This is a genomic window from Limnothrix redekei LRLZ20PSL1 (genome assembly GCF_043235035.1).
In the GTDB taxonomy this organism is placed as follows: domain Bacteria; phylum Cyanobacteriota; class Cyanobacteriia; order CACIAM-69d; family CACIAM-69d; genus CACIAM-69d.
The window spans coordinates 57,672-113,205 of record NZ_JAZAQF010000021.1 but is presented as its reverse complement, the minus strand read 5'-3'; the positions used below and the strand labels follow the sequence as shown (position 1 = coordinate 113,205).

At 55.3% G+C, this 55,534-nt stretch carries 66 protein-coding genes; 44 read left to right on the top strand and 22 right to left on the bottom strand.

Annotated features, from left to right (window positions below; translation table 11 throughout):
• The first annotated feature begins 114 nt into the window (after positions 1-114).
• From VPK24_RS04125 to VPK24_RS04115, 3 genes are all read left to right on the top strand, one after another.
• Positions 115-738, top strand: coding sequence for a DedA family protein (locus VPK24_RS04125; protein ID WP_099534685.1), 624 nt, complete (start codon positions 115-117; stop codon positions 736-738).
• 139 nt (positions 739-877) lie between these two features.
• On the top strand, positions 878-1,300 hold the full coding sequence (gene ruvX / locus VPK24_RS04120) for a Holliday junction resolvase RuvX (protein WP_393010853.1): 423 nt from the start codon (positions 878-880) through the stop codon (positions 1,298-1,300).
• A 68-nt stretch (positions 1,301-1,368) separates the two neighbouring features.
• Entirely contained in the window at positions 1,369-1,965 is a 597-nt protein-coding gene (locus tag VPK24_RS04115; RefSeq protein WP_393010852.1) for a Uma2 family endonuclease, read from the top strand.
• A 21-nt stretch (positions 1,966-1,986) separates the two neighbouring features.
• Here VPK24_RS04115 and VPK24_RS04110 read toward each other — a convergent pair whose 3' ends face one another.
• Together VPK24_RS04110 and clpB are read right to left on the bottom strand one after the other, a co-directional pair.
• Positions 1,987-2,556: a DUF4126 domain-containing protein gene (locus tag VPK24_RS04110; RefSeq protein ID WP_099534688.1), complete on the bottom strand. Its 570-nt coding sequence runs from the start codon at positions 2,554-2,556 to the stop codon at positions 1,987-1,989.
• Positions 2,557-2,817: 261 nt separating this feature from the next.
• Entirely contained in the window at positions 2,818-5,436 is a 2,619-nt protein-coding gene (gene clpB / locus VPK24_RS04105) for an ATP-dependent chaperone ClpB (RefSeq protein ID WP_393010851.1), read from the bottom strand.
• 572 nt (positions 5,437-6,008) lie between these two features.
• Here clpB and VPK24_RS04100 point away from each other — a divergent pair.
• The 3 genes from VPK24_RS04100 to VPK24_RS04090 all read left to right on the top strand — a co-directional run bounded on the left by VPK24_RS04100 (position 6,009) and on the right by VPK24_RS04090 (position 9,198).
• Positions 6,009-6,791, top strand: a complete 783-nt coding sequence (locus VPK24_RS04100; protein WP_393010850.1) for a hypothetical protein — start codon at positions 6,009-6,011, stop codon at positions 6,789-6,791.
• 136 nt (positions 6,792-6,927) lie between these two features.
• A complete protein-coding gene (locus tag VPK24_RS04095) occupies positions 6,928-7,347 on the top strand; it encodes a hypothetical protein (protein ID WP_393010849.1) in 420 nt (139 codons plus the stop codon).
• A gap of 321 nt (positions 7,348-7,668) precedes the next feature.
• Positions 7,669-9,198 (top strand): adenylate/guanylate cyclase domain-containing protein, encoded by a 1,530-nt coding sequence (locus VPK24_RS04090; protein ID WP_393010848.1) that lies wholly within the window; start codon positions 7,669-7,671, stop codon positions 9,196-9,198.
• On the opposite strand, the gene VPK24_RS04085 is transcribed toward VPK24_RS04090, so the two are convergent.
• Positions 9,195-9,692, bottom strand: coding sequence for a hypothetical protein (locus tag VPK24_RS04085; RefSeq protein ID WP_393010847.1), 498 nt, complete (start codon positions 9,690-9,692; stop codon positions 9,195-9,197). The genes VPK24_RS04090 and VPK24_RS04085 overlap by 4 nt on opposite strands.
• A gap of 176 nt (positions 9,693-9,868) precedes the next feature.
• On the opposite strand from VPK24_RS04085, the gene VPK24_RS04080 reads away from it, so the two are divergent.
• From VPK24_RS04080 to rpmE, 32 genes are all read left to right on the top strand, one after another.
• On the top strand, positions 9,869-10,489 hold the full coding sequence (locus VPK24_RS04080) for a hypothetical protein (RefSeq protein WP_393010846.1): 621 nt from the start codon (positions 9,869-9,871) through the stop codon (positions 10,487-10,489).
• Between the two features lie 203 nt (positions 10,490-10,692).
• Positions 10,693-12,849, top strand: coding sequence for a glycine--tRNA ligase subunit beta (gene glyS, locus VPK24_RS04075; protein WP_393010845.1), 2,157 nt, complete (start codon positions 10,693-10,695; stop codon positions 12,847-12,849).
• 487 nt (positions 12,850-13,336) lie between these two features.
• The gene (rplC, locus tag VPK24_RS04070; RefSeq protein ID WP_393010844.1) at positions 13,337-13,981 is read left to right on the top strand and encodes a 50S ribosomal protein L3; all 645 of its coding nucleotides are present in this window, start codon (positions 13,337-13,339) and stop codon (positions 13,979-13,981) included.
• Positions 13,982-14,021: 40 nt separating this feature from the next.
• Positions 14,022-14,657, top strand: coding sequence for a 50S ribosomal protein L4 (rplD, locus tag VPK24_RS04065; protein ID WP_099534697.1), 636 nt, complete (start codon positions 14,022-14,024; stop codon positions 14,655-14,657).
• Positions 14,650-14,976, top strand: coding sequence for a 50S ribosomal protein L23 (locus VPK24_RS04060; protein WP_099534698.1), 327 nt, complete (start codon positions 14,650-14,652; stop codon positions 14,974-14,976). The genes rplD and VPK24_RS04060 overlap by 8 nt, the downstream gene beginning before the upstream one ends.
• A 21-nt stretch (positions 14,977-14,997) precedes the next feature.
• Complete coding sequence (gene rplB / locus VPK24_RS04055) at positions 14,998-15,861, top strand: 50S ribosomal protein L2 (protein WP_099534699.1); 864 nt, start codon at positions 14,998-15,000, stop codon at positions 15,859-15,861.
• 98 nt (positions 15,862-15,959) lie between these two features.
• Positions 15,960-16,238 (top strand): 30S ribosomal protein S19, encoded by a 279-nt coding sequence (gene rpsS, locus VPK24_RS04050; RefSeq protein WP_099534700.1) that lies wholly within the window; start codon positions 15,960-15,962, stop codon positions 16,236-16,238.
• A 21-nt stretch (positions 16,239-16,259) separates the two neighbouring features.
• The gene (gene rplV, locus VPK24_RS04045) at positions 16,260-16,616 is read left to right on the top strand and encodes a 50S ribosomal protein L22 (RefSeq protein ID WP_099534701.1); all 357 of its coding nucleotides are present in this window, start codon (positions 16,260-16,262) and stop codon (positions 16,614-16,616) included.
• A gap of 21 nt (positions 16,617-16,637) precedes the next feature.
• A complete protein-coding gene (rpsC, locus tag VPK24_RS04040) occupies positions 16,638-17,369 on the top strand; it encodes a 30S ribosomal protein S3 (RefSeq protein ID WP_099534702.1) in 732 nt (243 codons plus the stop codon).
• A gap of 3 nt (positions 17,370-17,372) precedes the next feature.
• The gene (gene rplP, locus VPK24_RS04035; protein WP_099534703.1) at positions 17,373-17,792 is read left to right on the top strand and encodes a 50S ribosomal protein L16; all 420 of its coding nucleotides are present in this window, start codon (positions 17,373-17,375) and stop codon (positions 17,790-17,792) included.
• Between the two features lie 6 nt (positions 17,793-17,798).
• Positions 17,799-18,026, top strand: coding sequence for a 50S ribosomal protein L29 (gene rpmC / locus VPK24_RS04030; protein ID WP_393010843.1), 228 nt, complete (start codon positions 17,799-17,801; stop codon positions 18,024-18,026).
• An 18-nt stretch (positions 18,027-18,044) separates the two neighbouring features.
• Positions 18,045-18,293, top strand: coding sequence for a 30S ribosomal protein S17 (gene rpsQ, locus VPK24_RS04025; RefSeq protein ID WP_099534705.1), 249 nt, complete (start codon positions 18,045-18,047; stop codon positions 18,291-18,293).
• Between the two features lie 17 nt (positions 18,294-18,310).
• Positions 18,311-18,679 (top strand): 50S ribosomal protein L14, encoded by a 369-nt coding sequence (gene rplN, locus VPK24_RS04020; protein ID WP_099534706.1) that lies wholly within the window; start codon positions 18,311-18,313, stop codon positions 18,677-18,679.
• A complete protein-coding gene (rplX, locus tag VPK24_RS04015; protein ID WP_099534707.1) occupies positions 18,679-19,047 on the top strand; it encodes a 50S ribosomal protein L24 in 369 nt (122 codons plus the stop codon). Before rplN ends, rplX begins: the two co-directional genes overlap by 1 nt.
• Before the next feature lie 26 nt (positions 19,048-19,073).
• Positions 19,074-19,619, top strand: coding sequence for a 50S ribosomal protein L5 (rplE, locus tag VPK24_RS04010; RefSeq protein WP_099534749.1), 546 nt, complete (start codon positions 19,074-19,076; stop codon positions 19,617-19,619).
• 18 nt (positions 19,620-19,637) lie between these two features.
• Complete coding sequence (gene rpsH / locus VPK24_RS04005; protein WP_099534708.1) at positions 19,638-20,036, top strand: 30S ribosomal protein S8; 399 nt, start codon at positions 19,638-19,640, stop codon at positions 20,034-20,036.
• A 26-nt stretch (positions 20,037-20,062) separates the two neighbouring features.
• The gene (gene rplF / locus VPK24_RS04000; RefSeq protein ID WP_099534709.1) at positions 20,063-20,602 is read left to right on the top strand and encodes a 50S ribosomal protein L6; all 540 of its coding nucleotides are present in this window, start codon (positions 20,063-20,065) and stop codon (positions 20,600-20,602) included.
• Positions 20,602-20,964 (top strand): 50S ribosomal protein L18, encoded by a 363-nt coding sequence (gene rplR / locus VPK24_RS03995; protein ID WP_099534710.1) that lies wholly within the window; start codon positions 20,602-20,604, stop codon positions 20,962-20,964. Before rplF ends, rplR begins: the two co-directional genes overlap by 1 nt.
• Before the next feature lie 23 nt (positions 20,965-20,987).
• Positions 20,988-21,512 (top strand): 30S ribosomal protein S5, encoded by a 525-nt coding sequence (gene rpsE / locus VPK24_RS03990; RefSeq protein WP_190356081.1) that lies wholly within the window; start codon positions 20,988-20,990, stop codon positions 21,510-21,512.
• A gap of 27 nt (positions 21,513-21,539) precedes the next feature.
• A complete protein-coding gene (rplO, locus tag VPK24_RS03985) occupies positions 21,540-21,983 on the top strand; it encodes a 50S ribosomal protein L15 (RefSeq protein WP_393010842.1) in 444 nt (147 codons plus the stop codon).
• A gap of 51 nt (positions 21,984-22,034) precedes the next feature.
• On the top strand, positions 22,035-23,357 hold the full coding sequence (secY, locus tag VPK24_RS03980) for a preprotein translocase subunit SecY (RefSeq protein WP_190356079.1): 1,323 nt from the start codon (positions 22,035-22,037) through the stop codon (positions 23,355-23,357).
• Positions 23,354-23,932, top strand: coding sequence for an adenylate kinase (locus tag VPK24_RS03975; RefSeq protein WP_393010841.1), 579 nt, complete (start codon positions 23,354-23,356; stop codon positions 23,930-23,932). Before secY ends, VPK24_RS03975 begins: the two co-directional genes overlap by 4 nt.
• 165 nt (positions 23,933-24,097) lie before the next feature.
• On the top strand, positions 24,098-24,334 hold the full coding sequence (infA, locus tag VPK24_RS03970; protein ID WP_099534715.1) for a translation initiation factor IF-1: 237 nt from the start codon (positions 24,098-24,100) through the stop codon (positions 24,332-24,334).
• A 107-nt stretch (positions 24,335-24,441) separates the two neighbouring features.
• Entirely contained in the window at positions 24,442-24,555 is a 114-nt protein-coding gene (rpmJ, locus tag VPK24_RS03965) for a 50S ribosomal protein L36 (protein ID WP_015186054.1), read from the top strand.
• A gap of 76 nt (positions 24,556-24,631) precedes the next feature.
• Positions 24,632-25,009, top strand: coding sequence for a 30S ribosomal protein S13 (gene rpsM / locus VPK24_RS03960; protein WP_393010840.1), 378 nt, complete (start codon positions 24,632-24,634; stop codon positions 25,007-25,009).
• A gap of 51 nt (positions 25,010-25,060) precedes the next feature.
• Positions 25,061-25,456, top strand: coding sequence for a 30S ribosomal protein S11 (rpsK, locus tag VPK24_RS03955; RefSeq protein WP_099534717.1), 396 nt, complete (start codon positions 25,061-25,063; stop codon positions 25,454-25,456).
• A gap of 151 nt (positions 25,457-25,607) precedes the next feature.
• Positions 25,608-26,552, top strand: a complete 945-nt coding sequence (locus tag VPK24_RS03950) for a DNA-directed RNA polymerase subunit alpha (RefSeq protein ID WP_099534718.1) — start codon at positions 25,608-25,610, stop codon at positions 26,550-26,552.
• Between the two features lie 81 nt (positions 26,553-26,633).
• Positions 26,634-26,984: a 50S ribosomal protein L17 gene (rplQ, locus tag VPK24_RS03945; RefSeq protein WP_099534719.1), complete on the top strand. Its 351-nt coding sequence runs from the start codon at positions 26,634-26,636 to the stop codon at positions 26,982-26,984.
• A 35-nt stretch (positions 26,985-27,019) separates the two neighbouring features.
• A complete protein-coding gene (truA, locus tag VPK24_RS03940; protein WP_393010839.1) occupies positions 27,020-27,871 on the top strand; it encodes a tRNA pseudouridine(38-40) synthase TruA in 852 nt (283 codons plus the stop codon).
• An 82-nt stretch (positions 27,872-27,953) separates the two neighbouring features.
• Complete coding sequence (rplM, locus tag VPK24_RS03935; RefSeq protein WP_099534721.1) at positions 27,954-28,418, top strand: 50S ribosomal protein L13; 465 nt, start codon at positions 27,954-27,956, stop codon at positions 28,416-28,418.
• Complete coding sequence (gene rpsI / locus VPK24_RS03930; protein ID WP_099534722.1) at positions 28,418-28,831, top strand: 30S ribosomal protein S9; 414 nt, start codon at positions 28,418-28,420, stop codon at positions 28,829-28,831. Before rplM ends, rpsI begins: the two co-directional genes overlap by 1 nt.
• 201 nt (positions 28,832-29,032) lie before the next feature.
• On the top strand, positions 29,033-29,257 hold the full coding sequence (gene rpmE / locus VPK24_RS03925) for a 50S ribosomal protein L31 (RefSeq protein ID WP_099534750.1): 225 nt from the start codon (positions 29,033-29,035) through the stop codon (positions 29,255-29,257).
• 194 nt (positions 29,258-29,451) lie between these two features.
• On the opposite strand, the gene lepB (VPK24_RS03920) is transcribed toward rpmE, so the two are convergent.
• The 6 genes from lepB (VPK24_RS03920) to purD form a co-directional block, all read right to left on the bottom strand.
• The gene (lepB, locus tag VPK24_RS03920; protein ID WP_393010838.1) at positions 29,452-30,144 is read right to left on the bottom strand and encodes a signal peptidase I; all 693 of its coding nucleotides are present in this window, start codon (positions 30,142-30,144) and stop codon (positions 29,452-29,454) included.
• A 318-nt stretch (positions 30,145-30,462) separates the two neighbouring features.
• Positions 30,463-31,188 (bottom strand): signal peptidase I, encoded by a 726-nt coding sequence (lepB, locus tag VPK24_RS03915; RefSeq protein ID WP_393010837.1) that lies wholly within the window; start codon positions 31,186-31,188, stop codon positions 30,463-30,465.
• A gap of 288 nt (positions 31,189-31,476) precedes the next feature.
• Complete coding sequence (locus tag VPK24_RS03910) at positions 31,477-32,073, bottom strand: FKBP-type peptidyl-prolyl cis-trans isomerase (protein WP_190356074.1); 597 nt, start codon at positions 32,071-32,073, stop codon at positions 31,477-31,479.
• A 66-nt stretch (positions 32,074-32,139) separates the two neighbouring features.
• Positions 32,140-32,478, bottom strand: a complete 339-nt coding sequence (locus VPK24_RS03905) for a phasin family protein (protein ID WP_099534726.1) — start codon at positions 32,476-32,478, stop codon at positions 32,140-32,142.
• A gap of 165 nt (positions 32,479-32,643) precedes the next feature.
• Positions 32,644-34,791 (bottom strand): ATP-binding protein, encoded by a 2,148-nt coding sequence (locus tag VPK24_RS03900; RefSeq protein ID WP_393010836.1) that lies wholly within the window; start codon positions 34,789-34,791, stop codon positions 32,644-32,646.
• A 31-nt stretch (positions 34,792-34,822) separates the two neighbouring features.
• Positions 34,823-36,181 carry a phosphoribosylamine--glycine ligase gene (gene purD / locus VPK24_RS03895; RefSeq protein WP_393010835.1) on the bottom strand — a complete coding sequence of 453 codons (1,359 nt, stop codon included), beginning with the start codon at positions 36,179-36,181 and terminating at the stop codon, positions 34,823-34,825.
• A gap of 306 nt (positions 36,182-36,487) precedes the next feature.
• Here purD and VPK24_RS03890 point away from each other — a divergent pair, with 306 nt between their 5' ends.
• From VPK24_RS03890 to VPK24_RS03875, 4 genes are all read left to right on the top strand, one after another.
• Positions 36,488-37,441 (top strand): NAD-dependent epimerase/dehydratase family protein, encoded by a 954-nt coding sequence (locus VPK24_RS03890; protein ID WP_393010834.1) that lies wholly within the window; start codon positions 36,488-36,490, stop codon positions 37,439-37,441.
• 147 nt (positions 37,442-37,588) lie between these two features.
• Positions 37,589-37,918 (top strand): cytochrome c6 PetJ, encoded by a 330-nt coding sequence (gene petJ / locus VPK24_RS03885; protein WP_393010833.1) that lies wholly within the window; start codon positions 37,589-37,591, stop codon positions 37,916-37,918.
• Positions 37,919-38,070: 152 nt separating this feature from the next.
• Complete coding sequence (locus VPK24_RS03880; RefSeq protein WP_393010832.1) at positions 38,071-39,012, top strand: tetratricopeptide repeat protein; 942 nt, start codon at positions 38,071-38,073, stop codon at positions 39,010-39,012.
• A gap of 208 nt (positions 39,013-39,220) precedes the next feature.
• Positions 39,221-39,778 (top strand): hypothetical protein, encoded by a 558-nt coding sequence (locus tag VPK24_RS03875; RefSeq protein WP_393010831.1) that lies wholly within the window; start codon positions 39,221-39,223, stop codon positions 39,776-39,778.
• A gap of 195 nt (positions 39,779-39,973) precedes the next feature.
• Here VPK24_RS03875 and VPK24_RS03870 read toward each other — a convergent pair whose 3' ends face one another.
• The gene (locus VPK24_RS03870) at positions 39,974-40,114 is read right to left on the bottom strand and encodes a hypothetical protein (RefSeq protein ID WP_393010830.1); all 141 of its coding nucleotides are present in this window, start codon (positions 40,112-40,114) and stop codon (positions 39,974-39,976) included.
• 22 nt (positions 40,115-40,136) lie between these two features.
• Between VPK24_RS03870 and VPK24_RS03865 the strand changes: the two genes are divergently transcribed.
• Positions 40,137-40,784: a hypothetical protein gene (locus tag VPK24_RS03865; protein ID WP_393010829.1), complete on the top strand. Its 648-nt coding sequence runs from the start codon at positions 40,137-40,139 to the stop codon at positions 40,782-40,784.
• A 186-nt stretch (positions 40,785-40,970) separates the two neighbouring features.
• Here VPK24_RS03865 and VPK24_RS03860 read toward each other — a convergent pair whose 3' ends face one another.
• The 9 genes from VPK24_RS03860 to VPK24_RS03820 form a co-directional block, all read right to left on the bottom strand.
• Complete coding sequence (locus VPK24_RS03860; protein WP_393010828.1) at positions 40,971-42,332, bottom strand: dihydroorotase; 1,362 nt, start codon at positions 42,330-42,332, stop codon at positions 40,971-40,973.
• A gap of 176 nt (positions 42,333-42,508) precedes the next feature.
• Positions 42,509-43,438 (bottom strand): PEP-CTERM sorting domain-containing protein, encoded by a 930-nt coding sequence (locus tag VPK24_RS03855; RefSeq protein ID WP_393010827.1) that lies wholly within the window; start codon positions 43,436-43,438, stop codon positions 42,509-42,511.
• Positions 43,439-43,761: 323 nt separating this feature from the next.
• The gene (locus tag VPK24_RS03850; RefSeq protein ID WP_393010826.1) at positions 43,762-44,379 is read right to left on the bottom strand and encodes a Uma2 family endonuclease; all 618 of its coding nucleotides are present in this window, start codon (positions 44,377-44,379) and stop codon (positions 43,762-43,764) included.
• An 88-nt stretch (positions 44,380-44,467) separates the two neighbouring features.
• Positions 44,468-44,662 carry a hypothetical protein gene (locus VPK24_RS03845; RefSeq protein WP_393010825.1) on the bottom strand — a complete coding sequence of 65 codons (195 nt, stop codon included), beginning with the start codon at positions 44,660-44,662 and terminating at the stop codon, positions 44,468-44,470.
• Between the two features lie 98 nt (positions 44,663-44,760).
• Positions 44,761-45,012: a hypothetical protein gene (locus tag VPK24_RS03840; protein WP_393010824.1), complete on the bottom strand. Its 252-nt coding sequence runs from the start codon at positions 45,010-45,012 to the stop codon at positions 44,761-44,763.
• Between the two features lie 129 nt (positions 45,013-45,141).
• On the bottom strand, positions 45,142-45,534 hold the full coding sequence (locus tag VPK24_RS03835) for a type II toxin-antitoxin system VapC family toxin (protein ID WP_393010823.1): 393 nt from the start codon (positions 45,532-45,534) through the stop codon (positions 45,142-45,144).
• 9 nt (positions 45,535-45,543) lie between these two features.
• A complete protein-coding gene (locus VPK24_RS03830; protein ID WP_393010822.1) occupies positions 45,544-45,807 on the bottom strand; it encodes a hypothetical protein in 264 nt (87 codons plus the stop codon).
• 75 nt (positions 45,808-45,882) lie between these two features.
• Positions 45,883-46,185 (bottom strand): Uma2 family endonuclease, encoded by a 303-nt coding sequence (locus VPK24_RS03825; RefSeq protein ID WP_393010821.1) that lies wholly within the window; start codon positions 46,183-46,185, stop codon positions 45,883-45,885.
• Between the two features lie 41 nt (positions 46,186-46,226).
• On the bottom strand, positions 46,227-51,386 hold the full coding sequence (locus VPK24_RS03820; RefSeq protein WP_393010820.1) for a S8 family serine peptidase: 5,160 nt from the start codon (positions 51,384-51,386) through the stop codon (positions 46,227-46,229).
• 112 nt (positions 51,387-51,498) lie between these two features.
• Here VPK24_RS03820 and VPK24_RS03815 point away from each other — a divergent pair, with 112 nt between their 5' ends.
• Positions 51,499-51,969, top strand: a complete 471-nt coding sequence (locus VPK24_RS03815; RefSeq protein ID WP_393010819.1) for a hypothetical protein — start codon at positions 51,499-51,501, stop codon at positions 51,967-51,969.
• Between the two features lie 421 nt (positions 51,970-52,390).
• Here the strand turns inward: VPK24_RS03815 and VPK24_RS03810 are convergent, their stop codons facing one another.
• The 3 genes from VPK24_RS03810 to VPK24_RS03800 all read right to left on the bottom strand — a co-directional run bounded on the left by VPK24_RS03810 (position 52,391) and on the right by VPK24_RS03800 (position 55,234).
• On the bottom strand, positions 52,391-52,774 hold the full coding sequence (locus VPK24_RS03810) for a hypothetical protein (RefSeq protein WP_393010818.1): 384 nt from the start codon (positions 52,772-52,774) through the stop codon (positions 52,391-52,393).
• Between the two features lie 194 nt (positions 52,775-52,968).
• Positions 52,969-53,895: a LysR family transcriptional regulator gene (locus VPK24_RS03805; protein ID WP_393010817.1), complete on the bottom strand. Its 927-nt coding sequence runs from the start codon at positions 53,893-53,895 to the stop codon at positions 52,969-52,971.
• Positions 53,896-54,136: 241 nt separating this feature from the next.
• Positions 54,137-55,234, bottom strand: coding sequence for an aromatic ring-hydroxylating dioxygenase subunit alpha (locus tag VPK24_RS03800; protein WP_393010816.1), 1,098 nt, complete (start codon positions 55,232-55,234; stop codon positions 54,137-54,139).
• Positions 55,235-55,534: the final 300 nt, after the last annotated feature.

The following is a 55,534-nucleotide window of genomic DNA, read 5'->3' as shown; positions in this document are numbered from 1 at the left end:
TTGCGTGAGACAAGGGGCTTAAGCCCCTTGTCTTGCCCTCAAGGGCTTGATGTTTGATTTCACGATCGCACACCCAACTCATCGATTTTGTTCACCGCGTTATTCTTGCTTTCTATGAAAGAGTGGATTGTTGAAATTATTGGTTCCCTGGGCTATTTCGGCATTGGGTTCCTGATGTTTTTGGAAAATCTATTCCCGCCGATTCCTTCCGAATTAATCATGCCCTTGGCGGGGTTTACGGCTTCGCAGCCCAATAACAACCTAGAACTGATTCCGGCGATCGCAGCGGGTGTAATCGGCACAGTTTTGGGAGCCTATCCTTGGTATTACATCGGCAAACTGGTCAACGAAGAACGCCTAGAACGTTGGGCCGACAAATACTTCAAATGGATCGGAATTTCCGGCGAGGATGTGGGGAAATCCAAAACCTGGTTCCAAAAGCATGGTGCTAAGGCTGTGTTTTTGGGTCGGATGGTTCCAGGAATTCGGACGCTGATTTCGCTTCCGGCGGGCATTGAAGAAATGCCGATCGTTCCCTTCACGATCTACACCACTCTCGGCACGATCATTTGGACAGCAGCCCTCACCACCTTGGGCTACAAACTCGGCTCGAACTATGAGCTGGTTGATGAATATCTCAGCCCGGTTTCTAAGATTGTGTTGGGAATTTTGGTGTTGGGCTTTGCGGCTTGGTTGGTGAAGAAAAACCTGGATTTACGCAACAAGGGTAACGGTTAAAAAGTGGGTAACTGACGAAGGGCGTAAGGCGTTACGCCCCCACGAGATGACTGCCAAAATAATAGTCACGTGAATCGGGGTGGGCTGGGCCTGCCCCGATTTGTTTGGGATGAATTGAGCTGGTTAGAGATCAACAACCATGGCAGAAGTGGCGGCGATCGCCCTGGATATTGGGCGCAAACGGATCGGGGTGGCGGGGTGCGATCGCCTTGGGTTACTGGCCAGCCCGATCGCCACGATCGAGCGGCAATCCTTTGAGCAGGATGTGGCGGCGTTGCGGGCGATCGCCCAGGAGCGCCAGGCCACAGTGTTGGTGGCCGGGTTGCCCTTGACGATGGATGGGGAAGACAGCGCCCAAACTCGCCACGCCCGCAAGTGGGCCAAGCGCTATGCCATGGCGATCGGGCTGCCGTTTGTGTTGGTGGATGAGCGGCTGAGTTCGGTGGAAGCCGAGGAACTGTTGCGATCGCGCGGCCTCCAACCCTCGCGGGACAAGAGCAGCATTGATCGCTATGCGGCAGCGGCGATTTTGCAGCGCTGGCTGGATGAGCAACGGATTTGAATTTAGTCAAAACCAGTCGCTATCCTGGGAAGAGATAGCCCACTGCATCGGTTTTGGAGGATCGGTAAATGACCGCTAGCCTAAGCGCTCCGGTTGCTGCTGAGTCAGCCCCAGAGGCGATCGACCTAAACCAGTTTTTGGCCCTGCCCGATACCCAGCCGGCCAATGAATTCATTAACGGCAAAATCATTCAAAAACCAATGCCGCAAATTGAGCATAGTGCACTGCAAATGGACTTGGGCGCGGCCATCAATGCGGCTTTGAAAACTCGTAAAGTTGCCCGTGCCTTTTCTGAGTTGCGATGTACCTTTGGCGATCGAGCGATTGTGCCAGACTTGGTGGTTTTAACCTGGGATCGAATCCCGCGTGATATTAACAATCGATTAGTTTCTCACCCAATTACCGAAGCTCCAGATTGGGCGATCGAAATCTTATCACCCAAGCAAGCAAGCCTGGGCATCATTGACAAGCTACTGCATTGTGCTCAGCACGGAACGCAAATGGGCTGGCTAATTGACCCCGATCAAAATGGTGTTTTAACAATTAATCATGATTGCCAAATTTCAGTTTTTCGGGATGCAAACGATCGCTTGCCTGTGCCTGAGTTCGCGGCTGAATTTCAACTCACGCTGGGTCAGCTCTTTGATTGGCTAGCGGTTGATTAATCGCTTGGATCATTTTGATCATTAGGTTCTGGGTGATGATGAATTCGGTTGTCCTTGGTAATGGAAATACCAGGCCTTGGAACTGCGAATCGCTAACCACAAAAGCATCAGAGCGATCGTGCCCCCTTGGGTGGGCGCATCAAAGGCAAATAGCACCAGAAAAATGCAGAGGGCATCTTGGGTGAAAATTGCCCAAAGGGGCAGCCCTCCTAATCGAAAAAACCAGCCCACCTGCACCAGTTGCAAAACCAGGGCCAACAGGCCTCCCACAATTCCCAACAGCACGGTGATTTGATCCGTCCGATCGGCTGCTTGGGCGATCGCCATTCCCATCACGGCCCCAGCCAAGGGACTAAACACCAATTGCACCAACTGCAAAATTCTTTGCCCCAGCAGTTTTTTGGAAGCAAACAGCTCAAACAGGGACCAACTGACCAGCACCCCAAGCACCCATTGCGGCGACAGTTGCGACAGCAGCGGCACTCGTGACCAGAGGCGATCGCCCTGCAAGAGACCAATCAACAACAGCGGCAGGGCAATGCGCATCCCTCCCGCCGCCGAAGCTGCCAGCACCGCTAGGAGTTCAACCATGACAATGGGCGCATCCCATAGAAACCTGAACTCGTCTGTAATTGCACCATCGATGCCCCTTTTTGAGTCAATGCCCCTTGTTGAACTGTTCCTTCCAGGATCGGTTGTTGAGATCCGCAAAGGATGGGGGTCGATCGCTCCAATCACAAACTAGGGGCGATCGACCCATGCGACTCGGAAATTTCCCAGTGGCCTTGAACTTTAGGCGATTTTGGGCAACTCAGCACGATCGAGAGCCATGGGCGATTGCCGTTGCCTAACCTAGAGTGCCACCAAGTCCGCCGTCAGCCGCTTAAAAGCCAGTCGCTCGTTTTCAATATCAACCCAAATCGTGTCACCTTCGGTAAACTCACCCCGCAAAATGCACTTAGCAATTTGGGTTTCCAATTCCCGTTGCACGGCTCGTTTTAAGGGGCGTGCGCCGTAGGTGGGATCGTAGCCAACCTCTGCCAAGAAGTCGATCGCCGCTTCTGACAGTTTCAGGGCCATTTTCTTCTCCGCTAAACGGGCTTCCAGTCGCTGGGCTTGAATTTGGATAATTTGGCGCAATTCCGACTTTTCGAGACCGTGGAAAATGATGATGTCATCAATTCGATTCAGGAATTCTGGGCGGAATTGTTCGCGCATGGCCGCCATCACCCGCGCCCGCATTTCTTCATAGCGACTGTTATCGGCCGCCAATTCCAAAATGTATTGGGAGCCAATGTTACTGGTCAAAATGATGATGCTGTTTTTGAAATCAACGGTGCGCCCTTGGGAATCGGTCACTCGACCATCATCCAAAATTTGCAGCATGATGTTGAACACATCCGGGTGCGCTTTTTCAATTTCATCAAACAGAATCACCGAATAAGGACGACGACGAATAGCCTCTGTGAGTTGTCCACCTTCTTCGTAGCCCACATAACCGGGAGGCGCACCGACCAAGCGCGAAACCGCATGTTTCTCCATGTATTCCGACATATCAATTCGCACCATTGCTTCTTCGGTGTCGAATAGATAAGCCGCCAGGGATTTAGCGAGTTCAGTTTTGCCAACGCCTGTGGGGCCCAGGAAGATAAAGCTGGCGATCGGGCGGTTAGGATCGGCCAGCCCCGCCCGCGATCGCTGAATAGCATCGGCCACCGCTGTGACGGCCTCATCTTGGCCAATCACTCGTTGGTGTAGCTCGTCTTCCAAATGCAGTAATTTTTCCATTTCGGAAGCAATCAATTTGCTGACCGGAATGCCAGTCCACTTGGCAATAATTTCAGCAATATCAGACTCACTGACCTCTTCTCGCAGCAAAATTTGACCGCTCGATTGCTGAGTCGAAATCGTCTGTTCGATGGTCTGCAATTGCTGATGCAGTTCATTCAGGGTTCCAAACTTTAATTCAGCTGCCCGGTTGAGGTCATAGTCTCGCTCTGCTTGCTGAATTTCTAGCTCCACCCGATCGATCTGTTCTTTGAGGGCTTTTCGTTGCTCCAACAGATCTTTTTCCTGTTGCCATTGGGCGTTCAAATGGCTTTGGGTTTCCTTCAGATCTGCCAGTTCCCGATCGAGCCGCTCCAACCGCTCCTTGGACGCTGAATCGCTCTCCTTTTGTAAGGATAAGCGCTCCATTTCCAGTTGCAAAATCTTGCGATCAATTTCATCCAGTTCCTCTGGCTTAGAGGTAACTTCCATTTTCAACTTGGCGGCGGCTTCATCCACTAGATCGATCGCCTTGTCCGGCAAAAAGCGATCGCTAATATAGCGATTAGAAAGAGTTGCCGCCGCCACCAAAGCACTATCGGAAATCTTGACATTGTGGTGGGTTTCATAGCGGTCTTTCAATCCTCGCAGAATTGAAATCGTATCCACCACCGAAGGCTGGTCAATATAAACCTGTTGGAACCGTCGTTCCAATGCCGCATCTTTTTCAATATATTTGCGGTATTCGTCGAGGGTGGTGGCTCCAATACAGCGCAATTCACCCCGAGCCAGCATCGGTTTTAGAAGGTTACCGGCATCCATGGCCCCCTGTGTTGCTCCTGCGCCCACAACGGTGTGAATTTCATCGATGAAGAGAATGATATTCCCTTCAGAATCAGTCACTTCCTTGAGCACCGCTTTCAGACGCTCTTCAAATTCCCCGCGATATTTGGCCCCAGCAATCAGTGCGCCCATGTCGAGGGCGATCAGGGTGCGATTTTGCAAGGACTCTGGCACGTCTCCTTTTACAATTCGCTGAGCCAATCCTTCTGCGATCGCAGTTTTGCCCACCCCCGGCTCACCAATTAAAACAGGATTATTTTTGGTGCGACGCGACAAAATTTGAATGGTGCGGCGAATTTCGTCATCCCGGCCAATGACTGGATCGAGCTTTCCTTGGCGGGCATATTGGGTGAGATCTCGGCCATATTTTTCAAGAGCCTCGTATTTCCCTTCTGGATCGCGATCGGTCACGGTTTGATTGCCTCTCACTTGTTTGATTGCTTCCCGTAGTTTGGCCTCATTCAGCCCAACTTCATCAAAAATCTTGCGACCGCAACGATCGTCCTTGGTAAACCCCAACACGAGGTGTTCGATCGAGAGATATTCATCACCAAATTCCTTGCGAAAAACCTCGGCCCGATCGAGCAACTTATCCAGGCTTTGCCCCAAATAAACGGAGCCAATATCACCGGAAATTTTGGGCTGCTTCTGCAAGAATTGATCCGCTAATTCCTGTAAGCGACTGGGCTGGGCCCCGGCCTTTTTAAAAATACTGGTGGCTAATCCCTCTTGTTCTAATAATGATTTGAGTAAATGTTCTGACTCTAGCTGTTGTTGGCGATTTTGTTTGGCAACTTCCGGCATTTGGGCAATCACTTCCCAAGCCTTGGTGGTGAACTTATTGGGATCAGTCGGTTGCATGGGATTTCAGGACGCACAGGAATCACTCCGGCAGGGATCAGCCTCCGCTGCACGACCGTAGCGCTATTGTAGGCAGGGAGGGCGATCGAGCGCGATCGGCTTTTACGACCCAAGGGGTGGGGGTTTGCCGTCTGGGGTAACCCTGGCAGGAACGCGATCGCGCCGAGCTGAGCCACTCCCGATCGGGTGCCTGTCCAGGCTCGCCCCTCGTCCCCGGCGCTGCTGTTACCCGTTTCCGGCAACCTTGTCGCGATTGTGCTGTGATTTTGTCGTGATTTTGCTGCGGTGCAGGGGGATTCAGATGACTGGGGCGCGGCGCGATCGCCTCCTTTTCGGCCAAGACAAACTGAGTTAGACCTAGCCGCTCCAGGGCCAGTTGCACGGGTTCGATGGTCAGCCCTTTGAGTCGAATCAGTGGACGCTGTGGGTTGCGGTCAGACCGGGTGATCGAGAGGCAAGGCGATGCTTAGGATAGAAAACAAATCGCAAACCATCAGGGCTGACTGACCGAATCTGACGACCATGGAATCGGGTGAAGTTCAGGCAAAACTGACCATTAATGGAAACTGAGTATGAGTGAAAATATGGGTGAAAAAACAACTAATTGGCAAACCTTGCTTCTGTCGCCTACGGACTTCCAAACCCTAACTGGCGTTCCCTTCAAAGATGCTCAAGAGTTGTCTAAAGTCTTGCATCAAAATCGTAAATTGTCTAAATGGCAAGTAATTGGCAAGCGGTGCTTGAAATATGCCTGGAATGGATTTTGGTTTTCGATTATTTGGGCAATCTTGCTTGGGATTTTTGTGATTCCAATTGCCATTGGTGGGTTTTACTTAGTTCGTCTGTTGGGCTTGTTTGCTGGAATCAGCGTCATTAACATTGTGCGCTGGTCTGCCAGTGCTTGTCTGCTGACGGGTATTCCCATGTCCATTTGGTTTTCTTGGGATGAAGAAAAAAAACAAGATACCTTGCGATCGCTCCTGCCCTTGACTCAAGAGGTCGAAAAATTTAATCGACTGGTGCGCGCAACGGATGTGAAGGCTCAACTGGCCCAAGCCTCTGGAAAGGTGATCAGTCCTGAGGAGCAAGCCCAAACAATTGCTACCTTGAGCCAACTGCGATCAGAGCTGGAAAATGCCTTGAAAATAGAACGGGTGTTACGTGAAAACCAAGATGTGGTGATGGCGCAAGTGGATGCCTTTGAAGGGGCTACCCTGGGTCAGCATATGCAACTGGTGACGGATCAAGCCCTTGAATATAGTCAAGTACTTGATGAAGCATTGAAACTGGGCGATCGGGTGCGAAACGAGCTAAAAACGCTCCACAATCGACAAAATCAATGGGATTCTGAGTGATTTTGCAGACATTACTGAGGAATTGCTCAGCATTCTCTCAACAATTTTTGCCATCCCCTAGCAGGGACTGAACAATCGCGCGTACACTGGACGCAATCTTTTTCTCAATTGCAACCTCACGCAGAGAGCCTGAGTTATGAATTTCAAACGGTGGAGCAGCCAACTGATTGCCATGGGTCTGATCGGGGTTACAGTCCTCGGCACAGCGATCGAAGGAGCCTTCGCCCAATGGGACAATACTCGACCAGAAAACCGCGTTGCGCGGATTCGTTTTCGCAACAATAATGCTCGTAGTTTATACGCCCTCTATATTGCACCTCGCTATTCAGGGGATTGGCAAGAACTCTTAGGCGATCGCATTTTAAAATCCGGCGAAGCGATCGACTTGGAATTTAATTACGACAACCTTTATCAATCCGGGTGTAACTACAAAATCAAAGCCATTTATTCTGATGGTTCCCAGACGGTCTTGGAAGAACAGCCCTATGATCTCTGTGGATTGCGCCAAGTGCAATTTGGCCCCTATCCCTCGATCGATCCCTACCGTCCCAATTAATTGCTTTTTTAAGACATTTCCTCTCAGGACGTTTTCTCAATCTCGATTTGTGCCTGTCGATAGTGACTAATCACGACTTCAATGGATCGCTAGCGCAATTGATTACTGGTGCAATGGATCCCTAGCGATTGTCAAGCCAATTTAAGTAAATTTGCTCACCGTGGCCAATCAGATCTGATTAGGCGGAGTTGCTAGGGAAATGATTCCAAGTCCTGACAACTGAATTTGCCTAATTTCGTCGTTCAATTCCGTCGCTCAATTCCGTTAAAATTCCAATAAAATTCCAAGACTCTCCGATTTCTCCCTGCTCTTGCTCTTGCTGTGCCCTTGACCCCTTGGCGACGGATTTGGCGCAATCGCCCTAGAGGTAGCCCATCCTTTCGTAGTCTGTTGCGCGCTTGGTTAACCCGTTGCATCAACCTCCTTTTGGGAGATGGGCGACATCTCAATGAAGCGGAATTTGATAGTTATGTTGCCTGGCGATCGGCATTGATTCACCAGCGCTTGATGCTGGGATTTCGCCTAGGAGTTATTTATTTCAGCACGTTCTCAGTTCTGATTGCCTTTGAAGAATCCAGTAAAGGCGATCTGTTCAGCGTGCGTTTAATTCGCCATCTAATGGCGATTGTTTTAATTTTTGCTGGCAGCCGTGAAACCCAGTCTTTAACTGAACGATATTTGGTTCCTGCATCGGCTGCGGGGGCCTATTCTGCTGTTTCTCGACAAACAACTCTTAAAGCAACTCCTAAAAATATTGTCCCAAAGCCCTTAAGTCAGGACGGAAAATTGCCACCTCTGATTCAACCGAAGCGGCCTGAGCGCTTGAGCTTGGATCCGGTGATTTTTTCATCCCAATTTGGGCTATTTTTACTGCTTTCAACCACGATTTCGGTGGTGACCAATTTACCCAGCTATTGGGGCACGCCCGTCATGCCCGATTTGAAGGGTTGGACGTTGGGCTTTTTTAGCATCGCGGCCGTGCTGCCGTTTCGCTGGCATTGGCATCTCATTTCCCACATCATTGCCTATGTGAATTATGTTTTAACCAATGGCTTGATGGGGCAGTCAATTTTTCCGGAGCCTCTGGATCCTGGGCAAGTTTTGTTTGATATGGTGTGGATTTCTTTAATGTCAACTTTGGTGGTTGGCCTTTATGAACGTCTATCTCGCACTGAGTTTGAAGTTCGCAAACAACTGCGCCAAGAGCAGCGACGTTCGGATCAATTGCTCACCAATATCTTGCCGCGCAGCGTTGCTGATCGACTCCTGACGGATTCGTCCCAAATTGCAGATTTATTCCCAGAAGTAACGGTTTTATTTGCGGATTTAGTGGGATTCACGCCCCTGGCTTCGCAACTGCAACCGGGCGAAACAATTGAATTACTCAATCGCATGTTTTCGCGATTTGACCAGTTAGCCGAGTTCCATGGCCTTGAAAAAATCAAGACCATTGGCGATGCCTACATGGCGGCGGCGGGCTTGCCGAATCCCAACCCTAACCATGCGGCGGCGGCGGCGGACATGGCTTTGGCGATGCAGCGGGCGATCGAGCAATTGAATCAAACGTCCCGCTATCCCCTCTCCATTCGGGTGGGACTTCACTCGGGTCCCGTGGTGGCGGGTGTGATTGGGTTGCGAAAGTTTGCCTACGATTTGTGGGGGGACACGGTGAACGTGGCCAGCCGCATGGAGTCTCAAGGATCGCCGGGCAAAATTCAAGTGACTCAAGCTGTGTTCGATCGCCTGGGGGGAGAAGCGAGCCTTTATCGATTAACCCAGCGGGGGGTAATTGCCGTGAAAGGCCGAGGAGACATGTTGGTCTATTGGTTAGAAGAAGCCCCTAAGAACTAACGGCAAGCATCCACGGAAACGACATACACTTTCCCGATCGATCCTGTATTGCCCACCTTCACGTTCACCTGAAACGGTTGAATGTTTTGGCCGGGCCGACGACGTGGATAGGCAGGCACTTGCACCAGTTGATTCGCTTCAGCATTCACCCGTTCGTCATAGAACTGATCGTTGCTGCTGTCCCCATATTTGAGAAACATTTCAGACTTGTAATTGCCGGAGTCTTTAAAAAACAAGTTGACTCGAAAACTGGTAAAGCTTTGATTGCTGGGAACAACAAAATCAGTGTTCCAATTGTTGCGCGTGAACAGCAGGCTGGGGGCCGAAACCCGCTTCACCACTTCGGGGTCGTTGCCACCAACGGGCATCAGGGGCACGGGGCGGCGACATTCCACCACGGGGGCGCTGCGGTCTTGGGCTTGGGCGTTGATGTGCAGTCCTGCCAAACCAAGGCCAAGGCTGGTGAGGGCGGCGATCGCGAGCGGCCGTTTCATAGCGCGCGGTGGTGTTTCTCAAAAAATGCCCCTTAAGATTAACCCAAGGTCTTGCCGCTGCGTAAAGTAGTTATGGAGCGCGAGGTTAAACTAAAGGCTCTGAACCGAGAGGAATTTGAGGCGATCGCGTGGCGGCAGAGCAAGATCAACCAAATCAAGAAGCAGTTTTTCACTCGTTGAATTCATCGCTGAACCCCGCATCGGGGGCGAGTGCTGTGGAAACCGGTACGGAGCCAGAGACGGCTGATCCAAAGCCGGTAACGGATTTTGAGGCCATGACCCTAGATCGGGCCCAAACGCTTTATGACCAGGGGCGGATGCTGTTTGAGGCAGGGCGCTATCGCGAGGCGATCGAGGCTTTGGAAACGGGGGCGGCGCTGTTGCCGGCCAATGGGCGTTTGGGGGGTGAAATGCAGGTGTGGTTGGTGACGGCCTACGAGGCCGCGGGCCTGCGGGATGCGGGGTTGCAACTGTGTCGGCAACTGACGAAGCATCCCCACCTGGAAACCCGATCGCAAGCTCGCCGGTTGTTGGCGATTTTGGAAGCGCCCGTGTTGAGCAAGCGCCCGGAATGGCTGACGGAAATTCCTGATTTGTCGAGCTTGGAGGCGGCGGATGGTGCGGGGTTCAAGGCGGCCACCGGTCAGGCCCCGAGCCGATCGCCTCGATCGCGTCCCATGCCGGAGCCAAAGCCGATCGATCCGGCCCTGATTGTTCATGAGAATCGCTTTTTGGGCTTTGGGTTGCTGCTGGTGCTGCTGGTGATTGCAGGAATTCTGTGGCTGGGGCGTGCCTAGGGGGCTGATGGCTGCTGTGACTGAGGCGATTGGCCAGTCTTTTGGCTGGGCGCGTTAACGACGGCCAGTCAATGAAGACCAGTTAACGAAGGCAACGCAACGCAACGCAACGCAACAATCGCCCTCAGTCGGATGGTTTCGGATCGTTTATGCTGGCGATCTGCTAGGTTTTTCAAGTCTGTTCATCGAGTTCCAGCGCTCCCATGCCTGCTTTTTTGTTTGAGGTCGGCACTGAAGAATTACCCGCAAGTTTTGTGGCCAGTGCGGTGCGTCAGTGGCGTGATCGCGTGCCCCAGAGCTTGGCGGAAGCCAACCTAAGCGCCACATCGGTGCAGGTGTTTGCCACACCGCGTCGCTTGGCCCTGGTGATTGAAGGGTTGCCCGATCGCCAGCCCGATCGCCGGGAGGCGGTGAAAGGGCCGCCGGCCAGTGCTGCCTTCAGGGATGGGCAGCCCACCAAGGCCGCCGAAGGATTTGCGCGCAAAAACGGCGTGGCCCTGAGCGATTTGGAGTTGCGAGCCACGGACAAGGGTGAATTTGTTTTTGCGGAAGTGTTCACGGCGGGGCGATCGACCCCCGATCTCTTGCAGGAATTGGCTCCCCAATGGGTGCTAGCCCTCGAAGGGAAGCGGTTTATGCGCTGGGGAGATGGAGAATTCCGATTCCCCCGGCCCATTCGCAGCCTGATTGCCCTCTGGGATGATCAAGTATTGCCGGTGTCTTTGACCGTGCGAGCGGCCACCGAAACACGCCCGGCGGAAGTGCTGACGGCCGATCGAGTCACGACCGGCCACCGGGTGTTGCATCCTGCGCCGGTTTCGATCGCCCAGGCCACGGACTATGTGGCTAGCCTGGCAGCCGCTTCCGTGCTGGTGAATCCCGAGCAACGGCAGGCGCTGATCATTCAGCAAACCCAGGCCGCAGCGGCCCAACTGGGTGGAGAAGCGGAAATTGACCCCGATTTGCTGGAAGAAGTGCGGGACTTGGTGGAATTCCCCACGGCAGTAATTGGTGGTTTTGATCAGGAATTTTTGGAGTTGCCGTCGGAAGTGACCAAAACCGTCATGGTCACCCATCAGCGCTATTTCCCCGTCCATCAACCGGGCCAGCCCGATCGACTGTTGCCCAACTTCATCACCATCAGTAATGGGGATCCGGCCAAGGCCACCATCATCGCTGAGGGCAATGGACGGGTGGTGCGGGCCCGCCTCAGCGATGGCCAGTATTTCTACAAGGCCGACATTGCCAAGCCGTTGGAAAGCTACTTGGCCAAGCTGGAAACGGTCACTTTCCAAGACCAATTGGGCAGTATGCGGGCCAAGGTCGATCGAATCGTGTCCATGGCCGATCGGCTCTGCCACCAACTGCAACTGTCGGCGGACGATCGGGACTTGGTGAACTGGGCCGCCCTGCTCTGTAAAGCAGACTTGGTGACCAGCATGGTCTTCGAGTTCCCAGAACTGCAAGGCATCATGGGCGAGAAGTACGCTCGGGCCAGCGGGGAACCGGAAGCGGTGGCGGTGGCGATCGGGGAACATTACCTACCCAAGGGCGCGGGTGATGCTTTGCCCACCAGCCAAACCGGGCGCATTGTGGCCCTGGCCGATCGCCTCGATACCCTGTGCAGCCTATTCCGAATTGGCCTGTTGCCGAGTGGATCCTCCGATCCCTTTGCCCTGCGCCGGGCCGCCAACGCCGTGGTGAACATCATTTGGGATGCCGGTTGGTCTCTGAACTTGGAATCGTTGATTGAGCCGGAATCGGTCGATCGTTGGGCAGATTCTGGCATGGGCACGCAACTGGCGGAATTCTTTGTGCAACGGTTCCGCAGCCTGCTCGAAGATGAACAGGGCATTGATTACGACCTGGCCTTGGCAGTGGTCGGAGAACCGGGCGATCGAGATGCGTCCCTGCGCGCCCTCTACGACCCCGCCGACGTGCTGCAACGGGCACAGTTCTTGCAATCCCTGCGGCGATCGGGGCAATTGGCTAACCTCTATGCCACCATCAACCGTGCCTCCAAACTGGCCGCCAAGGGCGATCTCAACTTCAGCGATCTGGATCCCGCCGCTTCCGTGAAGCCCGCTTTGTTTGAGCAACCCTCAGAACAGGCGTTTTATGATGCCCTGGTTGCCCTGTTGCCCATCACCCAAGCCACGCGCCAAACCCGTCACTACCAGCCCCTGGCCGATCAACTGGCTCAGGCGGCGGCCGTGGTAGCGAACTTCTTTGATGGTTCCGAAAGCGTGATGGTGATGGTGGATGATGAAGCGGTGCGGCGTAACCGGCTAAACCTCCTGGGCCTGTTGCGGAACCATGCCAGGGTGCTTGGAGATTTCGGGGCGATCGTGAAGGGATAGGGCATTCGCCCCCATTCCTGGCCCGAGAGGCGGGGGGTGTGCCCCTGGTTTTGTAGCAAAATCATCAATTGCTAGACAAAAGACCGTCACCCCCCTATAATGTTAAACCGTTGCCAAAACTGTGGTTTCCTGCGCTACGCGACCCTAAAATCACAGCGTTTGCCGATCTGGCAAATTTTCCAGGCAACTTTTGCTGAACCGGATACTGAGCAGGTCGCTGCTTAAGTCCTAGCAAGCAAACGCGCTGCAACGATGCAAACCGCTCCAGCGCAAAATCTTCCCTCGGTTGACTGACATCCGAGCCTTGAGATTCTCAACGATTTCTCAGCGCAGATAAGCGGTCAGTCTACGTCAATCAGAGTGCCCAAAACTCAAAGTCCGTCGGGAAAGTGCTTCTGGCCCTTACGCGCTAGAGGCGCTCTTGTTACGGCTGGTTGACGCTAGGGGGAAGGACTCTCCTAACCATCCCTAGTCTAAGGAGAACGCCATGTCTCTTGGCATTCTAGGTACTAAGTTGGGCATGACCCAAGTCTTTGATGAAACGGGCCGGGCCATCCCGGTAACGGTCATCCAAGCTGGCCCCTGTACCGTTACGCAAATCAAAACCAAAGAGACTGATGGCTACACGGCCGTTCAGTTGGGTTTTCAAGAAGTCAAAGAAAAGGCCCTCAGCAAGCCGGAAATCGGACACCTGAGCAAGGCCAACGCGAAGCCCCTGCGCCACCTGCGGGAATACCGTTTGGTGGATGTGGCTGGCTTTACCCTTGGTGAAGAAATCCGCGCCGATCGCTGCATCGAAGTCGGTCAAATCGTTGACGTGACGGGAAACAGCATTGGTCGTGGTTTCGCGGGTTACCAAAAGCGCCACAACTTTGGTCGCGGGCCGATGTCTCACGGTTCCAAAAACCACCGTCTGCCCGGTTCGACGGGTGCGGGTACGACCCCCGGTCGTGTCTATCCCGGTAAGCGCATGGCTGGCCGGATGGGCAATGAGCGTGTGACGGTCAAGAAGCTGACGGTTGTGCGGATCGACCCCGATCGCAATCTCGTGTTGATCAAGGGTGCGGTTCCGGGCAAGCCGGGGACGCTGGTCAGCATTGCACCGTCCAACCTGGTGGGTCGTCAAAAGTAAGCGCGATCGCCCGTAAGTCCGTCGAACGTGGAGCACAGCAATGGTCAACTGCATTGTGAAAGATTGGGACGGTAAGGAAGCCGGCAAGACCGAGCTGGACTTACGCGTCGCCCGTGAAGAAAACGCTCAGCACATTGTGCACCGGGCTTTGGTGCGTCAATTGGCGAACGCTCGTCAAGGCACTGTCAGCACCAAGACTCGTTCGGAAGTGCGCGGTGGTGGTCGCAAGCCTTGGCGGCAAAAGGGAACCGGTCGCGCCCGTGCTGGCTCGAACCGCTCTCCCCTATGGCGTGGTGGTGGTGTGATCTTTGGCCCCAAGCCCCGCGACTACTCGCAAAAGATGAACCGGAAGGAACGCCGCCTGGCCCTGCGCACGGCGTTCCAAGGTCGCTTGGATGACTTGGTGGTGGTGGAAAACTTTGCCAGCCAACTCAGCCAGCCCAAGACCAAAGACCTGTTGGCCGCGCTCGCCCGTTGGGATGTGGATGCGAACCAAAAGGTGCTGTTGATTGTGGCTGACCAAGACGAAAACGTTTGGCTGTCGGCCCGGAACGTCCAAAGCCTGCGGTTGATTTTGGCAACGAACCTGAATGTGTTCGACCTGCTGAACGCCGACAAGGTGGTGGTGACGGCGGACGCGCTGGAGAAGATCAAGGAGGTTTACGGCGATGATTAAGCGCACTCCTAAGTACAAGACGCGCTTGGACGATCGCACGTTGGCGGATGTGGTTCGCCGGCCGATCATCACCGAAAAGGCCACGATTCTGCTGGAAAACAACCAGTACGTGTTTGACGTGGATCCCCGCGCCAACAAGCTGGACATCAAGGCAGCGATCGAAGGTCTGTTTGAGGTGAAAGTCCAGAGGGTCAACACCTACAACCCGCCGCGCAAGACCCGGAAACTGGGTCGGCTGTCGGGTTACCGTCCTCAGGTGAAGCGGGCGATCGTCACGCTGGCCGAAGGCAGTTCGATTCAACTGTTCCCCGAAGTCTAGCGCTGAAGGAGTTTTAAGACGATGCCAATTCGTACCTTCCGTCCTTATACCCCCGGGGTTCGTCAAGCCAGCGTGGCTGATTTTGCGGAAATCACCCGCAGCGAACCCGAAAAGTCCCTGACTTCTTACAAGCACCGCCGCAAGGGTCGTAACAACCTGGGTCGGATCACCTGTCGTCACCGGGGTGGTGGCCACAAGCGTCTGTACCGGAAGATCGACTTCAAGCGCGACAAGCTGGGTATGACCGCTGAAGTGCTGTCGATCGAGTATGACCCCAACCGGAATGCGCGCATTTCGTTGGTGCAATACGAAGATGGCGAAAAGCGCTACATCATCACCCCCGTTGGCCTGAAAGTGGGCCAAACGATCGTGGCGGGTCCCGATTCCCCGATCGAAGTGGGTAATGCTCTGCCCTTGGCCAACATGCCTTTGGGTACAACCGTCCACAACATTGAGTTGGTGGCGGGTCGCGGTGCGCAAATGGCCCGTTCCGCTGGCTCCGGTGCTGAAGTGGTCGCTAAAGAAGGCAACTACGTCACCCTGAAGCTGCCTTCTACGGAAGTGCGCAAGGTCCGTAAAGAGTGCATGGCTACCATCGGCAGCGTCGGCAACTCCGAACACCGCAACCTGAGCCTGGGTAAAGCCGGCCGCAAGCGTTGGTTGGGTCGCCGTCCGGAAGTGCGCGGTAGCGTCATGAACCCGGTGGATCACCCCCACGGTGGTGGTGAAGGGCGTGCGCCCATTGGGCGTTCTGGCCCGGTCACCCCTTGGGGTAAACCCGCTTTGGGTCGCAAAACCCGCGACAAGCGGAAAGCCAGCACCAAACTCATTGTGCGTCGTCGTCGTAAGTCGTCCAAGCGCGGTCGCGGCGGTCGCAACGCATAGGTTTTTTCAGTGTGGCGATCGCCCGCCCGTTGGTTTAACCCTCCAGCCCTGGGCGATCGCCGCTTGAGATCGCGAATCCCTAAGAGTTCCTAAAGCGTATGTCTCGTTCTCTGAAAAAAGGTCCCTTCGTTGCTGACAAGCTGCTCAAAAAAGTAGAAGCGCTGAACGTCAAGGGCGAAAAGCAAGTGATCAAAACCTGGTCACGAGCCTCAACGATCCTGCCGCAAATGGTGGGTCACACGATCGCCGTCCACAACGGCCGGCAACACGTCCCCGTGTACGTCAACGAGCAAATGGTGGGCCACAAGCTGGGGGAATTTGCTCCCACGCGCACCTTCAAAGGCCACACCAAGGGCGACAAGAAAGGACGCAAGTAACCCCCGGAGAATCGCTCAGATATGGCACTTAGTCCCAACGAAGTCAAAGCAAGCGTGCGCTTCGTGCGGATGTCCCCCCGCAAAGTTCGCCGCGTCCTCGACCAAATCCGTGGTCGGAGCTACGCCGAAGCGCTGATTATTCTGCAGTTCATGCCCTATCGCGCCTGCGAAATCGTTCGCAAGTTGCTGCGATCGGCCGCTGCCAACGCAGAAAACAACAACGGTTTCGATGCCACCTCCTTGGTGGTGAGCACGGCCTTCGCTGATCAGGGCCCCACCCTGAAGCGATTCCGCCCTCGCGCCCAAGGTCGCGCCTACCAAATCCGCAAGCCCACCTGCCACATCACCGTGGCGGTTGCTCCGGCGGCAGAAGCCTAAGCATAAGGAGACGAGGAAACCATGGGACAGAAAATTCACCCCGTCGGCCTGCGACTCGGCATTACCCAAGAGCACCGCTCGCGCTGGTTTGCAGATCCGTCGCGTTATTCCAGCCTGTTGCAGGAAGACCACAAAATCCGGCAATACGTTGAGAAGAACCTGAACAATGCCGGCATTGCCAAGGTGCGGATTGAGCGCAAGGCTGACCAAATCGACCTAGAAGTTCACACCGCCCGTCCGGGTGTGGTGGTGGGCCGGGGCGGCAGTGGCATTGAAACCCTGCGGGTTGGTCTGCAAAACCTGCTGGGGAGCCGCGATCGCCAGATCCGAATCAACGTGATCGAAGTGGCCCGCGTCGATGCCGATGCCACCTTGATTGCCGAGTACATCGCTCAGCAACTGGAGCGCCGGGTGTCGTTCCGTCGGGTCGTCCGCCAGGCGATCCAACGGGCCCAACGCGCTGGGATCGAAGGGATCAAAATCCAAGTCGGCGGTCGTTTGAACGGTGCAGAAATTGCCCGATCGGAATGGACGCGGGAAGGTCGCGTGCCCCTGCATACCCTGCGGGCGGACATCGACTACAGCTACCGCACCGCCAGCACCATCTATGGGGTGTTGGGGATCAAGGTGTGGGTGTTCAAGGGCGAGATCATTCCTGGACAAGAGGAAGTGGCCCCGGCGAATCAGCCTGCGCCGCGTCGTCGCCAACCCCGTCGTCGTCAGCAGTTTGAAGACCGCTCGAACGAGGAATAATCCATGCTCAGTCCAAGAAGAACAAAATTCCGCAAGCAACAACGCGGCCGGATGCGGGGCCTCGCCACTCGGGGCAGTTCGCTGAATTTTGGGGATTTTGCCCTGCAATCGCTGGAATGCGGCTGGATTACGGCTCGCCAAATCGAAGCCGGTCGTCGGGCCATGACCCGCTACATCCGCCGGGGTGGCAAAATCTGGATCCGCGTCTTCCCTGACAAGCCCGTGACCATGCGCCCCGCAGAAACCCGGATGGGTTCCGGTAAAGGGGCACCGGAGTTCTGGGTGGCCGTAATCAAGCCCGGTCGGATCCTGTACGAAATCAAGGGTGTTGCTGAAGAGACGGCTCGCGAAGCAATGCGCCTGGCCGCGTTCAAGATGCCCGTGAAGACCAAGTTTATTGTTCGCGAAGACATCCAGTCGTAATGCCCTATGGCTCTCCCGAAGATTGCTGACGCGCGCGCCCTTAGTGACACCGCACTGGGCGATCGCATTTTGGAACTCAAGCGCCAACTGTTCCAATTCCGGATGAAGAAGGCGATTCGCCAAGAGGTGAAGTCGCACGAAATCAAACATGCAAAGCATGAGTTGGCGCAACTGCTCACGGTGGAGCATGAGCGCAAGCTCGCGGCTGCATCTGAAGCAGCAACCCAAGCGTAGTTCTGGAGTTAACCCCCTATGGCTGCCAAAGAACGTGTTGGCGTTGTTGTGAGCGACAAGATGCAGAAAACGGTGGTGGTGTCGGTGGAAAACCGCTCGGCCCACTCCAAGTACGGCAAGATTGTGGTTCGCACGCGCCGCTTTAAGGCCCACGATGAAGACAACCAGTGCAAGGAAGGCGATCGGGTTCGCATCCGCGAAACTCGCCCCCTGAGCAAAACCAAGCGCTGGACGGTCGTTGAAGTTCTCGAAAGCGCGACCCGGTAAGGGAGGCTCGATCGCCCATGATTCAACAGCAAACCTATCTGAACGTAGCGGACAACAGCGGCGCGAAAAAGCTGATGTGTATTCGCGTCCTGGGCGGTGGCAACCGTCGCTACGGCCATGTCGGTGATGAAATCATCGCCGTCGTCAAAGATGCCATTCCGAATATGGCAGTGAAGAAGTCCGACGTGGTGCGAGCCGTGATCGTCCGCACCCGGAAAACCATCCGACGCGACAGCGGCATGTGCATTCGCTTCGACGACAACGCCGCCGTGATCGTCAACAAGGATGGCAACCCCCGTGGGACGCGCGTTTTTGGCCCCGTAGCTCGTGAGCTGCGTGACAAGAACTACCTGAAGATCGTTTCGCTGGCTCCGGAGGTGCTGTAATGGCCAAGCCCGGCAAGATTCAAGTGAATGCAAACGGCAAAGCCGTGCGCTTCAAGATGCATGTCAAAGCGGGTGACACCGTTCAGGTGATCTCCGGTCGTGACAAGGGAAAAGTTGGCAAGATTGTGCGCGTCTTCCCCAAAACGAGCCAAGTGATCGTGGAAGGGGTGAACCAAAAGACCAAGCACACTAAGCCAACTCAGGAAGGCGAATCGGGCAAAGTCGAGGTGCGCGAGTTCCCGATCCACAGCTCGAACGTCCTGCACTATTCCGAGAAAGAAAAGGTCGCCAGCCGCGTTTGCTACACCTTCACCGACCAAGGTAAGAAGGTGCGCAAGCTGATTAAAACTGGCGAAATCATCGACTAACGTTGCGCCCGATCGCTGAAACAGCCATGCCAGCACGACTGAAAACCATTTACAAGGAAACAATTGTGCCGAAACTGATGGAACAGTTCCGGTACGAGAATATTCACCAGGTGCCCAAAGTGGTGAAGATCACGGTGAACCGTGGTTTGGGCGAAGCGTCGCAGAATGCCAAGGCCCTGGAGTCTTCTCTAGTGGAATTGGCCACCATCACCGGTCAGCGCCCCGTTGTGACCCGCGCCAAAAAGGCGATCGCCGGCTTTAAGCTGCGTCAAGGGATGCCCGTGGGCATGATGGTGACCCTGCGCTCTGACAAGATGTATGACTTCCTCGATCGCCTTGTGCGATTGTCCCTACCCCGAATCCGGGACTTTCGTGGTGTCAGCCCTAACAGCTTCGATGGTCGTGGCAACTACTCCCTAGGTCTGCGTGAGCAGCTGATCTTCCCTGAAATCAGCTACGACAGCATCGACCAAATCCGCGGGATGGACATTTGCATCACGACCACCGCCACCACCGACGAAGAAGGCCGCGCGCTGCTCAAGGAAATGGGCATGCCGTTCCGGGACAAGTAGCGTTGCAAGGAGCGAACTATGGTTAACGATCCCATCGCAGATATGCTGACGCGCATTCGCAACGCCTGCCTGGCGCGTCACCAAAAAACGGAAGTTCCGGCCACCAAGATGACCCGCAGCATCGCCGAGGTGCTCAAGTCTGAAGGCTTCGTCGCCGAAGTGGAAGAAACCGGTGAAGGTGTGAAGAAGACGCTCGTGATCTCTTTGAAATACAAGGGCAAGCAGCGCCGTCCGATCATTTCGAACCTGAAGCGCGTGAGCAAGCCGGGTCTCCGCGTCTATTCCAATCGCCGCGATTTGCCCCGCGTTCTAGGCGGTATTGGCATCGCGATCGTCTCGACCTCCCGAGGCATCATGACCGATCGCGACGCGCGTCAGCAGGGCATCGGTGGCGAAGTCCTCTGCTACGTCTGGTAATCCCTACGACGAAGGAGTTCTCAATCGTGTCCCGCATTGGCAAGCGTCCCATTCCCATTCCCAAAGGGGTGACGGTGACGATCGACGGCCAAACCGTCTCGGTCAAAGGCTCCAAAGGCGAGCTGACCCGCACCTTCCCCCCTGAAATCCTCTTCTCCCAAGAAGCAGATCAATTGCTCGTGACGCGCCGGGATGAATCGCGTCCCGCCCGTCAGCGCCATGGTCTCTGCCGCACCCTGCTGGCCAACATGGTCGAAGGTGTGTCCCAAGGCTTCCAGCGCCGTCTGGAAATCCAAGGGGTCGGTTACCGGGCTGCTGTCCAAGGCACCACGCTCAACCTGAGCATGGGCTATAGCCACCCGGTGAATATCCCCGCCCCCGACGGGATTCAGTTTGCGGTAGAAAACAACACCAACGTGATTGTCAGCGGCATTGACAAGGAATTGGTGGGTAACACCGCCGCCCGTGTCCGTGCTGTGCGCAAACCGGAACCCTACAAGGGCAAAGGGATTCGCTACCAAGGTGAAGTCGTTCGCCGCAAGGCAGGTAAGACAGGTAAGAAATAATGAAAGCCACTCGCAAGGATATGGTGCGCCGTCGCCACGGGCGGGTGCGCCGCAAAGTTTCGGGAACGCCCGATCGGCCTCGCCTGTGCGTGTTCCGCTCGCACCAACACATTTACGCCCAGGTGATCGACGACACCCAACATCACACGTTGGTAGCCGCTTCGACCCTGGAACCCGATGTCAAGTCGCAGCTTGAAAGCAGCCGCGATTGTGATGCAGCCGCAGCGGTGGGTAAGCTGCTGGCTGAGCGCGCCCAAGCCAAGGGCGTTACCCAAGTTGTGTTCGATCGCGGCGGTAATCTTTACCACGGTCGTGTCAAGGCTTTGGCCGACGCGGCGCGCGAAGCCGGACTGAACTTCTAGGCGAGAACTCAGGAGTATTCACTATGGCAACTCGTCGTAAAGGCAATCGCACCCGCGAGAAAGAGTCCGAATGGCAAGAGCGCGTCGTCCAAATCCGTCGCGTCACCAAAGTCGTCAAGGGCGGTAAAAAGCTCAGCTTCCGCGCTGTGGTCGTAATCGGTAACGAGCGCGGTCAAGTGGGCGTTGGGGTCGGCAAAGCCGCTGATGTGATCGGAGCCGTCAAAAAAGGCGTAGCCGATGGCAAAAAGCACCTAGTTGACGTGCCCCTGATTAAGGGCGACACGATTCCCCACCCCACCAACGGTGTCGGTGGTGGTAGCTCAAAAGTGATGATGCGCCCCGCCGCTCCCGGTACTGGGGTAATCGCTGGGGGTGCTGTCCGCACCGTGTTGGAATTGGCCGGGGTGAAAAACATCCTCGCCAAGCAACTGGGTTCCGATAACCCCTTGAACAACGCCCGTGCTGCTTTGGATGCCCTGTCTTCCCTGCGGACTTTCGCAGAAGTGGCCGAAGACCGGGGTGTGACCCTCGAGCACCTGTACAAGTAGTTCCGGTCATCGACGGAGACCAAATCCATGAAAATCACGGATGCACAGCCTAAAAAAGGCTCCAAAAAGCGCGGTCGTCGCGTCGGTCGGGGCATTGCTGCCGGTCAAGGCGCGAGCTGTGGCTTCGGGATGCGCGGTCAAAAGTCGCGCTCCGGTCGCAGCACCCGCCCCGGTTTTGAAGGGGGGCAAATGCCCCTTTACCGCCGGGTGCCGAAGCTGAAGCACTTCACGGTGATCAACCGCCAAGCCTACACCGTGGTCAACGTCGGCAGTCTGGCTGGCCTGGCGGCCGGTTCGACCGTCAACTTGGCCTCGTTGATGGAAGCCGGAATTGTTACCACCAACGATGGCCCGCTGAAGTTGCTGGGCGATGGTGATCTGTCGGTGAAGCTGACGGTGGAAGCCGCTCGCTTCACGGCTAGCGCCAAGGAAAAGATCGAAGCAGCCGGCGGAACTTGCACGGTTGTCTAAGATTGAAGTTGGGAAATCCGGTTGCTGAAATTTGCCTGAGGTGTACCAACCATGGTCGTCAGTCGAGATAAAGCGCCAACAGCCCAAGAAACCTTCATGCAAATGGCCCAGGCGGCTGGCCTGCGGGGGCGGTTGCTGGTGACCGTCGGCCTGCTAGTGCTGGTGCGCCTTGGGATCTTTTTGCCGGTACCGGGAATTGATCGTGCGGCCTTTGGCAATGCGATCCAAAACAGCGGTCTAGGTGGGTTGGTTGGCTTCTTAGATATCTTCTCCGGGGGCGGTCTGTCGCTGCTGGGGATCTTTGCGTTGGGAATTCTGCCCTATATCAACGCGTCTATCATCATCCAGTTGCTGACGGCGGCGCTGCCTTCTCTGGAAGACCTCCAGAAGAACGAAGGGGAGGCGGGCCGTCGCAAGATTGCCCAAATCACCCGCTATGTGTCCGTTGCTTGGGCCGTGATCCAAAGCGTGGGGATCGGTCTCTGGGTGTCGGCGTTGGGGGCCACGACGGAGCCAGCGGGCCTGTTTGTGGTGAAGACGGCGCTGGCCCTGACGGCTGGTTCGATGTTTGTCATGTGGATTGGCGAGCTGATCACGGAACGTGGTGTGGGCAATGGTGCTTCGCTGCTGATTTTCGTGAATATTGTTTCGACTTTTCCGAAATCGGTGGGCCAAACGCTGGAGTTGGCTCAGAGTGGTGATCGATCGACCATTGGCGGCATTGTGCTGTTGATGTTGGCGTTTATGGCCACCATTGTCGGCATTGTGTTTGTTCAAGAAGGGGCCCGTCGCATCCCAATCGTGATGGCCCGCCGCCAGGTGGGTCGCCGCCAGTATCAGGAGCGCAGCAGCTACTTGCCCCTGCGCTTGAACCAAGGGGGCGTGATGCCCATCATCTTCTCGACGGCGGTGTTGGTGGTTCCGGCCTCGCTGGCCCAGTTCACGAACAATGAGGCCTTGGCTCGGGTGGCCACCTATCTGAGTCCGACGGGCCCCACGCCCTGGCTGTACGTGTTGGTTTACCTGGCGCTGATTCTGTTCTTTAGCTATTTCTATTCGTCGCTGGTGGTGAACCCGGTGGATATGGCTCAGAACCTGAAGAAGATGGGAGCGAGCATCCCCGGGGTGCGCCCAGGTCAAGCCACGAGTAAGCGGGTGCAGCAGATTTTGAATCGGCTGACCTTCTTGGGGGCAATTTTCTTGGGCTTGGTGGCCATTGTGCCGACGGCCGTGGAAAGTGCCACCAATGTGCGGACGTTCCAAGGGTTGGGCGCAACGTCGTTTCTGATCTTGGTTGGGGTCGCGATCGAAACGGCGAAGCAAATCCAAACCTACGTGATTTCACAGCGCTACGAAGGAATGGTGAAGCAGTGACGCGATTGATTTTTTTCGGCCCACCGGGTGCTGGTAAGGGCACGCAGGCCAAGATTTTGTCTGAGGAATATGGCATTCCCCATATTTCCACGGGTGATATCTTGCGCGCGGCAGTTGCCCAAGGCACCTCCTTGGGACAGGCGGCGAAGTCCTTCATGGATCGTGGTGAATTGGTGCCCGATGAATTGATCATTGGGATCATCAAAGATCGGCTCGCAGAACCTGATGCCCAACAGGGCTGGATCCTGGATGGCTTCCCGCGTAATGTGACCCAGGCCGAAAAACTCAATGACATGCTGGCGGCAACGGGTCAGGCTTGCGATCGAGTGCTGAATTTGGTGGTTGCCGATGACGTACTCAAGGCCCGTCTCCTGAGCCGAGGCACAGCGGAAGGTCGCTCGGACGACAATTTGGCGACCATTGAGCATCGTCTGGCGATTTTTCACCAAACGACGGAACCGCTGCTGAAGTTCTATAGGGCCCAGCAAGTCAACCTGTTGGCGGAAGTTGATGGCGACCAGCCCCTCAGCGATGTGACTCGTGACCTGAAACAGGCGATCGCCCCAACGGCCTAGTTCACCTTCGCTGAAGTTTGGTGCTGAAGCCTTGTGCTGAGACCGTGCGCTGAACCAGAACCCCAGACCCGATCGCCCATTGTGCTAGTTTGGCAGTGAAGGAACGCTTAACAGCAATTTCACTGATTGTCAACCAACTCGACGTTCATACAGGAGAGCTGATCCTTGTCCAAGCAAGATCTGATCGAAATGGAGGGAACCGTAACCGAATCACTCCCGAACGCAATGTTCCGGGTGGATCTCGATAACGGTTTCAACGTCCTAGCACATATTTCTGGCAAGATTCGCCGTAACTACATCAAGATTTTGCCGGGCGATCGCGTCAAGGTTGAGCTGACCCCCTACGACCTGACCAAGGGGCGCATCACCTACCGTTTAAAGAACACGGGTGGCAAAAAATAACCCCCAAAATAGCTACCCGATCGCCGGTCTAGCCAGAGACTTGCCCCGATAGGTTGATCCGGTACTCATTTTTCTCTAAAATTCCAAGTTTGGAGATTTTAACCATCATGAAAGTCCGAGCCTCCGTCCGCAAAATGTGCGAAAAGTGCCGCGTGATTCGTCGTCGCGGTCGCGTCATGGTCATTTGCCAAAACCCCAAACACAAACAACGCCAAGGGTAAAAGACAGCTTTAGGGTGGTTGTGTTTGCCTGGCACCCATCTAAAGACAGAGCATTAAAACGTTAGGGAGAACCAACGTGGCACGTATTTCCGGTGTAGATTTACCGCGCGATAAGCGCATTGAAATTGGGTTGACCTATATTTACGGCATTGGTCTAACCCTGTCGAAGAAAATTTTGGCCGCGACGGGTGTGAATCCGGATACGCGCGTCAAAGACCTCGGCGATGCAGACATCTCTGCCCTGCGGGCCGAGTTGGATAACTACCAGGTGGAAGGTGATCTGCGCCGCTTTGAGGCCATGAACATCAAGCGCCTGATGGACATCGGTTGCTATCGGGGTCGTCGTCACCGTGCGGGTCTGCCGGTGCGGGGTCAACGGACGCGCACCAATGCCCGGACTCGCCGTGGTGGTCGTCGTACGGTGGCCGGGAAGAAGAAGGCTCCTCGCAAGTAATCGACTGGTTCTGTCCCCTTTCTACGAACGTTTTAGTTCTGTTCAACAGCTATGGCAAAGCAACCCAACAAGCGCTCTGGCCCGCGTAAGCAAAAGCGCAACGTCCCCAGCGGTGTCGCCCACATTCAATCGACTTTCAACAACACGATCGTGACGATCACCGATCTCAAGGGTGACGCGATCTCCTGGGCCTCGGCCGGTTCTAGCGGTTTCAAGGGAGCCAAGAAGGGTACGCCCTTCGCCGCCCAAACTGCCGCTGAGGCTGCTGCCCGTCGTGCCTCTGAACAGGGGATGCGTCAGGTGGAAGTGATGGTGAGCGGCCCCGGTTCGGGCCGGGAAACGGCGATTCGGGCCCTGCAAGCGTCGGGGCTGGAAATTACGCTGATTCGTGATGTTACGCCGATTCCGCACAATGGTTGCCGGCCGCCGAAGCGTCGTCGGGTCTAATCACCCCGCGATCGACCTGCGCTAACTCACGGGCGCTGCGATCGCATCCTGCAAGCCAGCGGTAACCCTTGGTCACCGCGAATTTTTTTCTGTTACGGGGCGGCTTCACTGCCGCATATGGATCGACTAGGCCGGTTGGGAGGCACAAAGCGTGTCGCAATTTCAGATCGAGTGTGTTGAATCGAGCACGGAAAGCAATCGCAATCTCTACAGCCGTTTGGTGCTGTCCCCCCTCGAACGTGGGCAGGGCACAACGGTGGGGAATGCTTTGCGTCGGGTACTGCTGTCGAACCTCGTGGGTTCCGCAGTGACGGCCGTCCGGATTGCGGGCGTGAACCACGAGTTCGCGACGGTTCCCGGTGTGCGGGAGGATGTGTTGGACATCCTGCTGAACATGAAGGAATTGGTGCTGCGCAGCCACACGGATCAGCCGCAAATTGGTCGCCTGTTGGCCAAAGGGCCGCGGGTGGTCACGGCAGACCTGTTCGATTTGCCTTCAGAAGTGGAAGTGGTTGATCCAACCCAGTACATTGCCACCTTGGCCGAGGGGGCCACGTTGGAAATGGAGTTCCGAGTGGAACGTGGGGTGGGCTATCGGGCGATCGATCGGGGTCGTGATGATGCATCGGCGATCGACTTTTTGCAGATCGACTCGATGTTTATGCCCGTCCGCAAGGTGAACTACACCGTTGAGGATGCCCGGGTGGGCGAATCCCTGGAGAAGGATCGTTTGGTTCTGGAAATTTGGACCAATGGCAGCATCACCCCCCAACAGGCGCTCAGTCAGGCTGCCACGCTTCTGGTGGATCTGTTCAACCCGCTCAAGGACTTCACCATCGAAGCCACCAAGAGCGATCGCCCAGAGTCCCAAGACCCCAGCAGCCAAATCCCGATCGAAGAATTGCAACTGTCGGTGCGCGCCTACAACTGCCTGAAGCGGGCGCAAATCAACACCGTTGCCGATCTTCTGGAATTCACCCAAGAAGATTTGCTGGAGATCAAAAACTTCGGAGCCAAGTCGGCTGAAGAAGTGATCGAAGCGTTGCAGCGGCGCTTGGGCATCACCCTGCCGCAAGAAAAGGTGGCCAAAGCCTAGCTGCCACCGTTCACCCCCGGCTCTAGCCCGTTCTAGATCCGACCCCCCTAGTTACTAATCAGTTGAGTAGAGATCGGAGCTATGCGTCACGGTCGTCGCGTTCCTAAACTTGGTAAGCCCGCTGACCAGCGTCGCGCCCTGCTGCGGGCCCTGGCCACGGAAACCATCCGCAATGGTCAAATCACCACCACCAAAGCCCGGGCCCGGGCTGTTCGCGCCGAGGTTGATCGCATGATTACCTTGGCCAAGGACGGTTCCTTGGCTTCCCGTCGTCGGGCCTTGGGCTATCTGTATGATGCCGATTTAGTTCATGCCCTGTTCGAGCAGGCTCCCCAGCGCTACGGTCAGCGGAATGGTGGCTATACCCGCATTTTGCGCACTGTGCCCCGGCGTGGTGACAATGCCGAAATGGCCATTTTGGAATTGGTCTAGGCCAAGACCAATCGCTGGGGTGTAGAGCAACAACCATGGCCGACTGTCCCGCCGATCAGCAACGTGTTGCTTTGGTGATTCAGTACCTGGGAACAGGGTTCTGTGGTTGGCAGCGGCAGATCCGCGATCGCAGCGTTCAAGCCACGATCGAAGACACGATCGCCGAGATTCTGGGGCATCCCGTTGTCATCCATGGTGCTGGACGCACCGACACCGGAGTTCATGCCTCTGCCCAAGTGGCCCACTTTGACGTGGCCAGCCCGATTCCTCCTCACCGTTGGGCGAAAGTCCTCAACACAAGGTTGCCAGATGATATTCTGATTCTGGCCTCCTGTGCGGTTCCGGGGAACTGGCACGCTCGGTTCTCGGCCTCGTGGCGGCGTTACCGCTATGTTCTCTACACCGATCCACAGCCTAACCTGTACCTCAAACCCTTCAGTTGGCACTATTACGAGCCAATTCAAGTGGAAAAGATGCAGGCGGCGATCGCCCCCCTTGTGGGTCGGCATCACTTGGCCGCTTTCCACCGTGCCGGATCAAAACGTCCCCATTCTTGGGTGGATGTCCAAGAAGCCTGGTGTCGGCGGCGCGGGCCGATTGTGGAACTTGAAGTTCAAGCCAGTGGCTTTTTGTACGGCATGATGCGGCTGCTGGCGGGGATGTTGGTGTTAGTGGGGCGCGATCGCCTCAGTGTCGAAGAGTTCACCCAAATTTGGCAGAGTGAACGCCGAGACCTGGTGAAATATGCCGCGCCACCCATGGGATTGTGCCTACTGCGCATTGGCTACCCCAACTCGCCCCTGCCAGAGATTGCTCGCACCAACACCCTGCCTTGGTTCGACCTGACCCAGGATGGCCCGACAACCTTCAGCCCTCCCGTTACATAAAGATTCTAGGCTTAACGCACTACGCGATCGCCCTAGTTATAACTTCCCCGATTCAGCGACTTTCGCAACCCAACTAACCCCTATGTCCATTCCCACCAAGACTGCCCTGCCCTCCGTAAACGACGTTGACCGGCAATGGTACGTCGTTGATGCCGCTGGTCAACGCCTTGGCCGCCTGGCCACCGAAGTGGCTTCCGTCCTACGGGGCAAAAACAAGCCCACCTATACGCCCCACCTGGATACCGGTGACTTTGTGGTGATCGTGAATGCCGACAAAGTGGAAGTGACCGGTAAAAAACGGACTCAAAAGGTCTACCGTCGTCACTCTGGCCGTCCCGGTGGGATGAAGACGGAGAGCTTTGAAAAGCTGCAAAATCGTCTGCCCGAGCGAATTGTGGAACATGCCGTTAAAGGGATGCTGCCTAAAAATGCCCTCGGTCGGCAACTGTTTCGCAAGCTGAAGGTTTATGCCGGTGCAGACCATCCCCACACGGCACAACAACCCCAAGTCCTGACGATCAACACCATTCCTGGAGGTGAAGGCTAATGCAAGCAACGGATAACAACGGGCGCGTGATGTATCGCGGCACGGGCCGCCGTAAAACCTCGGTCGCTCGCGTGCGCCTGGTGCCTGGCTCTGGCCAACTGACCATTAACGGTCGCCCTGGCGATAACTACCTGCAATACAACCCGGTTTATCTGGCTGCGGCCAAGGCACCTCTGGAAACCCTCGGCTTGGAAGGGGACTACGATGTGCTGGTGAGCGTGGTGGGCGGCGGCCTGACTGGCCAGGCTGACTCGATCCGCTTGGGTGTGGCTCGGGCTTTGATTCAGCTTGACCCTGAAAACCGTAAGCCCCTGAAGGTTGAAGGCTACCTGACCCGTGACCCCCGTGCCAAGGAACGTCGCAAGTACGGTTTGAAGAAAGCCCGGAAGGCTCCTCAGTTCTCGAAGCGCTAATTTTCCAAGCACCGATTTTCGAAGGGGAGGCCTCGGTGGGTTTCCCCAAAGAATGGACAGGCTGGGGGCTGGTGATCAAAAGACCCCGTTTGGAAGTCGCGATCTCCAGCTCTTTTGTGCAAATCTCCTTGATCGAATCCATGCACTTGAATGCAGTTCGATCGCCCTTAAATTTCCTAAACTTTGGTTGAGGTTCACATCATGGCAAAAGAAGGTATTCACCCCGAGTGGTATCCCGATGCAAAAGTCTATTGCAACGGCGAATTGGTGATGACGGTTGGTTCGACCCAACCGGAATTGCATGTGGACATTTGGGCTGGCAATCACCCGTTCTTCACCGGCACCCAGCGGATCATTGACACTGAAGGTCGTGTGGAGCGATTCCTGCGCAAGTATGGGATGGCAACCGAAACCAAAAAGGACTAGGGTTCCTTGGTTTTGTTGGCCAACAAATTGGCAAACGAAAATTGGCAAACGAAAAATTCTTCAACCAGAAGAAACAGAAAAAAGGAGCAGTTGCTGAACCAGCGACTCTCCTTTTTATTTGCTAGCTTTTTATTTTCTAGGCTGTTCTAGGCTCTATTTTTTCTAGACCCTATTGTTCTAGGCTCTGCGTTTGGCTAGAGATTACCCATACGATCGAGTGGCCAAAACCGCCAAACCGCGTGACCAACAATCAAATCTTGCGGAACGACTCCCCAACAACGGCTGTCGTAACTGCGGTTGCGATTATCTCCCAGCACGAGATAAGACTTGGGCGGCACCCGCACCGGCCGGGACAGAAAAGGTTGTGGATCCCCTACGCAAACATTGGTATCCGTGCGCTGCACTGCATTGCCATCCGCGCTACGGCTGGCCGGGCGCTCCCCTGAGCCACTCGCAGGACTGGGGCGACCGGTTGTTAAGACCGACTCGCGGGCAATGTAGGGTTCGTCCAGGCGCTGGCCGTTGATGTAAACCTGGCCATCTCGCAACTCCACCAGTTCACCCGGCAGACCAATGACGCGCTTAATAAAAGCATCTTTGAGGTTGTGGCGGCGCAGTTCGGCGGTCGGCATGAAGACGATGATATCGCCGCGCTTGGGGCTGCCGCCAAACCGGTATTGCAGTTTTTCGACAATCAACCGGTCTTTCACCTGCAGCGTCGGCACCATTGATTCTGAGGGAATCCAGCGAGCTTCGGCCACGTAGGTACGAATGCCCAGGGCCAAGATAATGCTGAGGCCGATGGTTTTGAGGATTTCAACCCAAGCGTTGTCGGTGGGGGGATTGGTGGACGGCTCTTTATGCGAGGAAGCGGGTTGATCGGTCACGAGAAAAATCCTAAATGCACTAAAGCAGTAGACGAGGGCGCTTCTTGAAATGCTGGGCGCTGAGAACCTTGGGCCAAGCCCGGAAAACGCAAACCAGGAGAAGCGCGATCGGGGTTCAGGATCCAAGATTGGGACTTGGGGAAGGCGGGCGCGTTGGCATGATTGACTATTCTGCTTGGAAATTTGGAATCAATCCGTGCGCCGTTAGCCAGAAACTGGAAACTCTCAACTCCTATTACAGGCTATTACAGCGGTGAAAATTCCGGCTGGTCTGTTGTTGAGAAGATATACCGCAAAACCGCGAATGATCGCAGGTGACTACTGAGGGACTGGATCAGGCGAGGCTGTGGGAGTGGTTGGTGACCCCCAGTGATCGAGAGGAAAAAACCGCCACATAACCCGCCCTACTAGGGCTTGACGCGGCACGTAACCGTAGGTGAAGGTCAGAGCTGGGGCACTACCCAAGGCGGAACCATCGCTCATGACAAAGTAGGTGGCGGCGGGAACTCGCACGGGGGCGAGATCACCAATTTCGATCGCCAGGGACTGGCCATGGGCGATCGGGCGCTGATTGACCAAGAGTTGACCGCTTTGGATTTCAACCCGATCGCCGGGCAGACCAATAGCCCGATTGACCAACACTCCCCGAGGTTGATTCGGCGTGCCGGGCGGCATAAAGGCCACTAACTCGCCTCGATCGGGATTGCGCCACTGGTAGCTCACCTTATCGATGAGCAGGCGATCGCCTGGTTGCAGTGTGGGCCTCATGGTTGGCAGAGTCACCAGATAAGAATCGATGACCAGCGATCGCATGGCCCCCATGGTCAGGATCGCCACCAATCCCGACCCCCACCAATGCCGCTGCTGCCAAGTCCAAGCGGGTGCTTGCCGCAGGGTTGCCGTCAGGGAAGGGATCCACTGCTGCCACTGCCGCCGCCCGCCATGGTTGCCCTGGGGAGCCTTGCCGGATGCTGAGGGGCGGGAGAAGGGGCGCAATGATTGCCCGTTTCTCAACCGCTTGGACTTTGGGGGTTGCGTTGACATGGGCGTTGCTGATTCCGCTTTCACCGCCAGTGAGTGTGGCGCTTGATTGTCGGTTGACCTAGAGGTTGACCTAGAGACTGATTAACCCCATTCAGGATACCGAATCCAGACCGGGGGATCCGCTTGATGGCGGTGGTTGATACGGCATTGGTGCGGGTGCGATCGTGACTCCCTGTGATCGGTGGCCAGCACAAGGGGCGATCGCCCCGCCGGAGTGATCGCCCCTATCCAAGATCTTGGATGCTTTCCCAGAGCCCAAAAACTGTCAGTGCTGACGCTGAGCGGGAACTAGCCCCCCACGCGCAGCAATTCCACATCAAATACCAGGGTAGCGTTGGGAGGAATTACCCCACCGGCTCCCCGGGCCCCATAGCCCAAGTCCGGCGGAATCACCAGCTTGCGGCGACCACCAACCCGCATAGACAGGACACCTTCGTCCCAACCCTTGATCACTTGACCCACACCAATGCGGAAGCTGAAGGGCTGACCCCGATCGCGCGAGCTGTCGAATTTTTTGCCGTCAGTGAGCGTGCCGGTGTAGTGAACCGTGACGTTCTGACCGGGGGTGGGGGCTGCGCCAGTTCCCACGGTGAGGTCTTCGTATTGCAGGCCAGAATCGGTGGTGGTCAGGTTGCTCGCGTCGGCCACGAGGGTTGTCTCCTGGGTATTGGTGGGCAGGGTGGCGATCTCAGGCGATCGCAGTTGGGCAGCCGCGTCGCTAATGAGACGGGCCGCCAGTTTGGAACCGTTGGCAGTGGCTTCGGCCGCCGGTTGACTGGATAGGGGGTTCGCTTCGGCGGTGGGGGTTTTGCCCGTGAAGGTGACCATCAACACGGCCACTAGGCAAACCAACATCACCCCAAAGCTGATTAACACATCACGCAAGGGTCTAGTCTCCTCGATCAATCTGCGAGCAAAGTGGGTCGTTCTTGATCCTAACGAGCGATCGCCCTAACGCCACAGTCGATTTTCCAGGTCACGCACTTGGCGCTCCAGCCGATCGATCCGGCCGCGCAGTTCGTCCACCTCTGAGCGATCGGGCACACCAAAATCCTTCATCACCTTCCGAAACTGCTGCTGAATCAGGGAATCAAAACTTTCGCTGGGGGAGGGATTGCCGCCGGACTGCAAACGCTGCATCAGGTCATCCACCACCTTGCGGGCCTGTTCTGGATCCAAGCGGCCGCTGCGAACCCATTCATCGCTGGCTTCCTTGAGGCGTTCTGCAACAATGGCTGTTGTTCCCAAACCAATGGTCAGCAGTTGTTGCAGCCAGTTATTTCCATCCATCGGACGATCGACTCCGTATGCCTACCAGGGTTCATCAACAGCTCGGGCTGACGCTCGGACTGAGTGGCCCCGCCAATCATCGTTAGGCTAACACGGGCGATCGACCCTTGTGGGATGCGGATCAGTCGCGATCGCCGCCCGATTCGCCCCAGGATTGCCCCCAGCCTAACCCAGGGTGCTGGAAACGACGGGCATCGGTTCCGGCAGGGTCAACCCATCCCGATAAATCAACAAGTCAAACCAAAAAATCGTCCCCACACCCACTTCACTGATCAATTTGACGCTGCTTTGGTGCTTGTCAATGATGTTACGGACGATCGACAGGCCCAACCCCGTGCCTTCGAGGGTATGAACCCGGTTTTCGACCCGATAGAACCGATCGAAAATGGCATGGCAATCTTCGGGGCCAATGCCAATGCCGGTGTCGGCCACTTCCACCCGCACCACGCTCACCACCTCGGGTTGGGATTTGGCTTGTCCGGTTGCCGCATTCACCGGACAGGTATCCCAAAGGGTCGGTTGAACGGCGGGGTCTTGGGGAATATAGGCTCGGATCGCCACCTGGCCGCCCTTGGGGGTAAATTTCAGGGCATTGCCCACCAAGTTGGCGAACACTTGCAGCAACAGATCATAGTTACCCAAAGCGGGCGGCAGGTTGGGGGCTAGCTCTTGGGTTAGTTCGATTCCCTTGTCGCGAGCATTGAGCTGGTAGGTGCGCAGGGTTTGTTCGATCGGCTGTACCAGGTCGATCGCGTCAAAAGTGTAGCTACGGCTGGATTCCAACCGAGAGAGATCCAACACGTCATTGACCAACCGGGTGAGGCGATCAGTCTCGCGGTTGGCGGTGTCCAAAAACTCCCGCTGCTGCTCCGGCGACAGCTCATCGCCATAGTCATGGAGTGTTTCAATAAAGGACTTGATGTTAAACAGCGGCGTGCGTAGCTCGTGGGAAACATTGCTGATGAATTGGCTTTTGGCCTCATTCAGCTCCACTTCCCGGGTGATGTCCTGCACCGTGACGGCAATCCCTCGGATGCTCTCGCGGTAGCGATCGCCCGGGGCCTCACCATCTTGATCGGCATAGAGATTACATTCCCTGGCCAGGGGCCGTTGGGCATCGCTGCACTGATCCTGCTGATGGTGCTCGCAGGTGTCGCACAAGTGCCCATCCCCGATCGCCCGTTGGGACAGCACCGGCGACAGCAAAATGCGCACCGTTCGCTTCACCGGCTCCATCAGGGTAATGCGAAATTCCTCACCCTCGTCGGCCTTGCCTTCCGCCAACTGGTACAGCGGACGCGTGAGCTTCACCTGCACCTCGGGCGGAAACTCATAGAGCACATTTTTGCCAATGATCGGCTGGCCGTCCGTTTCGCGATCCCAGCCAAAAATCTGTCGGGCCGTGGGATTCACCAACACCACGCGCAGATCCGTATCGAGCAGCAGGGCCCCATCGACGATCGTGGCGATTAGGGTTTCGAGCTTGGCCTTGCTGGCCGTCAGCTCTTCAATATTCTGTTCTTCATAGCGCTCCAGGCGCTCCGCCATGTCATTAAAGCTGGCAATTAGCTCCCCGAGTTCACCGCCAAACGGTAGGGTAATTCGCTGCTTAAAATCCCCGGAGGCGATGTTTTTGACACCGATTAACAATTCCTTGATCGGCTTGGTGATGGTGAGGGCGTTGAACACAGCCCCCAAAATTACCATCACCCAAATTGACACGAACACCGCGATCGTCACGTCGCGAGTCAAGCCCGACGAGGCCACCACCGTGGGATTGGGATTGGTGCCCACGGCCAACACCCCCAGATATTCCCCCTCGTGGGTCAGCGGCACAAACACATCGGTGACTTGACCGTTGGGGGTGAGGTGTTGGCGTACCAAGGGGCGATCGAGGTCGGCCGCATAGTCCGGCGGCAACTGAATCCGACGACGCAAGGTTAGGGAGTTTTTCACCTCCGTATCGGAAAAGGGGATGCCGTAGAAGATATCCCCGTCCACGTCGGCATAGAGCAAGTACCGAACGCTGGAGGTGCTGTTATAAAACCGGCGCGAGAAGCCAGCCAAACCGCCCAAGTCTTGCTCCGCCACCAGGGGTGCAGTGTTGGCGGCTAAAAGCAGTCCCAAATCTCGCCCAAAACGGGTGTCGTTGAGCCGGGCATCCTGCTGGATGGTGTTGACGGCCCAAAAGGTTAGCCCGCTGGTCAACAGGGACACCACCAGGGTTGCCACCGCCATCAATCGGGTTTGGAGGGTGAATTCTGACCACCAGCGACGCAGGATTTGCCGCAACGTAACGATCGCCTCAAGCATGGTCTCGGGGAGCGTGCAGATTGATTCGATCTTAAGGGGCTTCGGTGGGCATGGGGTCACTGGCGGCGATGACACCGGGCAGGGGCAGGGCTTCCCAAGGTTGTTGGCGCACTTGATAGCCAATGTCGCGACGATAGGTTTTGTCGGCGTAGTCAATGGTCTCGATCGCCCGGTAGACGGTTTCGAAGGCTTCGTCAAAATCTGCCCCGATTGCCGTGACCCCTAGGACTCGCCCTCCATCGCTGACCAGTCGATCGGTGTTGCCGCTCGATCGCACCAGACGTGTTCCCGCATGAAACACCATGGCCCCCACCGCTTCCGCCTCTGCTAAGCCCGCGATCGGGGTGCCCTTGGCGAAACTGCCCGGATAGCCTTGGGCCGCCACCACCACACAACCGGCCACGCCCGATTTCCAGGCGATCGGGGGCAACTGGGCCAGCCGCTGTTCCACACAGGCCAACATCAGCTCATGGAGTGGCGTTTCTAACAGCGGCAACACCACCTGGGTTTCCGGGTCGCCAAAACGGCAGTTAAATTCCACCACCTTGGGATTCCCCTCAGGCGTGATCATCAATCCCGCGTACAAAACCCCTCGGTAATCAATGCCGCGCGCCGCCAGGGCCCGCACCGTGGGCTGCAACACTTCCGTTTCAATGCGCGCCATCAGATCCGGTGTAACCAAGGGAGCCGGGGCATAGGTTCCCATGCCGCCCGTGTTGGGGCCGGTGTCTCCCTCGCCAATTCGTTTATGGTCTTGGGCTGGAATCAGAGGGCGCACGGCTTTGCCATCGGTCAGGGCCAGAACGGATACTTCCCGCCCTTCCATAAATTCTTCGATCACCACGCTGGAGCCAGCGGAGCCGAATTGGCCGCCAAAGATGGACTCCACCGCCTTGAGCGCCTCATTCAGGGTCATGGCCACGGTTACGCCTTTGCCCGCCGCCAGACCATCGGCCTTCACCACGATCGGGGCCCCGGTCTGCTGCAAATAATCGCGAGCGGGGGCCAGCTCCGTGAAGGTGGCGGATTGGGCCGTGGGCACACCTGCTTCGGCCATGAGCGTCTTGGCCCAAGATTTGCTTGCTTCAATTTGGGCCCCCGCTTGGGTGGGGCCAAACACGGGAATTTGTCGCCCGCGCAAAAAGTCTACAATTCCGACGGCCAGGGGTGCTTCGGGGCCCACCACCACCAGGGAGACCCCTTGGGTTTGGGCAACGCGGGCGATCGCTTCAAAATCAGTTGCAGCGAAGGCAAAGTTTTGGCAACGGGGATTCAGGGCCGTTCCCCCATTTCCGGGAATACAAAAGACCCGCTCCACCTGTTCCGACTTCAACAACATGTGGGCGATCGTGTGTTCACGGCCACCATTGCCAACCACTAAAACCTTCACAGAATCTTTAACCCGCAGTTGTGAACAGAACTCGGCCAGGAGCCAGTATCTCAGAATATCGCACGTCCGCTCCTCTCACCACCGATCCCCGCTGGGAGGCTGGATCTTGTCCAATTTCGACTCAATTGCGGTCGATCACCGATCATCAACGACCATTCCTGGGTTGGTTGTTTCCACGTTTGGGTGCAAAACTTCCTAGACTGGGCTAGGCGCTGGGTCAAAACTTGGGCTAAACCTAGACCAGCGATCAGGCGATCGCGCCAATTTCCCTTCAACTATTGCAAAACGGCGATTTCTGAACCCCCCATGACTACCAGCATCGTGACCGGCGCGGCCGGCTTCATTGGCTCCCACCTGGCGGAAACGCTGTTACTGCGAGGCGATCGGGTCATTGGCATTGATCACTTCAATGACTATTACGACCCGGCCCTGAAGCGGCAAAACGTTGCGCCCCTGCTGGATCATGGCCAATTCCAACTGCTGGAAGTGGATTTGCGAGCCATTGACTGGGCCCCCCTGCTGGCGGAAGCGGATGTGGTTTATCACCAGGCGGCCCAGGCGGGGGTGCGGGCCAGTTGGGGAACTGGGTTCCAGGACTACACCGATCGCAACATCACGGCGACCCAGCGCCTCTTAGAAGCCGCGAAGCAGGCCCCGAGTTTGCAACGGTTGGTCTATGCGTCCACGTCGTCCATTTATGGCGATGCGGAAACCTTTCCCACCAGTGAGTTGGTCTGTCCCAAGCCCGTGTCGCCCTACGGCATCACGAAATTAGCGGCCGAACAGCTCGGACGGCTCTATTGCAACAATTTTGGCGTGCCGTTTGTGGCCCTGCGCTATTTCACGGTTTATGGGCCCCGACAGCGGCCGGATATGGCGTTTCACAAGTTCTTTAAGGCGGCGATCGCCCATCAGGCGATTCCCATCTACGGCGATGGGCAACAGACCCGCGATTTTACCTATGTCAGCGATGCGGTGGCGGCGAATTTGGCGGCTGCGGTGGTTCCAGAGGCGATCGGGGAAATTTTCAACATCGGTGGCGGCAGTCGCGTGGTGCTGACGGAGGTGCTGGAGCAGATGGAGGCGATTGTGGGTCATCCGATCGCACGCGATTATCAGGATCGGGCGATCGGGGATGCTCGCCACACCTCCGCCGATGTGACCAAGGCTCGCAATCTTTTGGGCTATGACCCTCAAGTCACGATTCGCAAGGGTCTTGAGCAAGAATGGGAGTGGATTAAAACCCTTTACGCCGCTTGACCGTTGTTCGCTCGGCCATTCTAAAAAATTATTGCAAACCATTGCCAAACCTTGACTGATACTGGGCTTGACAGTCCTGGGCAGATCTGGACTAAATGGGTCTGAAGCATTTCACGGCTTCAGTACTGACTGACAGGATCAAGGACAATGAAACGGTTTGTATCTTGGGCGATCGCTCTGGTTGCTGCTTGGTTGAGCTTTGCAGGCACTGCCCATGCGGCTGATGTGGCCAGTGGAGCCAAAATTTTTAACGCCAACTGCGCCGCTTGTCATGCGGGTGGCCGTAACGTGGTGATGGCAGACAAGACCCTGAAGAAGGATGCCTTGGAAAAATACGGCATGAACTCGATCGAGGCGATCGTGAAGCAGGTCACCAACGGTAAAGGTGCGATGCCGGCCTTCAAGGGCAAGCTGACGGACGAAGATATTCAAGATGTGGCATCCTTCGTGCTGTCCAAGTCGGAAGCTGGTTGGTAAGTCATGCGAGCCGGTCGAGGCAACATTCCTCCACAGATGCCTTGACCGGTTTTGAGCGCTGGGCAGCCCTGGCGCTGTTCCCGCTGGCTAACCCACCCAATTGAACCCGAGTGTTGAATTGCCTTTCGGTTATTCAACAGGCTTCTGACCCTATGTCCGAACCCGATCGAACCGGGCGCTGGGCGATCGCGCTGTTGCTGAGCGTGGTTGTTTGGGGCCTCGCAGCTACTACCTATTGGCCATCCCGACTGACTCCGGCTAGCGTCCCGGTTTCTAGTCCGCAAGACCCGATGGCGCTGGGTGCATCAGCTTTTAGCCGTGGTGACTATGCGGACGCACTAGCGGCCTTCGCGATCGCTGCCCATCAGGCCCCGGATGCCCATCGGCAAGCCCGGGCCCACCACAACCGTTGCCTGACCTGGCTGGCGCTCGCTGACTGGGCGGCTGCGATCGGGGACTGCTCGACGGCGCTGGAACTCAACCCCCAGCTTTGGGATGCATACCTGAACCGTGGCTTAGCCTATCGCGGGCAACAAAACCGGGCCGCCGCCACCCAGGATTTTGAAACGGTGCTGCATCAACATCCCTTGGATGGACGCGCTTGGTATAACCACGGGCTGGTGATGGCTGAACAACAGCAGGGGCGCGAGGCGATCGAAGATTTCAACCGAGCCATTTTGCAATTCGGCCACGAATCACTTGATCGCCTTGCCCAGGTGTATTACGACCGGGCGATTACCTGGTTGGATCAGGGCGATCGGCCCCAAGCCCTAGCCGATCTCGATCGCAGTTTGCGCTACGGCCCCCAACAAGCCAATAGCTTTCATCTGCGCGGTTTGGTGCTACAAGCTCTAGGTCGTTCCACGGAAGCGATCGGCAGTTTTGACCAGGCGATCGCCCTGGCTCCCATGAACGGTCTGTCCTACATGGCCCGCAGTCAGCTCCATCAACAAATGCATTGCCATCAAGCGGCAATTCATGACTTGGAATCTGCTGTCCGTTGTTTCTATGACTGTGGTGATTGGGGGTCTTTTCAAACGGCCTTAACGGCCCTGCGCCAACTCCAGCAGAGCAACTCCGTAGCGATCGGCTAAAGCTGCTAGTGAGGCCGTCTGTTGCTTAGCTTGTTAACGCGTTGAATCAGTGCGTTGTAATGAATGCGCTGAATGAATGCGTTGAGCTGCTGGTTGGGTTGTTTGCTGAGTTGTTCAGTTGTGCGCGCCTCACCCCGCCGTTGTCTTTGAGAAGGTTGGTCACCGGTTCACGATTTCCTCTGAATCCCCAAACTACCCTTCGCCTGCTATGCCACTGAAGTTATTTCGTTCTCCTGTTTCCTTGCGATCGGTTGGCTTGACTCTGGCAGTGATGCTTCTCAGCCCGATCGCCCAATCCATTCACCAGCCAGCCCGGGCCGATGGCAATCATCACCATCACCCATCCAGCCCGTCATCCAGCCCGTCATCCAGCCCGTCATCCAGTCCGCACAATCCTCACCATGGCAGCGGTCACGGCGGCGAGCATCATCACGGGCGCTTTGATATTCCTGTCGGTCAGCCAATCCCCGCCGTAAGCCTTGCCGTATTGCCAGATCCCAAACAGGGGTGGAACCTGCAACTCACAGTTCAAAATTTCCGATTTGCCCCGGAGCAAATTAACCAACCCGGTGCTTGGAACCAAGGTCACGCGCACCTCTACCTCAACGGGCGCAAACTCACCCGGCTCTACGGCAACTGGTATTACTTGGAATCTTTGCCGAGCGGCAGTAACCAAATCCAGGTGACCTTGAATACGAATGACCACAAGGATTTGTATGCCAATGGTCAGCGGGTTGAAGCTCAAACGGTGGTTCAGGTTCCTTAAAAGTTGGCTCGGTTTAGAGGCCTGATTTTGGGGTTCAAAAGCTCTCAGGAAAGGTCTGAAACCTCTTGGTCAATATGGGTTAGGAAGTATTAATGGGTTAGGAAGTATTACGTGGCGTTGCAACTGATGGCGTTGCATAACGTTCAATATCGATCGCGTCACACTCGAAACCACCGCGCCTAGTGATCTTTAGGATCAAAAGGAATGGGGTTGGTTTCGGGTTGATCGCTTCACACACCTCCAACCGGCCCCTCCCCATTCATAGAGACCAAGGCGCTTGCGGGTTCCCGCTTTCTGGCCATAGACCGGGCGATCGAACCCGCATCCGAGAGCCATTCAGGTTCGTAGGAGGGCAGGGATGATGGATCGGATCATGCAACACCTCATGCAACACCAGCCGCCAATCAACACCGGGAAAGTTGGGGGTGAAGGAACCTGGCTGAGAAAAACCTGGCCGCGATCGAGCGCCATTGCTTTGTTGGCGGGGCTGTTGGTGCTGGTGCTGGCCCAGCGTGTGGCCAGCCAAACGCCACCGCTCCCCGAGGGCAAGGCCCAAGACCTGACGGCGGCAGGCGGCTTGGAGTGCGATCGCGCGGCCATTTTGCCCATGTTGGCGCAGCTTGAGTTGCCCTACAGTGAGCTAGCCACTTGCCAGCAATGGGTGGAATATGGGCTAGGGGGCCCCGAAGAAATTCCGCCGATCGTGGATCCAGGGGACGGCTTGGAAGTTTACTACGGGCCTGAAGGGGAATCCGTGTTGTTGCTGAGTGCTGGGGCCAAAACCGAGCAGCAGGCTCGCTATGCCCAAGGAATCAGCACCGAAGACAGCGGGCGATCGAACCTATGGCTATTTGGTCGCCAGGGCGATCGCACGCGGCCCAGCAGTTGGGCGGCCACCCAGTTGCGATCGAATCTGGGCCGCCAAGAACCCCTAAGCCAATTTGCCCCCGACGATGACCAAACGGCCCTGCGGCTGGAATGGTTTCTGGGCCGCCCCACGCCCTAGGTGCTTCTAGGGTTGATTGTCCATGGCTCAATCACCGGAACAAGGGGCTGAAGCCCCTTGTCGTTCACGATCTGCCACGATCTGTCGCGATTTGCCACCATTTGCCACGATTTGTCGCGACTTGCTACGATCTGTCGCGATTTGCCAGCGGTGGCATGGGGGTTTTAGGCGAGTTAATGATCAGCCCTACACCGTCGGTTCAAACCTCAAGGCCCGACCACGCACCGACTCATTAACCTCGCCGTTTTCATAGGCCACCTGGCCGCCCACGATCGTGTAAACCGGCCAACCCGTGAGATTCCAACCCTCAAAGGGACTCCAACCACATTTGGACAGCATTTCCTCCCGCAGCACTGGACGGTAGTTATCGAGATCCACCAACACCAAGTCCGCATCCCATCCGGGAGCGATCGCCCCCTTGTTGGGAATGCCAAACCCCTTCGCCACATTGGTTGACATCCACCGGGCCACCTGAGCCACCGTGCAGCGCCCCGCCGCCGCCTGGGTCAGCATCAGGGGCAAGGAGGTTTGCACCCCCGGCATTCCGCTGGGACTGTTGGGATAGGGTTGCGCCTTTTCTTCCAGGGTGTGGGGGGCGTGGTCAGTGGCAATGAAGTCAATGACTCCATCCAGCAGGGCTTGCCACAAAATTGCGCAATCTTCGGGTGATCGCAGAGGGGGATTCATTTGCGCAAAAGTGCCGATCGTCTCGTAAGCACTCACATCCAGCAGCAAATGTTGGGGGGTAACTTCACAGGTCACCCATTCGGGCTTGCCCTGACGCATCAGGTTCGCCTCATCACCCGTAGACATGTGCAAGATATGCAGCCGCCGACGATGCTTCCGCGCCAACTTGAGGGCCAGTTGTGTGGCCTCCAGCGCGGCTTGGTTGTCTTGAATTTGGGAATGGATGGCCGGATCGGTAATGCCCGCAAATTGCTCTCGGCGCTGACGAATCCGGTCTTGGTTTTCGGCATGGACAGCAATTAATCGCCCATAGCCCGTTTGTCCCGGCTGTTGCCCCATCGCAAAAATTTGATCGAGGATTGGCTCCTCATCCACCAACAAGGGGCCATGCATAGACCCCATAAAGATCTTGATGCCGCAAACGGGGTTCGCCGTGATCAAGTCCGGCAACCGATCGGCGGTCGCTCCAATGAAAAAGCCATAGTTGACCACGCACTTACTCGCCGCGCGATCGAGCTTGTCTTGCAGCGTGGCTTGAGTGGTGGTTAGGGGCTTGGTGTTAGGCATCTCCAAAAAGGAGGTGACACCGCCCTTGGCGCAGGCATGGCTGGCGGTTCGGAGATCCTCTTTATGCTCTAAGCCCGGTTCGCGGAAATGAACTTGGGGGTCGATCGCGCCCGGCAACAGAGTCAAGCCCGTTGCGTCAATTTCACGGGCGATCGGCCCGATCGGGTCGGGGGAAATTTCAGGAGCCACCTGCCGAATCTGATCGCCTTCAATCAACACATCGCCTTGCAGGAAATCTCCGTCAGGCAACAGGATGCGAGCGTTCCGAATCAGCAGCGCAGGTCGATCGGTCATGGTTTTAACCCACTGAAGGAAGAGAGAACCAAGCGGCAGAAACCCGAGCTGGGAATCTTTCCAGCTTGGCATTGTCTCCGATTCCTCTCGATCTCTTGCAGGTGCTTCTTTAGATTTCCTGCGATCTCCCCGATCGGTGATCCCGTGGCACAGCTTCGGTGTGCCTATTAATCAGCCTAGTCAGCGCGGCGACGACGCAGCCCCAGGACTCCCATCGCCCCCACCACCAACAACGCCCCGATCGATCCCGGCTCCGGCACTGACACCGGATCCGTAGGCTGTGTGGGTTGCGGCGTAGGCGTTGCGGAGGGGCTGGGGGTTGGGCTAGGGCCGGGTTCCGGAGTCACAGTGGGTTCGGGACTGGGTTCCGGAGTCGGCTCAGGAGTCGGTTCAGGACTGGGCTGGGGGGATGGCTCCGGAGTCTTGACCTGAGACAGACCGCCCACCGTCATGTTGTCAAAGGCAAAAACATCGCCTTGACCCGTTGACATGCTGAAGGAAACGCTACTGAAAGCCTCCTCCATGGTTTCCGCAATGATGCCAAAGAACAGCACAGAACCGTCCGTACTGCCCGACGAGCCGATCGTGTTATTAACCGTCACCTGTTTTGTGGTGGATGCGCCCGCCAAAGTCAGGGTTAATTGGCCACCAAAATCACCAATATCAACCCCATAAAACCCAAAAGCTCCTACCTGCTGGCTGAAATTGATTGTGAAGCGCCCCCCAGCGTCCACTTCCCAAAATTGAGTCCCGGAAACGGCATAGCGACCAACGCCATTTGTCCAGCCCACGGGCACGCTTGAAATTCGACCATTTCCCGAGAGCGTTGCGGTTCCAGCTCCGGGAAATGAAACATTCAGAAGATTGTTAGTACCGGTGATTTGACTTTCAAAGGTCTCAGTACCCACACCGGTCAAATTTGACAAAAAAGCGGCTTCCGCTGCCTGAGAGTTGGTGAGATTGGCAGCCGGAGCCCAAGGATTTGAATTTAAATCTTCGCCTAAAAACATTCGGTAGGCTTGGGCGGGCGCAGAAACTGCCAAGCAAGCGGCCACTGAAGAAGTGACAATCACCGTCAAACTCAGAGCCGTTTTAAGAAGCTTCATAGATCTATGGGGAGGATACAAGATGAAGACAATTCAATGACTGTCACCCTTCATTAATTATATCGACAGATCTGGAGATAAATAAGTTTTGGTGTATCAATTAAAACCTAAAAAACATCCGCCAAATTAGTCGTTTTTGAATCTATTTTTCACAAAACCTTTAATTCAATCAACTAAAAATCTTTTTTCAGACAATCCTTCATTCAATCTTTAATAAAAGCCTTTAATCGTTGCAAGAGTGGGGGCCGGCAGGCCGAGCAAGGGCGATCGCTCCTCCATCGAGTGGACAAAACCACCGTAGGAGATAGTGACGGTGATGGCGACTAAAGGCGATCGGGTGGGCTGGTGTCCAATGAAGGATGACTAGGCAGGGCGATCGCATTGCGATAAAGCTGCGTCAAGGTTCCTGTGAAATCAACGGATTTTAACTGAAACTGATCGGCGCGATCGGGATTGTAGGTGGTTAGCACCCAATCATCCCCCGTGCTGCGGCGAAAGCATTCAACGCGCTGGCAACTGGTGTTAATCAGGGCATATTCTTGGAGGCTTTCGATTTGCTGATAGTCAAAAAACTTGCTGCTGCGATCGCGCAGTTCCGTGGTGTCTGACAGCACTTCAACAATTAAGGTTGGGAACTGTTTAGCGTAATTATTTTCAGGCGTAATGACCGTATCTCTGGGGTCACAAGTCACCAACAGATCCGGATAAAAATAGCGATTTTTGTGGACAATTTGCAGGCGCATATCGGTCATATAGAGCCGACAGGGTGGCGCAATATGCCCCAACAGTGCCGCAAACAGATTCCCCACGATCGCCACATGGGCATCGCTCGCCCCGTCCATCACCACCAGATAGCCATCCCAATACTCATGCTTGGTGGTGCTCATGGCTTCTAGGGCGAGATAGTCAGCAACGGAGAGGCGATCGGGCAGAGCAACCATAGGGGTGAGCAACGCTGCAAACCAGGGGAACTAAACCCCAGTCTATCAAGGGCGATCGCTCCCCCATCGAATGGACAAAACCGCAAGATTACTGGAGACTTTGGCGAAACTCACGAATGGTGCGGGCGCTGCCGATCGCCTGGGCCTTGGCGAGTTGGGCCGCCACGATCGCTGGCAGATCCAAATCAGGAAACAGCAAACCGCGATCGCGCGGTTGGTACTGTCCTGCATCTAGCACAAAAGTCTTGAGCACGCCATCGGCATAAATCCAGACCTCTGGCACTCCCAGGGCTGCATCGCGCTGCCGGGCCGCAAAGTAATCCGATTGAGGGGAACGGTGACGACCATGGCGGCTAGGGGCGATCGGCTATGAATTCCAGTCTAGCAAGGGCGATCGCATTGCCGAGGTGTAGTAACCAGCCACAGTTGCTCGATGGGAAAGGTTTGCCCGGATCGCATTTCTTGAAGCGATTGTCGGAGATCGTCGGCGGGCGATTGATCGAGTTCTGTTTCAACATTGCTGAAAAGATCGTCACTGAGAAATTGCCACAGTTGCAGGCGATCATACCGATCCCAATGGGTGATCGCCTCTAAAAGAATCTCTAGGGAAATTTCCAGCGTTAACAGAGCCATAGGGTTGTCTCAGATCTTGCGGGAGCGATCGGCTGCGATTCCCAGTCTAGCAAGGGCGATTGGGTGGGTTAGTATCCAGTTTAGTTGGAATAGCCGGAGAGGTGAATCATGAGAATGAGTTGGTCTACATTACCCAGAGAACGGGTTAAATGTCACAATGTTGCAGTCTTCAAAATCACGAATATTTCTGGTTACTAGGATTAGTTGATGAACTTGGGCAGTAGCGGCAATTAAAATATCGGACTGTGTTCGGGTTTGCCCTTTTAATCTGAGCCTTCCTCTCAATGTTCCTGCTATCTGAGCGATCGCATCTGTCACTGGTAAAATCGTGCAGCTTTCTGTGAAAAACCGCTCCATGAATCGTTGAACTTTCTGGTTGGGCTTAGCAGATAACCCATAGTAAATCTCCTCCAGTGTGATCACGCTAATAGTGATTTGATCCACGGACTGAATCCACTGAAGAACACCTGGGTTGGGCTGAGGTCGTGCAAATTCACTAATAATGTTGGTGTCACAGAGCATCGTCTACGACTACTCAAACGCACTGGGACGATCGCGCCGATCGGGAATTTCTAAGGTATAGGCTTCTTCTTGGCACAGATGATGCAGATTCAGCAATTGTGTGGCAACAGAAGGGGAAGTGACTAGAGGATCTGATAGTTGTTCTGTTAATGGGTGATGTTGTCTGGTTAGGGGCAATAGCGTTTTGAAGATACGCCACAACAACACTAGCCGATCGCGCCATGCCAGGTGCGAGATTTGGGCAGTGGCGCGATCAAGCTGGGTTAATGTCATGGTGGTTGAGGCGATGTTGTCTTTGTCCCTAGTCTAGCAAGGGTGATCGCGCGATTTTCCCAAGATGATGACCACCTATCGGCGTTGATGGGCAAGGGCAAAAATATCGGCGGCAGTTAGGCTCAGATCAAAACCTGGCATGGGTAGGCGATCGCCCCCGGTGTAAATGTTCGGTAAATCATCGCCTGCCCAGACCCAAATTTGTTGGCGATCGAGGTCGATTAACCAGGTTGATTGAGTGCCATTTTGAAGGCAGTGCAAAATTTTGGTTTGTAGGGCCAGGGTGCTGTGGTCGGGCGATCGACTCTCGATTAACCAGTCCGGTGCGCTATGAAACGGCCCGTCTTGCTCGGGGAGGCGATCGGAGGCGATCGCCACAATATCGGGTACAGGTGTAGAGCAATACGGTTGAGAGAGCGCTAGCCTAAGCTAATCGACTTCCAATACCCTGTCTTCTCAAATGGCTTGAAAACACCCGGCGAAGGTATAGGAACTCCAATTTCTCGAGACAGGACGATTTTGGGAGGAATTCCGCCCATCACTTCCCCGATTGTTTTCTGGGATACCTGCGGGAATGCCTCTTTAATAACTTGGCCCACACCAAGTTCCATTGAGCCAGTCATAGCCACAGAAAATTCCGTCTTCAACTCTAACACTGGACGAACTCGCAGGGATTGGGGAATGAAGCTTAAGGGTTTCGTTAACGAACTTCCTAAGCCAATAGTGAATTCATTGTCATTGTTACTATTTTCATCTGGATCAAACAAAAAGCCTTGAAGCTTTGCTTCAGATTTTTGCTTCAGTAACAGCCCGATTTTGAGATCTAGGAAATCCTGCCACTTCTGGGGCAACACTCCTGAAAGGCTAGCGCTGACACCTGCCGTATCATCTGCCTTCAAAGTTGATCCACCTTGCCAGTAATTGGTATTCAGCCTTAGTCCGAAGTCTACATCCACGAGGTTTTGTAACTCGGGCGGAACGCCTAATACCGACCCAAGAGCCTTCTTAATCAATTCATCCAGCGTGATTTCAAATCCAGTGCTGAGTTCTGTAGAAAGCTCTTGTCCAAATAAAGTTAGACCTGCTTTGATCCCTGCTTTTAGCCCTACCCCCCCTCCCATACCCAAGTAAGTTGATAGGTATGGCTGTCCTGTACTTGCTGTGCTGATGTTGACAGTAGAAGTTCCACTAGCCGGATCTGCTTCCAGCGAAATGCCGAACTTACCCGACAGCCCTAAATCTAGTGTTCCTAGACTCGAAAAGGCATATGCTCTTGCTTCCACAACAGAGCCTAGCTCCACACTCGCCACGTCACTGGATAAGCCAAAAAGAGACCATTGCTGATTAGGATTCCATGTGATTTGAGCATCAAAGTCTGAGCCATACCCCTGGGAATCCCCCCATAGGCTTGCGTTGTCTAGTTCAAAACGCACCTCAGGCGCAGTATTTTTAACAAATCCTGAAGGCGTAGTAGTAGTGGTAGTGGTAGTGGTGGCATTATTGCCTGTCGGAGAGGAATTATTGCCAGTTGGGTTGTTATTTCCACTATTCACCCAGGTGCTAGAGCCTGAATTACTGCCACCGCCAAAAGTTCCAGGATTAGATGTTCCTGTTGTAGTGGTTACAGCTGGGTTAACGGTCAGGTTGAAAGTGTGTGTGTCGCTCCAATCCTTGCCATCAAATGCACTGACCTGAATGGGGTAAGTCCCCACTACGGAACCGTAGATTCGCACGTTGTCCAACTCGCTCGCAGGCATCAGGAATGTGCCCAGCGGTTGACCTTCCGCAGACCAACCCTGCATATCAATCTGAGTCGGATCAACTTGAATTTTGTAGATCTGAATTGCATCACCGTCTGGATCAGAAATTTCTAGTTCATTGCGATACTGACCCAGTGTGAAACTCGCCCCCTTCGGCATGATGAAATTGGGGAAGGAGAGTTGAGGTAGCTGGTTGGTTTTGGTTGGCTGTGGCATTTCGCCCAAGCGATAAGCTCTCACACTGTTATCGGCTGGGTTGAAGAAAATAAACCCTCCCTCAAAGTCAGTGCGCTTACCAAATTCCCATTCATACTCACGGCGAGTCGGGAATCCTAACCACCCAGACGAGCCGCCATTTTGCCCATAAACATCATTTAGCCCAAGCCACAGGGCAACCGCACCATATTTCTCAGTCCAGTGAATCGAACCATTTTGATAGGTTTGCCATGCACCAGTCGTGCCTTGGGGTGAAGTACCTGCAATAGCGATCGGCCCGGTTGATTCGCCAACCAGCGATTTTATGAATTGGGCTTCCTGAGCAATTGCAGTCTCAACACTCGGGGTGCTGTTGGTCGGGGGTGCTGGCTGACGAGGCGTAAAGACCCCGCCATAGGGAATTCCTTCAAGGTCATCAACGGGCACTTGAGGCAAGCGCTCCCAAGTACGTCCTGTATATTCCCTGACTTTTTCAAAGGGAATCGAAAAGCGCTGTCCATTCTTGATGTGATAGGCGTTACCGTCGTAGCCCCGGAAGAACTTCCCTTCAATGCTGCTCAGGCTGCTATCAATCCGGTAGGTCAGTTCATTTGCAGTGAAACCCTCAACCGACAAGAAGTAGGTTCCAGGCTCCAAGATTCGGGTAATTTTGCGTCGCCCATCCTCATCCGTAAATGCCATATCGGTGGCATTATTGGCTGGATCAATCAGGATCATCTCAGCCTGATTGGAGGCTTCATTTAAGGTCAAAGTGACTAGGCGACGAGAAGGAACAATGAACTTATAGTTATCACGCTCATCCTGTCCACCAATTCGCCCAATCTGACTTCCAAGCTGAAGTGACTTAGCCCGTAGCAGAACATCATCACCATCAGGATCAGTTAGAGAAATCGGCTCAATACCAAATGTGGACGGTGCAAAGTTAGGCAACTGAATTTTGCCATACCAAAACCCTGAACCATTTGGCTGAACGATTAGATATCCATTGTTGTAGTAGTGAACAACAACACCATTCTGACTAAGATGAGTGCTGCGAAACACGCCACCATCTTCCGGCACGCCTTTTTCACCAGACTTCGGTGCGGGAGGTAAAGATACAGCAGGAGGTGTTGGAGTAACAGGCGTAGGAGTTGGTGAGTTTGTTGGAGGATCAAATGTTTGGAGGGAAGCTCCTGCCAAGTCACCTACAACTGGAATACGAAGACCCGTGGGACGCGAGATGCCTGTTGCAGGATTGATCTCAACTTGAATTCCCGAGCGAGTATAGGCTAAAAGCTTGCCTTCAAAAAGGGTTAAGCCATACAAGTCGCGATAGCCTAGATTGCTAGACAAAACCTGTGTTGTATTCGTGTTCAGGTCGTAGGCAATTAAACGATCATTCCCAGTATTGAAGGGACGGCTTGTGAATGTTGCATAGAGCTTTCCTGAAGCATCAATAACCAAATCTCCACTGCTGTTTCCTCCTAAAGAAACGAGGAACTTCATGTCACCAGTGGTTTGATCAACCTCATATAGGTTGCCTGTGTCAAAATCAGCTCCATACAGCTTGCCATTGGGAGCAAATTCCAGAGCATTAATAGAAATTGCTGGGCCGGGTCGAGCTGGATTAGGAGTTAAAACACCAATGAATTTTTCAGTTCCCGTGACCGGATCAATCTCATGCAGGGTCGCAAAAGTTGAACCAATGATTTTCCCATCTGAGCGGATTGCAATATCAGTGAAGAAGCGACCGCTAAAGCCACTGAAAACCTTGGCCTGTGCTCCAGTCGTTAGATCGCGCTTATAGATTGATCCATCGCTAGTAGAGAAGTACAGCAGATTTTGACCGACTGCCTGCTCCAAAGCCGTAACAGTTCCTTCTCCACTCCACCAATCCGGTGCAAACCATGGCTCTGGTTTATAGGGTTCTGGCGTAATTAATTTGGCCAGTGATATAGCTGCGAGCGGGTTAACGATTCCATACCCAGAGAGGCTGTCATAACCTGGATTTTCAATATCTGTGGCAGTTCTCGTCAAAGCGTCTTTGACTTGCAAATAGTTCAAACCAGGGTTACTTGCCCAGGCCAAGGCAGCCGCACCCGTGACTTTTGCTGCTGCTACGGACGTACCACTCATCAAGCCTGCACCTGTACCCGTTAGGGATACCACTTCATCGCCGACGTTGCCGCCGATCGCACTAATCGTCAGCTTCTTGCCACTGCTGGAATAGTCGGTTTTGGCAGCCCCATCGGCGATCGCCACCGAGCGATCGATCTGTTCCGCCGCTGCCACCGAAATGATGTTGTCAAACTCCTGAGCCGCCTGGGCCAACACGGACATATCCCCCGTGCCGCTGTTGCCCGCCGCTACAACCAGGACGACACCTGCTTGGCGCGCCGTTTCGATCGCCACCCGCTCTTCGGGGGTGAACTCGTAGCGCGTCGAAATCGTGCCATCAGCATTCTTTTGGGTCAGGTCAAAGCTTAGGTTCACCAACCCGCGCGTTTGACCCTTGGTCTTGATGTAGTCCACATAGTCCACCAAGGCCTTGGCCCAACTGCCCGACCCCACAGCCCGCGCAGCCCAAATCGGTGCATCGGGCGCGAGTCCGTCAATCCCCACGCCATTGTTGCGGAGTGCAGAGATCAGACCCAGGATGTGAGTGCCGTGTTCGTTGCCCTCGCCGGGATTCAGCAACGGATCGGCATCGTTATCGATGTAGTCCTTGCCCCAGACAATTTTGCTGTAGTCCAAGTCAGGGTTGCTGCGGGCAAATCCCGTGTCGATTACTCCAATGATCGGAAACTTGCTAGTGGGTGTGATGGCTGCCGCCGCTAGGTCTTCGATCGTTGGGTAAGTCCAGGGGAAGGTACCCAGCGGCGAAATGACGGGCGTGGTGCTGGGAACTGGAGTGTTGGGAACTGGAGTGTTGGGAGCTGGGGATTCTGTGGTGGGTGGTGTTGGGCTGGGGGCTGGGGTTGGTGGGGTGGTTGTGCTACTGCTACCGGATGGCTCGTTGCCCGTGGCGGGACTAGGGCTAGGACTCTGGGTGGGGGTGGGTTGCGATGGCTCAACGGTGACGTAGGGCAGGGCATCAGCTAACAACAGCTTGCCCGCTTCTTGCTTGCGCCAGTCTTTGTTGGGGTCGATGTATTGGTCGATCGAGGGGACAGAACCACTAAACCCACGCAACCGCACGACGATATCGTTGTAATCCCGATCGCTCCCTTGATCGAGGCGCAAATCCTCAAAAATGTAGGTGTTGCCTCGGGTTGGGTCTGAACCTGCCTCCACCAACTGCCCAGCTTGGAAGAGCTGATCCGGGTTGGCGGTGGCCATGGAATAAAGCGGACGGCGCGACCCCTCCGCCTGTGCTGCACCCGTGGCAATGTCCGCCAGTGCGCCATCGGGAATCAGGATCAAGCCGTATTTGGCCCCGGGAGTGATGCTGAAGGTTTTGACTCCGTTGAAGGGGCCTTGGTTAAAGTTGTCTTCGTGATTCAGTTTGCCGCTGAACTTTGCGCCTTCGGTGCGATCATCAATCAGCAGGTGACCGCTGGGGGAGTTGGTGGTGGCGCGGCGGGCGGCTTCTCGGTGGAAGGCATCGCCCGTGAATTGCTCCATTCCTTCCAGGGAAAAAATGCCTAACTGAGTATTGCTATAGCCGCCACCATCCCATTGAAATTCAACGCTGGCCGTTGCGCTCAGGGCCGTGAAAGCGCCAGAGGTGAACTGAATGCTGGGGGACGTGGGGGCGGTGGGTGAGCTGGTCGGGGTGGGCGTTGGCTCGATCGCCCCAGCGCTGCCATCCGGTGTGGTGGATGAGTCATCCAGTGGGTCACCGGTCAAGGGGTCGATCGGCGGGGTGGTTCCGCCCAGTCCGCCATCGCCGGTTGGCGTGGATGTGCCGTTGCCCAGCGCGGGGTTACGGCGCACATTTTGGGTGCGGCCTGCTGGAATCGTGGCTTGTGGGTCGGAACCTAAGATCGGATCCGTGAGGCTACTGGTTTGTAATTGCTGGATTTGTTCCAACCGCTCGCTGGTGGAAAGGCCATTGGCCAAGATGGGTGGCAACAGTCGGCTGAGGTCGATCGCTGGCTGTGAATTTGGCACAACACCGAAAGGAGTGGGTTCTGCAAACTCAGGCAAACCGAAAATAGAGTCCGACATGATGATGCCACCGAGCAAGAGTAGACGTGCGACCTAACTGAAATCAACTTAAGTGATCAAAAAGTTAAATCACAAGATTTATAAACAAAAACTGTCGGGATCAAAAACTGGATTAAATAAATTGAAGTCAAAATTGCACAAATTTGGCACGAGGCGATCGATAGAGATAATCCTGTGCGGTTTGGTGATTTAAAGGCCGATCGAGTCTGGATTTTGCGACAGGCGTTGCGAGGTCACCGGCAGGGGCTAAGGCGAAGACTGAGAATTCTGGTCTCAGAATGGGTTTTGTGGCATTGAGTCAGCAAAATTAGCACCTCTAGAGAAACTGAGGAGCCTGTGATTGGGTAATGTTAATGTCCAATCTCGGGTATTTTTGGCCACATCGCCAGTCACGTTGACCGATCGCCCCGGTGATTTAACTCGGATCGACGAAGGCTCGCAGATGAACCATGAATTGGCTATTGCTTGGGTGTAGATCGGTTGATGCGAGATTGAAGTTTTGTGAATTGTTGAATTAGGGAGAGCACCCAGGTGATTTTCTGAAGATTCGCTTCGAGGGCCGGTTCAAAGGCCCGGTAGGTTTGGCGAAATCCATAGATGCCGCGCTGGCCGATCGTGATGTTTTGCGGCGCATTGCCCAGGACGGCATGGGTGCTGCGGGCGGCGGATTCCAGGCCCTGAGCGGTGTTCCGAAGGGTGCGCCGTAGTTGCCACAGTTGCCAAGCCAGCCACAGCAGGCTGATCGAGAGGAGTCCATCAATTCCCACAACAGCCCACAGGCCGATCGCGCTGGGAACCGAAGGCACTGTGCCCACAACAGGCTGAAGGAGGAGCAAAACCATGGTGGCCAAGGGCGATCGGGACCAAAAACAGCAGTTTCCCGTAGGCTAGCACGGGCGACAGGGACGATCGCGCCTTGTGTTTGCTTTGCTCAAGTCCCCGTCAAGTCCCCGGTCGATCGAGGAAAGATAACGGGTTCATCGCTGCTCATCAGCGGTCTTTGCAAAACGCACGAGTCCAGGCCGATCGCCCGTGTTCACTTGGCCAATGGGCGGTTGGGGAGCAAGGCTTGTTGATGGAGGGTGGCTTGCACCAACTGTCGGAAATAGCTGATGGGTTGTAATTGCAGTCGATCGCGCGTGGTCACCAACACCACTTCCCGCTCGATCGATGGATCCGCCAGCGGTAACACTCGCAAACCTGGATCCTCCTTTGCCTCCAGCACGGCCGACTCTGGCAAAAGGGCCACGCATTTTCCCTGGCGGACAACTCCCCGAAAGGCATCGAGGGTGTTCAACTCCAAGGCAACCCGCAGGGTAATTCCCTCGCGGGCAAACTGTTCCTGCACCAACCGCTGCATTCCGTAGCCATCCTTGAACACGACGTGGGGATATTCCCCCAGATCCAGCCAGGACACTTGCCCATGGTTGGCGAGGGGATGGGATGCGCTGACAAGGGCCACCACGGGTTCCTTATAGAGGGAATCCACCACCCAATCGGTGTTATTGGTCAAAAACCGGTTATTCATGACCACGGCCACATCAACTAGCCCATCGCGCAACACCTTGAGCGATCGATCGCTGCCCAAGGCCGTCACCCGTAACTGCACTTGGGGATAGGTTTGGATAAAGTCCTGCAAAATGGCGGGCAGTCGGTAGGCGCAAACAGAGTGAATGGCGGCGATGCAGAGTTCCGGTTGTTGCCCTTCGCGCAGGTTGGCGATCGCCCGATTTGCCAAGTCCCACTCCTGCACCATTCGGCGGGCGTGGGGTAACAGTTGGTTGCCAGCAAGAGTGAGCTGGATGGGGGTGCTGCGACGAATCAGGGCTAGCCCCAGGGTAGACTCCAGGCTCTGAAGTTGGCGGCTGATGGTGGATTGGGTGACTCCGCAACGCTTAGCGGCGGCCTGGAAACTACCGGTATCCGCGATCGCGAGGAAGGCCTGTAACTGTTCGAGTCGCATGAGCTGGGGCAAGCAAGGAACCCAAGGGCGCGATCGGGGACGTTAGGAAAACAATCCGCATCAAGACCCGATCGCGGCCTAAGCCAGCAAACTTTGCCATAGTTCCCCGTTTCCTTGCGCGATCGCCCTGAACATTGCGCGATTCCGGCCCATGCTGTTTTTGAATGATGGGTTAATCAACGGTCGATTAATTACGGTTAATTACGCCTGATTACGCCTAATCACTCCCACTCACTCCTAATCATTCATGGGCCAGCCCAGCGGTGGTTGATTGACCCCGCGATCGAATGAGGCGCTGCACTGCCGCGATCGCGGGATTCAGTTCTGGCCCCTTGCGGTGAGGATCCGCTTCAAACGATCGCTGCTCCTGCTCAATCATCAACACATCTTGCTCCACCAACCCTTCCAGCAACTTGGCCGCCGCATTAAACATCCGATCTTTCACCCACTGGCGGAATCCCACCGGCAACTGATGCAACCGCCCAAAGGCGTGAAGGGAGGTGAAATGCACCAAATAGGCCCGGGTACGGGTGGCGCTGACAGGACAAAACAGGCAATAAATCTTGAACTCTTGGCCCAAGCTAGAAGCCCAGTGGGGATAGACATAGCTCACCCGGAGCGGTTCCGGGTGTAGTTTGCGCATGGCGGGGATAAACAGTTGCGCCACCGCCCAAATTTTGTCAATTCGGTAGTAGCTTTGGGCTTCGTAGAGAGCATCGACTCGATCGGGTGATTCGGTGAGCTGCTCCAACTTTGCGGAAGCCCAAGCCTGGTAGTCCTGATGCAAATGCCCATGGTACATATCCATCAGGTTTTCGATCAGAAAAGAAAAATGCCCCTGACAATCGATCGTGGTCATGGAAGCGATGTAGTTTAAATGGCTCCATTCCGGCAATCCCATCGGTTTCGGCAGCACCTGTCCCGGTTGCAATTCCCCTGGCCATAGCCAAATGAACCCATCCAATTCCCGCACCGGGTAGGTACGAATTCGGCAAGTGGGCAGCTTTTGGTTATCTCCCAGGTAGGGCACATCTACGCAGGCCCCAGCATGGTCGAACTGCCAACCGTGGTACATACACTCGATCCGATCGCCCACCACGCGCCCATCCGACAACTTCACCAGTCGGTGGGGACAGCAATCCTCTAGGGCTTGCACTTGCCCTTGGGTGTCGCGGTAAAGCACAATTGCCCGCCCCCAAAGTTCCACGCCCAGCGGCTGGCGAGTGACTTCCCGATCGCTCGCCACCACATACCAATGGTTGGGGTCGATGCCGGTTGCGCGTAGGGGCACTGTCTTGGCTGGTTGAGCAGTCGTGGGGGTGGCAGTTTCAGGAGACATAGGCAGCTCAGACGAGTAAGCAGGCGATTAGTGCGTTGGTCAACAATTTCAACCGTACCAAATTCATCAAGAAAGACCAAATTTTTGATTGGAGTACAATCAAGACATTCTTGAAAGGGGTTGGTAACCACCGAGAATATTGCTTTGTTTTAAAAATGTCCATGACTTTCAGAAAGTCAAGGAAATGTTATTGAGCTTTAGATATTTTTGTTAAATGACTATGGCTCTATTGTTTGTTAAAGCTATAATTATGGATGATTCATGGACGAAAGTAATTTTTAAAATTCTGAATAATCTCGA

Coding starts and splice junctions, on each gene's coding strand:
- VPK24_RS04125 (WP_099534685.1), top strand. CDS start 115: ATGAAAGAGTGGATTGTTGAAATTATTGGTTCCCTGGGCTATTTCGGC.
- ruvX (WP_393010853.1), top strand. CDS start 878: ATGGCAGAAGTGGCGGCGATCGCCCTGGATATTGGGCGCAAACGGATC.
- VPK24_RS04115 (WP_393010852.1), top strand. CDS start 1,369: ATGACCGCTAGCCTAAGCGCTCCGGTTGCTGCTGAGTCAGCCCCAGAG.
- VPK24_RS04110 (WP_099534688.1), bottom strand. CDS start 2,556: ATGGTTGAACTCCTAGCGGTGCTGGCAGCTTCGGCGGCGGGAGGGATG.
- clpB (WP_393010851.1), bottom strand. CDS start 5,436: ATGCAACCGACTGATCCCAATAAGTTCACCACCAAGGCTTGGGAAGTG.
- VPK24_RS04100 (WP_393010850.1), top strand. CDS start 6,009: ATGAGTGAAAATATGGGTGAAAAAACAACTAATTGGCAAACCTTGCTT.
- VPK24_RS04095 (WP_393010849.1), top strand. CDS start 6,928: ATGAATTTCAAACGGTGGAGCAGCCAACTGATTGCCATGGGTCTGATC.
- VPK24_RS04085 (WP_393010847.1), bottom strand. CDS start 9,692: ATGAAACGGCCGCTCGCGATCGCCGCCCTCACCAGCCTTGGCCTTGGT.
- glyS (WP_393010845.1), top strand. CDS start 10,693: ATGCCTGCTTTTTTGTTTGAGGTCGGCACTGAAGAATTACCCGCAAGT.
- rplC (WP_393010844.1), top strand. CDS start 13,337: ATGTCTCTTGGCATTCTAGGTACTAAGTTGGGCATGACCCAAGTCTTT.
- rplD (WP_099534697.1), top strand. CDS start 14,022: ATGGTCAACTGCATTGTGAAAGATTGGGACGGTAAGGAAGCCGGCAAG.
- VPK24_RS04060 (WP_099534698.1), top strand. CDS start 14,650: ATGATTAAGCGCACTCCTAAGTACAAGACGCGCTTGGACGATCGCACG.
- rplB (WP_099534699.1), top strand. CDS start 14,998: ATGCCAATTCGTACCTTCCGTCCTTATACCCCCGGGGTTCGTCAAGCC.
- rpsS (WP_099534700.1), top strand. CDS start 15,960: ATGTCTCGTTCTCTGAAAAAAGGTCCCTTCGTTGCTGACAAGCTGCTC.
- rplV (WP_099534701.1), top strand. CDS start 16,260: ATGGCACTTAGTCCCAACGAAGTCAAAGCAAGCGTGCGCTTCGTGCGG.
- rpsC (WP_099534702.1), top strand. CDS start 16,638: ATGGGACAGAAAATTCACCCCGTCGGCCTGCGACTCGGCATTACCCAA.
- rplP (WP_099534703.1), top strand. CDS start 17,373: ATGCTCAGTCCAAGAAGAACAAAATTCCGCAAGCAACAACGCGGCCGG.
- rpmC (WP_393010843.1), top strand. CDS start 17,799: ATGGCTCTCCCGAAGATTGCTGACGCGCGCGCCCTTAGTGACACCGCA.
- rpsQ (WP_099534705.1), top strand. CDS start 18,045: ATGGCTGCCAAAGAACGTGTTGGCGTTGTTGTGAGCGACAAGATGCAG.
- rplN (WP_099534706.1), top strand. CDS start 18,311: ATGATTCAACAGCAAACCTATCTGAACGTAGCGGACAACAGCGGCGCG.
- rplX (WP_099534707.1), top strand. CDS start 18,679: ATGGCCAAGCCCGGCAAGATTCAAGTGAATGCAAACGGCAAAGCCGTG.
- rplE (WP_099534749.1), top strand. CDS start 19,074: ATGCCAGCACGACTGAAAACCATTTACAAGGAAACAATTGTGCCGAAA.
- rpsH (WP_099534708.1), top strand. CDS start 19,638: ATGGTTAACGATCCCATCGCAGATATGCTGACGCGCATTCGCAACGCC.
- rplR (WP_099534710.1), top strand. CDS start 20,602: ATGAAAGCCACTCGCAAGGATATGGTGCGCCGTCGCCACGGGCGGGTG.
- rpsE (WP_190356081.1), top strand. CDS start 20,988: ATGGCAACTCGTCGTAAAGGCAATCGCACCCGCGAGAAAGAGTCCGAA.
- rplO (WP_393010842.1), top strand. CDS start 21,540: ATGAAAATCACGGATGCACAGCCTAAAAAAGGCTCCAAAAAGCGCGGT.
- secY (WP_190356079.1), top strand. CDS start 22,035: ATGGTCGTCAGTCGAGATAAAGCGCCAACAGCCCAAGAAACCTTCATG.
- rpmJ (WP_015186054.1), top strand. CDS start 24,442: ATGAAAGTCCGAGCCTCCGTCCGCAAAATGTGCGAAAAGTGCCGCGTG.
- rpsK (WP_099534717.1), top strand. CDS start 25,061: ATGGCAAAGCAACCCAACAAGCGCTCTGGCCCGCGTAAGCAAAAGCGC.
- rplQ (WP_099534719.1), top strand. CDS start 26,634: ATGCGTCACGGTCGTCGCGTTCCTAAACTTGGTAAGCCCGCTGACCAG.
- truA (WP_393010839.1), top strand. CDS start 27,020: ATGGCCGACTGTCCCGCCGATCAGCAACGTGTTGCTTTGGTGATTCAG.
- rplM (WP_099534721.1), top strand. CDS start 27,954: ATGTCCATTCCCACCAAGACTGCCCTGCCCTCCGTAAACGACGTTGAC.
- rpsI (WP_099534722.1), top strand. CDS start 28,418: ATGCAAGCAACGGATAACAACGGGCGCGTGATGTATCGCGGCACGGGC.
- rpmE (WP_099534750.1), top strand. CDS start 29,033: ATGGCAAAAGAAGGTATTCACCCCGAGTGGTATCCCGATGCAAAAGTC.
- lepB (WP_393010837.1), bottom strand. CDS start 31,188: ATGTCAACGCAACCCCCAAAGTCCAAGCGGTTGAGAAACGGGCAATCA.
- VPK24_RS03905 (WP_099534726.1), bottom strand. CDS start 32,478: ATGGATGGAAATAACTGGCTGCAACAACTGCTGACCATTGGTTTGGGA.
- VPK24_RS03900 (WP_393010836.1), bottom strand. CDS start 34,791: ATGCTTGAGGCGATCGTTACGTTGCGGCAAATCCTGCGTCGCTGGTGG.
- VPK24_RS03890 (WP_393010834.1), top strand. CDS start 36,488: ATGACTACCAGCATCGTGACCGGCGCGGCCGGCTTCATTGGCTCCCAC.
- petJ (WP_393010833.1), top strand. CDS start 37,589: ATGAAACGGTTTGTATCTTGGGCGATCGCTCTGGTTGCTGCTTGGTTG.
- VPK24_RS03880 (WP_393010832.1), top strand. CDS start 38,071: ATGTCCGAACCCGATCGAACCGGGCGCTGGGCGATCGCGCTGTTGCTG.
- VPK24_RS03875 (WP_393010831.1), top strand. CDS start 39,221: ATGCCACTGAAGTTATTTCGTTCTCCTGTTTCCTTGCGATCGGTTGGC.
- VPK24_RS03870 (WP_393010830.1), bottom strand. CDS start 40,114: ATGGCTCTCGGATGCGGGTTCGATCGCCCGGTCTATGGCCAGAAAGCG.
- VPK24_RS03865 (WP_393010829.1), top strand. CDS start 40,137: ATGATGGATCGGATCATGCAACACCTCATGCAACACCAGCCGCCAATC.
- VPK24_RS03860 (WP_393010828.1), bottom strand. CDS start 42,332: ATGACCGATCGACCTGCGCTGCTGATTCGGAACGCTCGCATCCTGTTG.
- VPK24_RS03855 (WP_393010827.1), bottom strand. CDS start 43,438: ATGAAGCTTCTTAAAACGGCTCTGAGTTTGACGGTGATTGTCACTTCT.
- VPK24_RS03850 (WP_393010826.1), bottom strand. CDS start 44,379: ATGGTTGCTCTGCCCGATCGCCTCTCCGTTGCTGACTATCTCGCCCTA.
- VPK24_RS03840 (WP_393010824.1), bottom strand. CDS start 45,012: ATGGCTCTGTTAACGCTGGAAATTTCCCTAGAGATTCTTTTAGAGGCG.
- VPK24_RS03835 (WP_393010823.1), bottom strand. CDS start 45,534: ATGCTCTGTGACACCAACATTATTAGTGAATTTGCACGACCTCAGCCC.
- VPK24_RS03830 (WP_393010822.1), bottom strand. CDS start 45,807: ATGACATTAACCCAGCTTGATCGCGCCACTGCCCAAATCTCGCACCTG.
- VPK24_RS03820 (WP_393010820.1), bottom strand. CDS start 51,386: ATGGAGCAATTCACGGGCGATGCCTTCCACCGAGAAGCCGCCCGCCGC.
- VPK24_RS03815 (WP_393010819.1), top strand. CDS start 51,499: ATGCTGGGGGACGTGGGGGCGGTGGGTGAGCTGGTCGGGGTGGGCGTT.
- VPK24_RS03810 (WP_393010818.1), bottom strand. CDS start 52,774: ATGGTTTTGCTCCTCCTTCAGCCTGTTGTGGGCACAGTGCCTTCGGTT.
- VPK24_RS03805 (WP_393010817.1), bottom strand. CDS start 53,895: ATGCGACTCGAACAGTTACAGGCCTTCCTCGCGATCGCGGATACCGGT.
- VPK24_RS03800 (WP_393010816.1), bottom strand. CDS start 55,234: ATGTCTCCTGAAACTGCCACCCCCACGACTGCTCAACCAGCCAAGACA.